General features: G+C 63.1%; 49 protein-coding genes and 2 riboswitches. Of the genes, 32 read left to right on the top strand and 17 right to left on the bottom strand.

Annotated features, from left to right (window positions below):
- Positions 1-793: 793 nt before the first annotated feature.
- The 12 genes from QZ269_RS00005 (at position 794) to QZ269_RS00060 (ending at position 14,962) form a co-directional block, all read left to right on the top strand.
- The gene (locus QZ269_RS00005) at positions 794-1,438 is read left to right on the top strand and encodes a response regulator transcription factor (protein ID WP_291422938.1); all 645 of its coding nucleotides are present in this window, start codon (positions 794-796) and stop codon (positions 1,436-1,438) included.
- Entirely contained in the window at positions 1,431-1,688 is a 258-nt protein-coding gene (locus QZ269_RS00010) for a hypothetical protein (RefSeq protein WP_291422940.1), read from the top strand. Before QZ269_RS00005 ends, QZ269_RS00010 begins: the two co-directional genes overlap by 8 nt.
- A 107-nt stretch (positions 1,689-1,795) precedes the next feature.
- Entirely contained in the window at positions 1,796-2,194 is a 399-nt protein-coding gene (locus tag QZ269_RS00015; RefSeq protein ID WP_291422942.1) for a serine hydrolase, read from the top strand.
- 496 nt (positions 2,195-2,690) lie between these two features.
- Positions 2,691-3,887: a peptide chain release factor 1 gene (gene prfA / locus QZ269_RS00020; RefSeq protein ID WP_291422944.1), complete on the top strand. Its 1,197-nt coding sequence runs from the start codon at positions 2,691-2,693 to the stop codon at positions 3,885-3,887.
- The gene (locus tag QZ269_RS00025) at positions 3,874-4,368 is read left to right on the top strand and encodes an NUDIX hydrolase (RefSeq protein ID WP_291422946.1); all 495 of its coding nucleotides are present in this window, start codon (positions 3,874-3,876) and stop codon (positions 4,366-4,368) included. Before prfA ends, QZ269_RS00025 begins: the two co-directional genes overlap by 14 nt.
- 37 nt (positions 4,369-4,405) lie before the next feature.
- Positions 4,406-5,290 (top strand): PhzF family phenazine biosynthesis protein, encoded by an 885-nt coding sequence (locus QZ269_RS00030; RefSeq protein WP_291423119.1) that lies wholly within the window; start codon positions 4,406-4,408, stop codon positions 5,288-5,290.
- A gap of 663 nt (positions 5,291-5,953) precedes the next feature.
- Positions 5,954-6,544 carry a spermidine synthase gene (locus tag QZ269_RS00035; RefSeq protein WP_367272176.1) on the top strand — a complete coding sequence of 197 codons (591 nt, stop codon included), beginning with the start codon at positions 5,954-5,956 and terminating at the stop codon, positions 6,542-6,544.
- A gap of 92 nt (positions 6,545-6,636) precedes the next feature.
- Positions 6,637-9,246: a preprotein translocase subunit SecA gene (gene secA, locus QZ269_RS00040; RefSeq protein WP_291422950.1), complete on the top strand. Its 2,610-nt coding sequence runs from the start codon at positions 6,637-6,639 to the stop codon at positions 9,244-9,246.
- Positions 9,247-9,670: 424 nt separating this feature from the next.
- Positions 9,671-11,254 (top strand): ABC transporter substrate-binding protein, encoded by a 1,584-nt coding sequence (locus QZ269_RS00045; RefSeq protein ID WP_291422952.1) that lies wholly within the window; start codon positions 9,671-9,673, stop codon positions 11,252-11,254.
- Positions 11,255-11,621: 367 nt separating this feature from the next.
- Entirely contained in the window at positions 11,622-13,073 is a 1,452-nt protein-coding gene (locus tag QZ269_RS00050; protein WP_291422954.1) for an MFS transporter, read from the top strand.
- A gap of 347 nt (positions 13,074-13,420) precedes the next feature.
- Positions 13,421-13,777 (top strand): hypothetical protein, encoded by a 357-nt coding sequence (locus QZ269_RS00055; protein ID WP_291422956.1) that lies wholly within the window; start codon positions 13,421-13,423, stop codon positions 13,775-13,777.
- Positions 13,778-14,074: 297 nt separating this feature from the next.
- Positions 14,075-14,962: an AAC(3) family N-acetyltransferase gene (locus tag QZ269_RS00060; RefSeq protein ID WP_291422958.1), complete on the top strand. Its 888-nt coding sequence runs from the start codon at positions 14,075-14,077 to the stop codon at positions 14,960-14,962.
- A gap of 14 nt (positions 14,963-14,976) precedes the next feature.
- Here QZ269_RS00060 and QZ269_RS00065 read toward each other — a convergent pair whose 3' ends face one another.
- Positions 14,977-15,969 carry a LacI family DNA-binding transcriptional regulator gene (locus tag QZ269_RS00065; RefSeq protein ID WP_291422960.1) on the bottom strand — a complete coding sequence of 331 codons (993 nt, stop codon included), beginning with the start codon at positions 15,967-15,969 and terminating at the stop codon, positions 14,977-14,979.
- 234 nt (positions 15,970-16,203) lie between these two features.
- Between QZ269_RS00065 and QZ269_RS00070 the strand changes: the two genes are divergently transcribed.
- From QZ269_RS00070 to QZ269_RS00080, 3 genes are read left to right on the top strand one after another with little or no spacing between them, the layout of a single operon-like run.
- On the top strand, positions 16,204-16,743 hold the full coding sequence (locus QZ269_RS00070) for a copper chaperone PCu(A)C (RefSeq protein WP_291422962.1): 540 nt from the start codon (positions 16,204-16,206) through the stop codon (positions 16,741-16,743).
- 1 nt (position 16,744) lies between these two features.
- The gene (locus QZ269_RS00075) at positions 16,745-17,431 is read left to right on the top strand and encodes an SCO family protein (protein WP_291422964.1); all 687 of its coding nucleotides are present in this window, start codon (positions 16,745-16,747) and stop codon (positions 17,429-17,431) included.
- A 24-nt stretch (positions 17,432-17,455) separates the two neighbouring features.
- Positions 17,456-18,271, top strand: coding sequence for a cytochrome c oxidase assembly protein (locus tag QZ269_RS00080; protein WP_291422966.1), 816 nt, complete (start codon positions 17,456-17,458; stop codon positions 18,269-18,271).
- 211 nt (positions 18,272-18,482) lie between these two features.
- Here the strand turns inward: QZ269_RS00080 and QZ269_RS00085 are convergent, their stop codons facing one another.
- Complete coding sequence (locus tag QZ269_RS00085) at positions 18,483-19,784, bottom strand: replication-associated recombination protein A (RefSeq protein WP_291422968.1); 1,302 nt, start codon at positions 19,782-19,784, stop codon at positions 18,483-18,485.
- Between the two features lie 317 nt (positions 19,785-20,101).
- Here QZ269_RS00085 and QZ269_RS00090 point away from each other — a divergent pair, with 317 nt between their 5' ends.
- From QZ269_RS00090 to QZ269_RS00115, 6 genes are all read left to right on the top strand, one after another.
- Positions 20,102-20,374, top strand: coding sequence for a hypothetical protein (locus tag QZ269_RS00090; RefSeq protein WP_291422970.1), 273 nt, complete (start codon positions 20,102-20,104; stop codon positions 20,372-20,374).
- 353 nt (positions 20,375-20,727) lie between these two features.
- Complete coding sequence (locus QZ269_RS00095; RefSeq protein ID WP_291422972.1) at positions 20,728-21,522, top strand: phage holin family protein; 795 nt, start codon at positions 20,728-20,730, stop codon at positions 21,520-21,522.
- A 1-nt stretch (position 21,523) separates the two neighbouring features.
- Positions 21,524-22,213 (top strand): hypothetical protein, encoded by a 690-nt coding sequence (locus QZ269_RS00100; RefSeq protein ID WP_291422974.1) that lies wholly within the window; start codon positions 21,524-21,526, stop codon positions 22,211-22,213.
- 80 nt (positions 22,214-22,293) lie between these two features.
- Complete coding sequence (locus QZ269_RS00105) at positions 22,294-22,683, top strand: Fur family transcriptional regulator (protein WP_291422976.1); 390 nt, start codon at positions 22,294-22,296, stop codon at positions 22,681-22,683.
- Positions 22,684-23,022: 339 nt separating this feature from the next.
- Positions 23,023-23,109: riboswitch (SAM riboswitch) on the top strand.
- A 159-nt stretch (positions 23,110-23,268) separates the two neighbouring features.
- Positions 23,269-24,606: an O-acetylhomoserine aminocarboxypropyltransferase/cysteine synthase family protein gene (locus QZ269_RS00110; protein WP_291422978.1), complete on the top strand. Its 1,338-nt coding sequence runs from the start codon at positions 23,269-23,271 to the stop codon at positions 24,604-24,606.
- A gap of 5 nt (positions 24,607-24,611) precedes the next feature.
- Complete coding sequence (locus QZ269_RS00115) at positions 24,612-25,622, top strand: alpha/beta fold hydrolase family protein (RefSeq protein WP_291423121.1); 1,011 nt, start codon at positions 24,612-24,614, stop codon at positions 25,620-25,622.
- Between the two features lie 37 nt (positions 25,623-25,659).
- Here the strand turns inward: QZ269_RS00115 and QZ269_RS00120 are convergent, their stop codons facing one another.
- From QZ269_RS00120 to QZ269_RS00145, 6 genes are all read right to left on the bottom strand, one after another.
- On the bottom strand, positions 25,660-26,706 hold the full coding sequence (locus QZ269_RS00120; RefSeq protein WP_291422980.1) for a glycosyltransferase family 4 protein: 1,047 nt from the start codon (positions 26,704-26,706) through the stop codon (positions 25,660-25,662).
- A gap of 91 nt (positions 26,707-26,797) precedes the next feature.
- Positions 26,798-27,715 carry a bifunctional 5,10-methylenetetrahydrofolate dehydrogenase/5,10-methenyltetrahydrofolate cyclohydrolase gene (locus tag QZ269_RS00125; RefSeq protein ID WP_291422982.1) on the bottom strand — a complete coding sequence of 306 codons (918 nt, stop codon included), beginning with the start codon at positions 27,713-27,715 and terminating at the stop codon, positions 26,798-26,800.
- A gap of 100 nt (positions 27,716-27,815) precedes the next feature.
- Positions 27,816-29,351 carry a bifunctional phosphoribosylaminoimidazolecarboxamide formyltransferase/IMP cyclohydrolase gene (gene purH, locus QZ269_RS00130; RefSeq protein ID WP_291422984.1) on the bottom strand — a complete coding sequence of 512 codons (1,536 nt, stop codon included), beginning with the start codon at positions 29,349-29,351 and terminating at the stop codon, positions 27,816-27,818.
- Positions 29,352-29,435: 84 nt separating this feature from the next.
- Positions 29,436-29,523: riboswitch (ZMP/ZTP riboswitch) on the bottom strand.
- Positions 29,524-29,585: 62 nt separating this feature from the next.
- Positions 29,586-30,128 carry a hypothetical protein gene (locus tag QZ269_RS00135; protein WP_291422986.1) on the bottom strand — a complete coding sequence of 181 codons (543 nt, stop codon included), beginning with the start codon at positions 30,126-30,128 and terminating at the stop codon, positions 29,586-29,588.
- Between the two features lie 76 nt (positions 30,129-30,204).
- The gene (rocF, locus tag QZ269_RS00140) at positions 30,205-31,104 is read right to left on the bottom strand and encodes an arginase (RefSeq protein ID WP_291422988.1); all 900 of its coding nucleotides are present in this window, start codon (positions 31,102-31,104) and stop codon (positions 30,205-30,207) included.
- A gap of 147 nt (positions 31,105-31,251) precedes the next feature.
- Positions 31,252-31,779, bottom strand: a complete 528-nt coding sequence (locus QZ269_RS00145) for a GNAT family N-acetyltransferase (protein ID WP_291422990.1) — start codon at positions 31,777-31,779, stop codon at positions 31,252-31,254.
- A gap of 248 nt (positions 31,780-32,027) precedes the next feature.
- Here QZ269_RS00145 and deoC point away from each other — a divergent pair, with 248 nt between their 5' ends.
- The 9 genes from deoC (at position 32,028) to QZ269_RS00190 (ending at position 40,414) form a co-directional block, all read left to right on the top strand.
- On the top strand, positions 32,028-32,705 hold the full coding sequence (deoC, locus tag QZ269_RS00150) for a deoxyribose-phosphate aldolase (protein ID WP_291422992.1): 678 nt from the start codon (positions 32,028-32,030) through the stop codon (positions 32,703-32,705).
- 1 nt (position 32,706) lies between these two features.
- Positions 32,707-33,366, top strand: coding sequence for a Maf family nucleotide pyrophosphatase (locus QZ269_RS00155; RefSeq protein WP_291422994.1), 660 nt, complete (start codon positions 32,707-32,709; stop codon positions 33,364-33,366).
- The gene (gene mreC, locus QZ269_RS00160) at positions 33,363-34,145 is read left to right on the top strand and encodes a rod shape-determining protein MreC (protein WP_291422996.1); all 783 of its coding nucleotides are present in this window, start codon (positions 33,363-33,365) and stop codon (positions 34,143-34,145) included. The genes QZ269_RS00155 and mreC overlap by 4 nt, the downstream gene beginning before the upstream one ends.
- 38 nt (positions 34,146-34,183) lie before the next feature.
- Positions 34,184-34,696 carry a Rod shape-determining protein MreD gene (locus tag QZ269_RS00165; RefSeq protein ID WP_291422998.1) on the top strand — a complete coding sequence of 171 codons (513 nt, stop codon included), beginning with the start codon at positions 34,184-34,186 and terminating at the stop codon, positions 34,694-34,696.
- Complete coding sequence (locus QZ269_RS00170; RefSeq protein ID WP_291423000.1) at positions 34,693-36,762, top strand: penicillin-binding protein 2; 2,070 nt, start codon at positions 34,693-34,695, stop codon at positions 36,760-36,762. The genes QZ269_RS00165 and QZ269_RS00170 overlap by 4 nt, the downstream gene beginning before the upstream one ends.
- Positions 36,763-36,875: 113 nt before the next feature.
- Entirely contained in the window at positions 36,876-37,958 is a 1,083-nt protein-coding gene (locus QZ269_RS00175; protein ID WP_291423001.1) for an NADH:flavin oxidoreductase/NADH oxidase, read from the top strand.
- A gap of 148 nt (positions 37,959-38,106) precedes the next feature.
- A complete protein-coding gene (locus QZ269_RS00180) occupies positions 38,107-38,796 on the top strand; it encodes a 5'-methylthioadenosine/adenosylhomocysteine nucleosidase (protein ID WP_291423003.1) in 690 nt (229 codons plus the stop codon).
- A gap of 567 nt (positions 38,797-39,363) precedes the next feature.
- Entirely contained in the window at positions 39,364-39,747 is a 384-nt protein-coding gene (locus QZ269_RS00185; RefSeq protein WP_291423005.1) for a CidA/LrgA family protein, read from the top strand.
- Positions 39,748-39,757: 10 nt separating this feature from the next.
- On the top strand, positions 39,758-40,414 hold the full coding sequence (locus QZ269_RS00190; RefSeq protein WP_291423006.1) for an LrgB family protein: 657 nt from the start codon (positions 39,758-39,760) through the stop codon (positions 40,412-40,414).
- A 96-nt stretch (positions 40,415-40,510) separates the two neighbouring features.
- Here QZ269_RS00190 and upp read toward each other — a convergent pair whose 3' ends face one another.
- The 8 genes from upp to QZ269_RS00230 form a co-directional block, all read right to left on the bottom strand.
- Positions 40,511-41,134 (bottom strand): uracil phosphoribosyltransferase, encoded by a 624-nt coding sequence (gene upp, locus QZ269_RS00195; RefSeq protein ID WP_291423008.1) that lies wholly within the window; start codon positions 41,132-41,134, stop codon positions 40,511-40,513.
- Between the two features lie 48 nt (positions 41,135-41,182).
- Entirely contained in the window at positions 41,183-42,766 is a 1,584-nt protein-coding gene (tilS, locus tag QZ269_RS00200) for a tRNA lysidine(34) synthetase TilS (RefSeq protein ID WP_291423010.1), read from the bottom strand.
- A gap of 200 nt (positions 42,767-42,966) precedes the next feature.
- Positions 42,967-43,326 carry a metal-sulfur cluster assembly factor gene (locus QZ269_RS00205; RefSeq protein ID WP_291423012.1) on the bottom strand — a complete coding sequence of 120 codons (360 nt, stop codon included), beginning with the start codon at positions 43,324-43,326 and terminating at the stop codon, positions 42,967-42,969.
- On the bottom strand, positions 43,326-43,637 hold the full coding sequence (locus tag QZ269_RS00210) for a rhodanese-like domain-containing protein (RefSeq protein ID WP_291423013.1): 312 nt from the start codon (positions 43,635-43,637) through the stop codon (positions 43,326-43,328). The genes QZ269_RS00205 and QZ269_RS00210 overlap by 1 nt, the downstream gene beginning before the upstream one ends.
- Positions 43,638-43,824: 187 nt before the next feature.
- Complete coding sequence (locus QZ269_RS00215; protein WP_291423015.1) at positions 43,825-45,345, bottom strand: HAMP domain-containing protein; 1,521 nt, start codon at positions 45,343-45,345, stop codon at positions 43,825-43,827.
- Between the two features lie 163 nt (positions 45,346-45,508).
- A complete protein-coding gene (locus tag QZ269_RS00220; RefSeq protein ID WP_291423017.1) occupies positions 45,509-45,928 on the bottom strand; it encodes a hypothetical protein in 420 nt (139 codons plus the stop codon).
- A complete protein-coding gene (locus QZ269_RS00225) occupies positions 45,925-46,767 on the bottom strand; it encodes a hypothetical protein (RefSeq protein WP_291423019.1) in 843 nt (280 codons plus the stop codon). Before QZ269_RS00225 ends, QZ269_RS00220 begins: the two co-directional genes overlap by 4 nt.
- Before the next feature lie 802 nt (positions 46,768-47,569).
- Positions 47,570-48,214 carry a monothiol bacilliredoxin BrxC family protein gene (locus tag QZ269_RS00230; protein ID WP_291423022.1) on the bottom strand — a complete coding sequence of 215 codons (645 nt, stop codon included), beginning with the start codon at positions 48,212-48,214 and terminating at the stop codon, positions 47,570-47,572.
- Between the two features lie 118 nt (positions 48,215-48,332).
- Between QZ269_RS00230 and QZ269_RS00235 the strand changes: the two genes are divergently transcribed.
- A complete protein-coding gene (locus QZ269_RS00235) occupies positions 48,333-49,124 on the top strand; it encodes an N-formylglutamate amidohydrolase (RefSeq protein ID WP_291423024.1) in 792 nt (263 codons plus the stop codon).
- A gap of 286 nt (positions 49,125-49,410) precedes the next feature.
- Here QZ269_RS00235 and QZ269_RS00240 read toward each other — a convergent pair whose 3' ends face one another.
- The gene (locus QZ269_RS00240; RefSeq protein ID WP_291423026.1) at positions 49,411-49,743 is read right to left on the bottom strand and encodes an FKBP-type peptidyl-prolyl cis-trans isomerase; all 333 of its coding nucleotides are present in this window, start codon (positions 49,741-49,743) and stop codon (positions 49,411-49,413) included.
- A 350-nt stretch (positions 49,744-50,093) separates the two neighbouring features.
- Here QZ269_RS00240 and QZ269_RS00245 point away from each other — a divergent pair.
- A partial coding sequence (locus QZ269_RS00245) for an HD domain-containing protein (protein WP_291423123.1) occupies positions 50,094-51,092 on the top strand: 999 nt, incomplete at its 3' end.

Consider the following 51,092-nt stretch of genomic DNA (forward strand, 5'->3'; position numbering starts at 1 on the left):
CCGGCGGGAACGTCGGTCAGCGCGGGGACCTGGGCGGCGGCGACGGGTGCCGTTTGGGCACCCGCGAGACCGCCAAAGGTCAGGGCAGCGGTAAGCAGGAACAGACTTTTCTTCATAGGGAACCCCCGTATAACAAATGCCCGCAGCAAGAAGTGGTTCTGGCCCTGATGAAGGTGGTGGGGCGAGTTGCCGTGTTTCCTCTCCCGGGGTAGGCCGCCGTACTGCCCTTCTCTCTGCGTCACCTAACCTCTTCCCACTTTATGTGAAGAAAAAGTTAGATTGATGGATGATACAAGCGTGACAAACCTATGGTCAAGCCTAAGCCCGGCTTGGCTCATGCTAGACGCTAAATCGGGTTTTTGCGCAGCACGACTAAAAACCGGATGAGGCCGGTATGTGAGTTTTTACACGACTCCGTTAGTCCCAGGAGATGAGAGCCGCCCATTTCCCTTTACCTGCTGGATTCTGGCAACACTAGGCCCTCTTGCGCCTCTTTTATGCGGACTACGGCTTGGATCTGGTAGTTTCGACTTCAAGCCGAGCGGAGGCGAGAAGGAAAACTACGGGTTTCGCGGTACAGGCGGTGCCCTCTCGGGCAAAACGGACTCGCTGAACAAGCCTGCCCGCCTCTTGACCAAAACGGCCTCTTGGTCAGAACGGCACCCAGGCTGGGGCCTGACCGCACCCATGAAGAGGCCTGTCCGCGTCCCGGCTGGACCAGAATTGAGCGGAATCTGTATGACAACGCTTCCGGGCAACATTTGCTCAGGGGCAAAACACGTAAACTGCTCTTATGATCCGTGTCCTGTTGGTAGATGACCACGCCCTTTTTCGCCAGGGCCTGCGCAGTTTGCTGGAATCCGAAGGTATGCGGGTGATCGGTGAAGCCGCCAACGGGCGTGAGGCGGTGCGGTACGCCGCCGAGACGCACCCGGACGTGATTCTGATGGACATCCAGATGCCTGAACTCGACGGGGTCAAGGCCACCCAGAGCATTCTGGAAATCAGTCCGGAGGCCAGGGTCATCATGATCACCATGTACCGCCAGGACCGTTACGTGTTCGAGGCGGTCAAGGCTGGGGCCAGGGGCTACATCCTGAAGGACGCCGACGCCACCACCCTGATCGACGCCATTACGCGCGTGGCCGGGGGCGAGGCGCTGCTCGACGCCGAGATGGCCCAGAACGTTCTCGACGACTTCCGCGACAAGCGCGAGGAATTGCCCAGCGAGAAGCACGCCGACCTGAACGAACGCGAAACCATGATTCTCAAGTTACTGGCGCAGGGCTTTTCTAACCAGGACATTGCCCTGCGGCTCGATATCAGCGAGAAGACCGTGCGTAACCGCCTCTCTGAAATTTTCACCAAGTTGCAGCTGAACAACCGCACGCAGGCCGCGCTGTACGCCATTCGTGAGGGCATCGCCAATCTTGAGTAAAGCCAGAGGCGGGGAGAAGGCCCAGGGGTTCTCTAGCAGCGCCCCACGGACCTTTCGGGCGGGATGTGACCGGGAATGGATCGTCCAGTCGGCTGAACCGGACCTGGCCTACACCGAACAGGCCTTTCCCGAATGCCCGACCTGTCCGCACCGCGTCGAACCGGAGGGCGGGCCACCATTTTGCACCCTGCGCCCTGTGGGCACGCCGCATCCTTTTGCTGTGCTGGCCGGACTGACCGGCCTGGAGTGAAGGCGGAATTGGGGACTTTGCGGCGCTGCTCTCGGCTGAGGGCTACAGCGACACGGTCAGTGATACAGTCGGCGGTATAGTCGGCGGCACAGTCGCGCTCCTAATCGGTGATCTGGCAGGCCAGCACGATTAAAGTGCCTCTTCTGGTGCTGGCTTTACAGGCGGTTCAGGCGCGTGTGCTCGACCTGGACGGGCGTGTGGTCATACAGGCCAGTGACCGGGTACCGGGAGCGGGCGTCCTACATCAACTGGGCGCGGGCCTGGCCCCGAGCTGGCGCGACGTGCTGATGATCGCGGTCAGTCACCATACAGCAGCCAATCTGCTGATAGACCGCCTCGGAGTGACTGAAATCAACATGAATTTCGGGCGGCTGGGCCTGCGGAATACCCGGCAGGTCGGCAAGTTGGAGCTGCGCCTGTCAAATGGTCTAATTCAGGGTGAGTGGCTCGGTAAACCGTTGACCGCCCTGTTTCCCTGCTGGAACGTCAGCCGCTCCGCGACCTGATTGGCCGGGGGGTGGCCGCGTCACCTCCTGGGCAGGCTGGTGTACCGCTGTCTAAGAATGAAGAGCTCAGGGGCGTTCACCATGATGTCGGCCTGACCTATACGCGCCGTCCGCTGCTGGCCCGGCAACTGTGGCCCTTGCTCGCCACCTTTGGACAGGTTGCTCCTGCCTTCAGGGGCAGGGCAACCGCAAAGTCCCAAAATTGCAGAATGAACACTCCAATTTCTGTTTTTGGCACAAAAAGCGACTCTGAATCGAAGATCATCGAGTGATGAAAACAGACTTTTTCGATTCCATATCAGAAGCAATTTGATCCAGGTTGAAAATTGAACCGACTTTGCGGAAGCCCTGAGAATGAGGGCCGCTTTCAGCGCAGAGGCTGCCCCCGGCAGTAGACTGCGTTCATGTTTCCTGTGTCAAGAGTTTATTGGTCTGTCTGGGGGCCGTCCGGCGCTGGAGCGCTGCGGCCCTCTGTTCCGTGGAAGGTGTGCGCCACGTGAGTTCGCGCCTGAATGAATTGAGCGCCGAATTTGGAATGGTCGAGCGTGCTCTGGGCGACCCGGCGGCGCTGGCCGATGGGCGCGAATACGCCCGCCTGACCAGACGGCACCGCGAACTGCTGCCCCTGGTGACGCTCTTGCGTGAGCAAGCTGGCCTGCAAGCCGACCTCGCCGGAGCGCGTGAGCTGCTGACCGACCCCGACATGCGCGAGATGGCGGCCCAAGAGGTGGGCAGTATCGAAGCCCGGCTGGCCGACTTGGCTGCCGAGATCGAGGTCTTGCTGCTGCCCACCGACCCCGACGACGGCAAGAGTGTGATTTTGGAGCTGCGGGCCGGGGCAGGCGGGGCCGAGGCCGGGCTGTTCGTGACCGACCTGCTGCGGATGTACAGCCGCTACGCCGAGGCGCACGGTCTGAAACTGAACGTGCTGGAAGCCAATGAGTCTGATCTGGGCGGGGCCAGCAAGGTCGTGGCCGAGGTCACGGGCGACGGGGTGAACGGAGCAGGCGCCTTCCGTGCCTTCAAGTGGGAACGCGGCGTTCACCGGGTGCAGCGCGTGCCCGCCACCGAGTCGCAGGGCCGGATTCATACCAGCACGGCCACGGTCGCCGTCATTCCCGAGGCCGAGCAAGACGAGATTCGTCTCGACCTTTCCGAGGTACGCTTCGACGTGTTCCGGTCGCAGGGGGCAGGCGGGCAGGGCGTGAACACCACCGACAGCGCGGTGCGGGCCGTCTTCCGGCCCGGCACGCCTGAGGAGCTGATCGTGGTCTGTCAGGATGGCCGTTCTCAGCTCAAGAACAAGGAAAAGGCCATCCAGGTGCTCGCCTCGCGCCTGGCCGAAAAGGAACGCGCCGTCCGTGAGGAAAAGGAACGCAGCGAACGCCAGGCTCAGGTGGGCACCGGGGACCGCTCCGAAAAAATCCGGACCTACAACTACCCGCAAAACCGCGTCACCGACCACCGCCTGGAAGGGGAAAACAAGAATTACCCGCTCGACAGCGTAATCGAGGGCCACCTGGGGCCGGTGGTGGCGGCGCTGGCCCGCGATGAGCGTGAGCGGCAGCTGCTGGCGATGTCGGATCAAGAAGGCGACAGACAGACATTTTCACAGACACCTTCACAGGCAGATTCACGGGCGGGTTCAGGGGGAGCTGGGCAACAGGGAGCTGGGCAACATGGCGCGGCGTGACCTGCTGGTGGCCGCCGGAATCCTGCGTGACCGCTTTGGCCGGGTGCTGCTGGTGGGCAACGACTGGCAGGGGCAGGGGAGGGTGCGCCACACCTTGCCTGGTGGCGTCGTCGAGCACGGCGAAACGCTGCCCGAGGCGCTTTACCGCGAGATTTTCGAGGAAACGGGGCTTAAACTGACCGGCATCAATCACATGGCCTACACGGTGCATATCGAGGACGAGCGCCGGGGCGAACGCGCGATTGCTGTGGCGTTCGAGGCCAACTGGGAAGGGCTGCTTAATCCGGCAGACCCAGACGGGTTTATTGTCGAGGCCAAGTTCTGTACCGTTGATGAGGCGCTCGACAAGCTCGATTCGCCGCCTATGCGTGAGCCGCTGGCCGACTACCTGCGGACGGGCGAGCCGGGGCGCTTTTACGCTTTCAAGGGTTGGGATGGGCGCGGCGGGCTGCGGATTCCGGCCCTGAGATCGCCGGGTTAGGGGGAGCACCATGACCAGAAATCGCCGGACGGAGCGTCTGATCGCCTATAGCGAGGTCAGCGCGTTTACTGGGACGCCGGGCCAGGGCAACCGCGCGGGCGTGGTTCTCGGCGCGGGCGAGCTTTCCGAGGAACAGATGCAGAAGCTGGCCGCCTTTCTCGAAGCGCCCGAAACGGTGTTCGTCACCCGCTCCGAGAACGGGCTGGTGCGGGTGCGCTACTTCACGCCAACCCAGGAAGTCGAGTTCTGCGGCCACGCGACGGTGGCGCTGGGTCTGGTTCTGGCGCAGGCCGGGTACTGGGCAGGCGAGGCGCTGGAACTCGAAACGCTGGCGGGCCGGGTGCCGCTGCGCCTGGTCAGCGAGGCGGGGGTGCCCAGACAGGTCTGGATGCAGCAGTGTCGCCACGAAACGCGCCCAGTGCCGCGTGCCCTGCACAGCGAACTGGCCGAGGCCCTGGGCATCAGCGACCGCCTGATTCACCGTGGTTTGCCGCTGGTTGCCGCGTCTACCGGACTGTGGAGCGTGTTCGTGCCGCTGCTCGACGCCCTGGTGCTCGACGGCCTGGAACCCGATTTGCCCGCGCTGGAAGTGCTGAGTGGGGCGCTGGATGTGGGCAGCATCTACGCCTACGCTCCGCTGGGAGTCAACCGCTTTGCTGCGCGTGACTTTGCTCCGGCGCTGGGTATTCCTGAAGACCCGGTTACAGGCAGCGCGGGCGGCGCTCTGATGGGGCTGCTGGCCCGCGAAGGTCGCCTGCCTGTCCGGGGCGGGAACGCGGCGGGCACGATCTACCAGGGCCATGCAGTCGGCAGCCCCGGCGAGGTTGAGGTCGAAATCGAGATTCGTAACGATCAGGTTCTCGCCGTGCATGTGGGCGGTTGTGCGGTGCTCGACCGCGAGGGCTTCTGGCAGGAGGACTGAGGCTGGCCGAAAGGTTGAGTCATCGGGCGACTGCTGACGGCGGGGCCGTTCCTAGAGCCGTTCTCCGAATGATGGGCACGTCGGAACAACACCGCCGCCCCCTTCATGCTACGTCATGCTCTTTCTTGTTCACTCGTTCCACTCGGCAAAAAGAGCACCACCCTTTTGCAAAATGCTCCAAAACCCTTCAACCCGAGCGGCCTCGTAGAGCGGCGCCCGTGAAGGGGCCTGGTCGCTGTCTTGGTCAAAACGGCACCCTTGAAGGGGCCTCACCGCTCCCAACTGCGGGCGGAATGGAGCGCAATTCATAGTAGTCTGGCGGCCTCAAAACAGAGGGTCGCCTACTCGCTGTACACTGCCCGGCGATGCTTTCCCTGCCGAGTTCCGTTTTGTTCGCCGCCTTAAGTAGCTGCCGGATAAAGAGGGCGTCATGATGCACCTCTTTCCAGAGTGCAGTGAGAAGGCAAAAAGGAGCTGCTGGTGGAAGCGGACCCGTAGAGCTGCGCCGCAGAGCGGATTCGGGCGCTCTCCCCGAGTACGCGCAACTGCAATCGCCAGCTTCTTACCAGGGGCCACTTGAAGCCCTGGGTCTCGCTAGGCCGCGCCGCCATTCCCGGCACGCAGGACGCCCTGGAGTTGTGGCAGCGCGAGGGCGAATTCAGTATGCGGATCGCCGGATACGTCACCGAGCTGATGAACAGCCGCCAGCACGGCTCCGAGGAGGCTCTGGCAACCTACACCTGTCCGCTGGTGGCTTCCCGGCCCGCGCCGAGGGTGCTGGTTGGCGGCCTGGGCATGGGCTTTACGCTGGCGGCGGCGCTGAGCAGCCTGGGGCCGGACGCGCAGGTCACGGTGGCCGAACTGGTGCCCGAAGTTGTGGAGTGGAACCGGGGGCCGCTGGGCGAATGCGCGGGCAGGCCGCTGGACGATCCCCGCACGCGCGTGCATGTCGGTGACGTGGGGCGGCTGGTCCGCGAGTCGCCGGGGCTGTTCGACGCCGTGCTGCTCGACGTGGACAATAGTCCTGAGGGAATGACCCACCAGGACAACGACTGGCTGTATTCGGCGGGCGGCCTGCGCTCGATCGCCCTGTCGCTGCGGCCCGGCGGCGTGCTGGGCGTCTGGAGTGTCGAGGACGTGCCCCGCTTTACTGCGGCCCTGCGCCGCGCGCGTTTCGGTGTCGAAGTGCGTAGGGCCAGGGCGCGTGGTGAACGCGGCGCGTGGCACACCATCTGGGTGGCGGTCAGGGGCTGAATCAGGCTGGCACCGTTGAGGTGGGCCGCAACCGGGTCTGCCACTGGCCCTGAAAGAATTTCTTAATCGGACTGGGAGTATACTCGCGTGTAATGTTTCGTGTCCTGAACAAGATGTTTGACAATAACAAGCGCGACGTGGAGCGCATCGTGAAAGCGGTGGTGCAGCCCGTCAATGCGCTTGAAGAAGAGACGATGAAAGTCGACAATCTCGCCGAGGCGTTTATGGCCCTGCGGCGGCGCGTGACCGAGGGTGGCGAGACGCTCGACGACGTGATCGTGCCCGCCTTTGCCCTGATCCGCGAGGCGGGGCGGCGCTCTATCGGCAAGCGGCACTATGATACTCAGCTTATCGGCGGGGCTGCGTTGCACCAGGGCCGCATCGCAGAAATGAAGACCGGCGAGGGCAAGACGCTGGTGGCTTCGCTGGCGCTGTCGCTCAACGCGCTGGAAGGCAAGGGCTGTCACCTCGTGACTGTGAACGACTACCTTGCCCGAGTCGGGGCTGAGGAGATGGGGCTGCTGTACCGTACGCTGGGCCTTAGCGTGGGGCTGGCCAACCGCGAACTCCAGCCGCACGAAAAACAGGCCGCCTACGCCTGCGACATCACTTACGTGACCAACTCGGAACTGGGCTTCGACTACCTGCGCGACAACATGGCCCAGTCCAAAGAGGCGCTGGCGCTGCGGGCCGAACATCCGCTGCACTACGCCATCGTCGATGAAGTGGACAGCATCCTGATCGACGAAGCCCGGACTCCTCTGATCATCTCGGGAGCCGCTGAAAAAGCCACTGACCAGTACTACGTGATGGCGAAGCTGATCAAGCGCCTTCAGCGCGGCGAACCCGCCGAACCCGGTGTGCGGGCCGACCCGACCGGCGACTACACCATCGAGGAAAAGAACAAACAGGTGCAGATGACCGAGGCGGGTATTTCCAAGATCGAGAGACTGCTGAGCATTCCCGACCTGTACAGCCCCGAATCGATGGACAAGGCCCACATGATCACTCAGGCCATCCGCGCCCGCGAGCTGTATCAGCGCGAGAAAGACTATATCGTCAACGCCGAGGGCGAGGTCATCATCGTCGACGAGTTCACTGGGCGTAGCATGCCGGGCCGACGCTACGGCGAGGGACTGCACCAGGCCATCGAAGCCAAAGAAGGCGTCAAGATCGAGAACGAGAACCAGACGCTGGCGACCATTACGTATCAGAATTTCTTCCGCCTGTACGATAAATTCGCGGGCATGACCGGTACGGCCAAGACCGAGGAAAAGGAATTTCTGGATATTTATGGCAGCGACGTGCTGGTCATTCCGACCAATAAGCCGATTCTGCGTCAGGACGGCGAAGACCTGATCTACCGCACCCGCGCGGGCAAGTACGGCGCTGTGGTGCAGGAAGTGCAGCAGATACACGCCACGGGGCGGCCTATTCTGATTGGTACGGCCAGCATCGACACCAGCGAGCAGCTGAGCGAACTGCTGACCCAGGCCGGGATTCAGCACAGCGTCCTGAACGCCAAATTCGAGGCGCAGGAAGCCTCGATCATTGCGCAGGCCGGGCGCAGCAATACCGTGACCATCGCCACCAACATGGCCGGGCGCGGCACCGACATCATGCTGGGCGGCAACTCGGAGTACGTGCTGGGCGAGGCGCTCGAACAGCATTTCGGCATCAGCCGCTTTGCTCCCGAGGCTGAGGCCTTTATCAAGGCGATCAGCCGTGAGGACCCCCAGGCTGCCGAACTGGGCCTGAAGATTCCCGGGATGGTGCCTGACTTTATCCGTCAGGCGCAGGAGTTGCAGGCCGCGACCATCGCCGACCGGGAAAAGGTGCGCGAACTGGGCGGGCTGCACATTGTAGGCACCGAGCGCCATGAGTCGCGCCGCATCGACAACCAGCTGCGGGGGCGGGCCGGACGCCAGGGTGACCCCGGCAGCAGCCGCTTTTATGTGTCCTTCGAGGACGAACTGATGCGCCTCTTTGCCAACGAGCGCGTGGTCGGCATGATGGACCGCCTCGGCATGGACGATACCCAGCCCATCGAGGCCAGGATGGTCACTGGGGCTATCGAGAAGGCGCAGGCCCGCGTCGAGAGCCGCAACTTCGACACCCGTAAGCAGCTGCTGGAATTCGACAACGTCATGAGCAAGCAGCGCGACGAAATTTATGCCCAGCGCCGCGAAGTGCTGCTGGGGCCGGACAATGACGTCGATGAGACCACCGAGGGCATGATCGCCGATTTCGTCGATATGCAGCTGGCGACCTTCTTGCCGGTAGACGTGGCCCAGGATCAGTGGGATATCGAGGGCCTCCGGACGGCGATGGTGGATGCCGTGCCGCCGCTGGAACACTTCGACTTCGATTCGCTGCGCCACGCCGCACCCGCTGAGGCCCAGAACCGCCTGCTGGAAGCGGTAGCCGATGCCTTCGACGCCCGCAAGGAAGAACTCAGCCCTACCATGATGAACAGTCTGGCGCGTTATGTGCTGCTGCAATCGGTCGATCAGCACTGGAAGGAACATCTGCACAACATGGACGTGCTGCGCCAGGGCATCGGGCTGCGCGGCTACGGCCAGCGCGACCCCTTTACGGAATACAAGTTCGAGGCCACCACCATGTTCAACGAGATGATCGACCAGCTCAAGGCCGACGTGACCAAGTTCGTATTCCGGATGCAGTTCGGCGAAACGGCCTGAGCCGGAGCCTGACCCCGCTTCTCCGCTCAATTCCGCCCGCAGTCGGGAGCGGTTAGGCCCCATCCTAGGTGCCGCTCTGGTCAAGAAGCGACCAGGCTTGCTCAAGCGAGTCCGTTCTGGCCAAGACGACACCACCTGACCTCTACAAGCAGTTCTACAACTCCATACCGCCAAACTCTTCTCTTTTCCCACTCGCCTCCGCTCGGATTGAATCCAACACGGCCCGGTTCAATCGGCAGTCCGTATGAGGAGGCGCGGCGGTTTTTTTGTTCGTCCTGTATGAACAGACTGCGTGCGCTTGGCGCGGCGGGCCGCTACCATTGACCTGTTCTTCACCATGTGATCCTGTTCCGCTAAGGTTCTCGCTCAGGCTCTGACATTCTGGGTTCCTTCCGTCTATCCACGTGCTGATCTTGGAGGTCACATGTTCAACAAAATCATTCTGGCTACCCTGGTTCTGTCTATTCCCTCTGCGGCGGGCGCGATTTCACTGGTGTACGGTGCGGGCGGCGAACCCGTGTCGCTGGATTCCGGCACCATCTCCGACGGCAATTCCAGCACGCCGCAGACGCTGGTCTACGACACCCTGGTCAAGTTCAAGAAGGGCACCTCGAATCTCGCCCCCGGTCTCGCACTGCAATGGAAGGCCAACAAGGACGCGACCGAGTGGACTTTTTACCTGCGCCCCGGCGTCAAATTCACCGATGGTACGCCTGCCAACGCCGAGGCGGTGGTGTTCAACATCAATCGTTGGTGGGATCAGGACGCGCCCACGGGGGCCAAGGCCTTTGGCAAGACCTTCATTTCGTGGCAATTCGTGATGGGCGGCTTCAAAGGCGAGCCGAACACGTTGCTTAAAAGTGTGCGAGCCGACGGCACCAACAAGGTGGTCTTTACCCTCACGCGGCCCTTTGCACCGCTGCCCGAAACCATGGCGACCAGCTTTTTTGGTATCGCCAGCCCCACGGCCATCAAGAAGGCTGGGGCCAAATACGGCACTCCGGCGGCGCTGCCCGTGGGTTCGGGGCCGTTCGTCATGCAGAGCTGGACCAGTGGCGACCGGATTACCCTGGTGCCCAACAATAACTTTTGGGGCAACAAGGCCAAGTACGACCAGCTGATCTTGCGCTTCATCAAAGACCCCAGCGCCCGCTTAAACGAGCTGAAGTCCGGCAACATCGACTTCACCACCGATCTCAACCCCGAGCAGCTCGGCGCGGTCAAGGCCGACAAGAACCTTACGCCGGTTCTCATCCCTTCGTTCAACGTGGGGACACTGAGCCTAAACACCGCCAATAAGTATCTTGCCAATGAAAAGGTGCGCCGGGCCATCTTCACGGCGATCAATAAGAAAGCTATCGTGGACAGCTTCTGGAACGGGCTGGGGGTCAGCGACGCCAACTTCTTGCCGCCCGCACTCGACTGGGCCAATAGCCAGAAGGTGCCCGCCGACTACAAGTACGACCCGGCAACGGCTAAAAAACTGCTGGCCGAGGCGGGCTACCCGAACGGCTTTACGCTGGACTTGTGGTACATGCCGGTCAGCCGCCCGTACTTCCCCACGCCCAAGCCGATTGCCGAGGCGATGGCTGCCGACCTCGGGGCCATCGGCATCAAGGTCAACCTGAAGACCGAGGACTGGGCCAAGTACTTGCAAGACCGCCTCAAGGCGCCGGGCTTCGACATGCACATGATCGGTTGGACCGGGCCGTATGCCAGCCCCTATACCTTCTACTACACCTACTTCGGTGACGAGTCTAGCCAGGACAGCAACTACAAGAACGCCAAGATTTCCGAGCTTCTGCGTCAGGCGTCGGCCTCCAGTGAACGCGCGGTGCAGGCCGCAGCCTATGCCCAGATCAATGAGCTGACCTATGAGGCCAACGTGCGCCTGCCGGTGGTTCACTCGCGCCCGCTGGCCGCCACCCGCAGCTATGTCAGGGGCTGGGTGCCCGGCCCGTCAACCCTCACTCCCTTCGAGGACATCACCCTCGACGGCAAGAAATAAGGTTTCTGGCAGCCTTGGCCCCCCGTCGTGGGGGCTTTTTTAGGCCCCCGGTTCATGCCGACTGCGGCTCTACACCGCCCAGTCCGTCTGTTGTTCCCACTCGCGTCCGCTCGGAGTGATTCGGGAGTGCAGCGAGTCAACCGGCAGTCCGTATAACGCCTTTAGAGCATTTTGCAAAAGGGTGGTGCTCTTTTGACCATCTTTTTGCCCAGTGGAACGGGTGAATAAGAAAGAGCAGGACGTAGAATGAAGGGGGCGGCGGTGTTTTTGCGGCGTGCCCATCATTCGGAGAACTGATCTAAGCCAGTGTAGCAATGTAAGGTCGCCTCCTGACCGATCGGTAAGCTGCGGGTGTATACTCGCTCGCATGAGCGCTTCTTCCCATCCGGCCAGCGGTAGCGGCAGCACCAAGATCACGCTGTTTCTAACCATTTTTATTGCCATGCTCGGCCTGAGCGTGCTGTTTCCGATCATCGGCCCGCTGGCCCGCGAGATCGGCCTGACCCCGGCGCAGGCGGGCTGGTTCAGCACGGCCTACAGCCTGATGCAGTTCGTCTTCAGCCCGGTCTGGGGCGCTCAAAGCGAAAAGCGTGGGCGCAAACCCATCTTGCTGCTGGGACTGGTCGGTTTTGCGCTGAGCTTCGGGATGTTCGGATATGTGGCGCACCTGGGGCTGCAACATCAGTTGCCGCTGGGTACCGTGTTCGCGCTGCTTATCGCGTCCCGTTTGCTGGGTGGCATCTTGTCGAGCGCCACGCTGCCTACCGCGCAGGCGATGATGGCCGACATCACCGACCGCAACAACCGGGCGGCCAGCATGGGCCTGATCGGGGCGGCGTTTGGCCTGGGCGTTATCTTCGGCCCGGCGCTGGGCGCGGCGCTGGCCCGGTTCGGCCTCACCACGCCGGTCTTTTTCAGTGTGGGCCTGGGCCTGCTCACGGCGCTGGTGGCCTCTTTTGTGCTGCCGGAAACGCGTCAGGCGGGGCAGGACAAGCCGCAGGAAGAGGATCGCCGCTCACTGCTAAGCCAGGGAGCCATACCACTGTTTCTGGCCGCCAGTGCGCTAACCACTCTTGCCAGCGTGGGCATGGAACAGACCATCAGTTTCTTCGTGCAGGACACGATGCACCTCGACCCCACCCAGACGGCGCGGACGGTGGGTGGCATGCTGGCGGTGTTCGGCTTTGTGGCAGTGCTGATTCAGGGCGGGGCCATGCGCACGCTGCCCAAACGGGTCGCGCCCACGCCGCTGCTGATCTTGGGCCTGAGCATCATGGGGGCGGGCATGTTCTTGGTGCCGCTGATGGCGACCAGTTTCCTGGCGCTTCCGCTGGGGGCCGGACTTTACCGGCTGGTTGGGGCGCTGACGGCGCTGCTGCTGGTCGTCGTCAGCGTGGCGGGTTTCGCGGCTCGCAAGTCGGACAGCAAGGCGCTATGGAGCAAGGTTTCTATGTACTCCGGCATCGCCTTCATCGTGTTGCTGGTGCTGCTGGTGCTGGCCTCGACGCAATACTGGCGCTTGACCGGGGCACTGGCGGTCATTGGTATCGGCAGCGCCATTCTCAGTCCGACCCTGAGCGCGGCCCTGAGTCTCAGCGTGCCAGACAGCCAGCAGGGTACCGTGGCGGGCCTTAACAGCAGCGCCCTGGCCCTGGGCCGCATGGTCGGCCCCCTGATCGGCACTTCGCTGTACCAGCGTGCCGGGCACGGTTCACCGTACCTGTTCAGCGGCGCGGTGCTGCTGGCGCTGCTGGCGGTGGTGCTGGTCACCCGGCCCCAGGTCGCGGTGCGGCAAGACACCCCGGCGCACCACGCCTGAAAAAGCAGTTCCTTTAAAAACAGGTTCGCCAAGTGGACTCCATGCGTGGGGTTCACTTCGTCTAGGCCACCACTTCAGTACGGGACAACTTGACCTCTGGCCTCTCCAGAAGCGGAAAAAGGTGTGTCTAACAGACAGCCATACTGACCCGGCATAAAGGTCTTAAAAAGCCGCCCTGTCTTACCAAATGCTCTAGGATAAACCCCGATGATCATTGTGATCGCCCTGCTGATCCTCATTCTGATCTCTGTTGTCGTGGGGTATGTCGGGCGGCTCTTTCGGCCACTAGCCTACCCCCGCGCCCGGCGGTCTGTGTCGGCGGCTCGGCGGACACAGACGCCCTGATCTTGCGGCTGCCTGAGCCTCAGCGGCAAAAGGCCACAGAGCTGCTGGCCCTGGTCGGCACTCTGCTAAAGGCTGATATTCACGGTGCCGATCCCCGCACCCGATTTTTGCTGGAGCAGACAGCGCGGAATTACTTGCCGGGTACCGTTCAGGCTTACCTTGAACTGAGCGTTGGAGCCAGGCAGCAGCTGGCCGCGCAGGGGCAAAATCCTGAGGCTCTGCTGTCCGAACAGTTGCAGTTGATGATCGACGGCGTAAAACAGGCGACCCGGCTGGACTATGTGGCCGCAGACCGGCTGGTGAATCAGGGGCGTTTTCTGCGTGAGCGCTTTGGCTTGCCAGGTGACCGCCGACCCTGAATAGTCTAAACGCTGGCAAAGGTCGGGGGCGCGTCCCCATGCTGGGATCACCGGGCTTAAAGTATGTTTTGGGAAGCAGAAAAAATCTGTTTGTAACGCTTTTTCTAGCCCCTCTCCACTCGTGGGCCTCGGAGAGCGAAGGCGGCGCAAGGGCGAGCTGTGCAGCTGGCCCACAGGGGGCGTGGGACCAGCACAGTAAAAGCGACCGTCCTGGCGGTCTATTCCATTTGGTGGGAGGCACCCAAAGGTCGGCGGACTTTTGCCAGAACAGGGGAGACGGCGGTAGACTGCCCAGTAATGTTGAATTTGCTGCGTCGTCCTGCTGTGACTGTTGCCGCACTGGACCATGGTCTGGCAGAACTGGGGTTGAATGGCACCCAGCACGTTATTCTGCACGCCAGCCTCAAATCCTTCGGCCACCTTGAGGGCGGCGCGAAAACCCTGGTCGACGCCCTGGAACAGCGCACCGCCACGCTGGTGGCCCCGGCGTTCAGTTACGCCACCCTGCTTATTCACTCGACTGACCGCCCCCGTGCTCAGTTCAACCGGGATACGCGGGTCAGCCGCGACATCGGGCGGTCCGCGCAGGTGCTGGTCGAGCGGGCCGCCGCCGAGCGTTCCTTTCACCCGACCCTCAGTTTTATTGCCGTGGGTGAAGCTGCCAGGCAGGTTGTGGCGTGTCAGACGCTGGAAAGCCCTTATCAGCCTATCGGGGCGCTGTACGACCTCGACGGGTACGTGCTGCTGGCGGGGGTAGATTTCGGCAGCAATACCACCATTCATTACGGCGAGTATCTGGCGGGGGTGCCCGCACTGACCCGCTATGTGTCTGTCGGTGGTCAGGTGGTGCCGACTGCTTTCCCGAACTGCTCCGCCGATTTCGACAACCTGCTTCCCGAGGTGCAGTTTCTGGGCCGTGAGGTCGAAGTGGGCGGCAGTCTGCTGCGGCTCTACCGGGTACGTGATCTGGTCGACGCCACCGTGCGCTTTCTGGAACGCGATCCCGAGGGGCTGCTGTGTACCTTCAAGGGCTGCCGCTGTCAGCAGGTGCGTGGCCTGATTCGCCAGGGCGGGCTGCACCCCAGATCACACGTTCGCGGGCCAGATAGTCACGGTTCAGGTAATGACGGTGCAAATGGTGACAGGGCAAATGCTGACAGTGCAAATGCTGCCGGGAACGCTTAACAGCCAGTCTGGATTCAGGCGCTCTGACGGACGACCAGCGTGGGCATAAATTTACGCGCCCGGACTGGGCCACTGTACCCGCTTAGCCGCGACAGCAGCAGGGTGGCCGCCTCATGGCCCATGGCCTCGACAGGCTGGTGCACGGTAGTCAGGCCCCGGCGCTCGGCCCAGGGCTGGTCGTCGAAGCCGATGACGCGCACGTCTTGCCCGGCCCTGAGGCCCCGCAACTCGATCTCGTCGAGCAGGGCTCCGGCAATCAGGTCTGCCGAGGCGAACACGGTACAGGGAAACTGCGCCTCGGCTAGAAAATGACCGGCGACGTTGCGGGCCGCCTGGGTATCGAAGCTGGTCTTGTACTCGCCAGCCAGGGTTTGCCCCGCCGATTCCAGCGCCGACACGAACCCCGCACGGCGTTCCTCGAAGACGCGGGTGGTAAAGATATGGTCCAGCTCCGTTTCAACCCACAGGGCGTAGGTTTCACCGGGAAAGCGGGCGGCGTATTCTCCGGCGATGCGGCCCCCCGCCACGTTGTCCATGTAGGCGCAGTCCACGTTTTCGGCGTACGCATCCACCAGAACCATCGGCTGGCCGCTGCGCTGCACGCCTTCTTGGAAAAGAGTGCTCAGGTTGTAACTCGCCATGACCAGTCCATCGGCCTGATACGCCAGCGTATGGGACCCTAAGTAGCGTTCCAGCCGCGCCCGGTCAAGCAGCGGAAAAATCGCCACATCGTAACGGGCGGCCTGAAAAGCAGTTTCCAGACCGTCGAGCAGCCGCACGTAAAACTCTGTGGTCACGACCGGCAGCAGCACGCTGATGGTGTAGCTCTTGCCCCCGGCAATGCGGCGGGCGTGCGGGTTGGGGGTGTAATCCAGGTCGGCAATCGCCTTGAGCACGGCCTCGCGGGTCGAGTGCTTGACCGCCGTGTGGTTATTAAGTACCCGTGACACGGTACCGACGCCGACGCCTGCGGTTCGGGCCACATCTTGAATAGTAGGTTTACGCATTGATTGGTTCACCATAGCGCCGATTTATGGAAACTGTTCCACATTGCCAGGACTCTCCGCGCTGCCTAGCGGGCGGTTCAGGCACCCTCCACAGGGTGACGGGCAAACATACTACAGGGCTGGGGACAACTTGCCTTGAGTCCGCGTCTACACTAACGGCAACCGGACGCAGGACTGGCCCGTTTTTCCCGCCCTGCTTGCTGCCAAAATGTCTTTTTTCCCGAGGTCGCCTGTATGTTGAAAAATCTCTCACCCACGGTCTTTGCGCTGGCGCTTTCGGGACTTCCGACTCTGGTGGCCTGGCCTGCAATGGCCCAGAACCACAACATGGGTAGCCACACTATGAACCACGCCATGCCAATGCCTGCCCAGACGGCTAAACCTGTGGCTCAACCTGGTGTCAAGGCAGTTCTGCCCCTCAGCGTACAAAACGCCGTGATCGTGGCCGTGCCGCCGAGCATTAAGGAAACCAGCGCTTTCATGACCCTGAAAAACACTTCCGGGCAGGCTGTCATGCTGAGTGGGGCCACGGCCACGTTTGCGGGCCACAGTATGCTGATGCATACCCTCAAGGCGCAAAATATGTCCGGCATGGTGGCGGCCCCTGTGCTCGTGGTGCCCGCACACGGCACGCTAAGCCTTAAAAGCGACGGCGACCACGTTATGCTTAGTGCCCTGAAACGTCCCCTGAAGGTGGGCGAGGTGCTGCCTATCGTGCTTCAGGCGAGCGATGGCCGAACCCTGAGCGTTAAAGCGGCGGTCAAGAAGCCCTGAGATGACAAACCTTCCCGCACAGGAACCGCTGGCCTCGCTACAGCGCGAGCAGGCCGCGCCGCCGGTTCGTCCCTGGTACGTGTCGGCGGCGCTGGCCCTGTGCGCCGTGACCCTGCTGCTGGGCGGGGTCTGGATGTTCACGCGCTCCAAGAGTCCTTATCCCTTTTTCGGCACGTCTTATAGTCCCCCTGCGGCGGCGGCCAGGTTCAGCGGCACCGATGACCTGGGAAAGCCGTTTACGTTTGCCCCAGACGGAAAAACCACCACAGCGCTCTTTTTCGGCTTTACCCACTGCGCCAACATCTGCCCAGTTAGTCTGGCGTACCTGGCCAAAGTGCGTAACCTGCTTCCGGCCAGTGAGCGGCCAAATTTCCGGATTCTGTTCGTCAGCGTGGACCCGGCCCGCGATACGGTCAGCCGCATGCACGATTACGTTACTTATTTTGGGCAGGCGACGGGTGTAGTGGTGCCGGGCGACCAGCTAAGTAGCGTGGCGCAGGCTTACGGCGTGGGCTACCAGAAGTCCGACATTAAGGGGCCGGACGAGTACCAGATCAGCCATACCACGGCGACCTACCTGATTGACTCGGCGGGCAAACTGCGGGCGCTGTGGGACTATACCCAGCTGCCGCAGGTGCAGCGCGTGGCGCAGGACGTGCAGTACGTCGCGGAGCATCCTACCCGATGAGCGTAACTCGATGAAGGTGACCCAATGACTGCGTCCGGCGGTATCAACCTGAATCCGGGGCTGCTTGACCTGCTGACCTTTCGCCCGGACTGGCCGATGCTGGTAGCCCTGCTGCTGGTGGGCGGCGTCTATTTCTGGCAGTACGCCGCCGCGCACAACCGCAACTGGTGGCCCGCCTGGAAGGTCGCCCTGTTCAGTCTTGGCCTGCTGCTGTGGTTTTTGACAACCCAGAGCCAGAGCAATTCGCTCACCGGGCAAAGCATGGCGCTGTACATGGCCCGCTTAATGATGCTGGCCGAGGTCGTGCCGCCGCTGCTGGTGCTGGGGCTACCGCAAATCCGCCTGGATTCACGGCGTGGCCTGGGGCAGCTTCTAGGGCTGCTGCTTGACCCGTGGGTGGCGCTGGCGGTGTGGGCCGCCGTCATTATCTTCTGGAATATTCCGGCGGGGTTCAATGCCAGCGTGGTGACCAACAGCGCCGCGCAGCTGCTTCCGGCCCTGTATCTCATCAGCAGCCTGATGGTCTGGGGGGTCATTCTGCGGCCTCTTCCCGGTGTGCAGCCCGCTCACGTTGGTTCACGCGGCTGGTTCGGCCTGCTGGCCGCCGTGCCCATGATGACGGTGGCGGCCATCTGGCTCTATACCCCGCGTGTGCTGTACACGCCTTACGTCAGTGCGCTGTGCCTGTGGAACCTCAGCCCGCTCCAGAACCAGCAGTACGCGGGCTGGATCATGATGGTGGCGGGCCTGCCGAGCCTGTTTCTGGCTTTCGGGCAGCTGATGCTGTGGCTGATCAAACTGGCCGACGGCGACTCTTTGCCCAAGCCGCCCCGGAGCTGAGGCGGCGGCTGGGCGAACTGGTTCAGTCGCTACGCTTGCTTGCGCTCATACGAATTCCGCTTGAACCGTGCAGTTTCAGACTCGATCCGGGCGCAGGCCAGAAGGAAAGATACGGGGTTCGCCGTTCGAGCCTGCCAGCAGAGCCGACCAGAGCTAAGAGACCGACGGGCACTGCTCTGCGGACATTGCCCACGGTAGGCATTCTTACAATTTAGCTGGGCGAAGTGTCGTCTGGGTCGGATAATCCTGCGCCGTGCGCGTGCTGCAACTTGCGCCAGCGAGCCTCGGCCCGCGCCTCCCAGCCCTCGCCCGTAGGCTGGTACAGGCCCAGCTCCACACCTTCTGGCAGGTAGTTCTGGGCGAACGATCCGGCGGGGTCGTCGAAGTAGTAGGCGTAGCCCTGCCCGTAACCCTGCTGGCGCATCAGGGCAGTGGGGGCGTTACGCAGGTGAACAGGAACTGGCAGCATTTCGCTGTCGCGCACGGCGTTCAGAGCGTTTTTCCAGGCCACGTACACGCTGTTGCTTTTGGGAGCCAGGGCCAGGTAGACCACCGCCTGCGCCAGCGCCAGGTCGCCTTCCGGGCTGCCCAGAAATTCCGCCGTGTCGCGGGCGGCAATGCACAGCCGCAGCGCTTGCGGGTCGGCCAGCCCGATGTCCTCGGCGGCCATACGCACCACGCGCCGGGCCACGTACAGCGGATCGGCCCCGCCCTCGATCATGCGGGCCAGCCAGTACAGCGCTCCGTCCACATGGCTTGCGCGCACCGACTTGTGCAGCGCCGAAATCAGGTTGTAGAACTCCTCGCCGTTCTTGTCCATCTGCGGCAGGTGCTTGCCGAACGCCTCGGTCACGGCCTGCGCGGTCACCGGGTTGGCGAGGCTGGCAGCCACCTCCAGCGTACTCAGGGCGCGGCGAGCGTCACCGTCGGCCAGGCGCGAAAGCAGTTCCAGGGCATCATTTTCGATACTCACGCCGGGCAAGCCGCGCTCGTCGCTTAGGGCCCGCCCGATCAGGCCGCGCAGGTCGTCGGGCGAGAGGGCCTGCAAGACCAGCGTTCTGGCCCGTGAGCGCAGCGCCGGGTTGACCTCAAAGCTGGGGTTCTCGGTGGTCGCGCCGATGAGAGTCAGTAGCCCCGATTCGACGTGCGGCAGCAGCGCGTCTTGCTGGGCCTTATTGAAGCGGTGAATCTCATCCAGAAACAGGATGGTGCGCTTGCCGTGTCCCCGTTCGCGCTCGGCCTCGATCACCGCTTCACGCACGTCCTTAACCCCGGCTGTCACCGCCGAGAGCTGAATAAAATGGGCATTAACCTCGCGGGCCAGCAGCCGCGCCAGCGTCGTCTTGCCCACGCCGGGTGGCCCCCACAGCAGCAGGCTGCCCAGCCGCCCGCTTTGCAGCACCTTTGAGAGCGGTTTGCCCGGCCCCAGGAGGTGGGTCTGGCCAACCACTTCGGCCACGTTGCGGGGGCGCAGCCGCTCGGCCAGGGGCGCAGGTGGATCAAACAGGGTCACGGCCCAGAGTTTACGAGTTCTAAAACATTTTGCAAAAAGATGGTGCTCTTTTGACCCTCTTTTTGCCGAGTGGAACCGGGTAAAAAAGAAAGAGCAGGACGTGGAATCAAGGGGGCGGCGGTGTTTTTCCGACGTGCCCATCATTCGGAGAACTGCTCTAAGTGGCTGCCGGGTGCAGTGCCGGTCATTAGGCAAAAGCACCGAAACCTCATGCTTATGGGCACCGTCTTGGCAGACATTCAGAAAGGTTACGGAGCACTGAATTATGCAAGTTGATCTAAAGGCCCCTGACCGGCAGAACAGGCACAATAAGCGGCATGCTCAGTGACATTCGCCACCAGATTGAACTAGCCGCCTTTCCTGCCGGGGTACAGGTGACCCACTATGCCGAGGGCGACAGCTGGGTGATCCGGGCCTTGCAGGGCAGGCACGGCATGGAAATTCTGCTGACCGAAGAGGCCGCTAAGATGTACGGTGAAGGTCCCGCTGTCAACCTCGCCTTGACCCGTCTCAAGCACGCCGCCGCGCAGGAATTGCCCCCCATGCGCCCCGATGGAACCTTCGAGCGGGCGGTCTTTCTAGGCGACTGATCTGGGGTAGTACGGACTGCCGATTGCGCCGGGTAGTTTTGGACGCAGGCCGGGCAAAAGTGAGGCGCAGGCGGTGCCTTCTTGGGCAAAATGGCCTCTTGGTCAGAACGGCACCCGGAATGGGGCCTGAGGGCGGAATTGAGCGGAGTTCGGATAGGGCGACTGCGCTGGTGGCTGCTCCCGCCGGGTTTCCGGGTTCAGTGAGTGTGCTGCACCCGCTTGACTCCACCTAAAACGTGCAGATATTCAGACTTTCTTTGTTTTATCTACATCTCGGGTGCAATTTTCATTATGCTGAGCAATGTATGAAGGGTATGTTCCACACTGGACGGCCCGGAAGCCCGGAGGAAGGCATGGAAGAACGCAAGAGTATGGGAAGCGCCCTGGTCGATGTTTTTGACGCTGGCGTGGTTCTCGTTAAGTCCGAAATCAAGGCTGTCGGCACTAAAGTCGCGGCTGTCGTCAAGGCCAAGGGAATTGGGGTCGTTATTCTGCTGGGCGCCGTCGGTCCGCTGCTGTTGGGCCTGCTGTTCCTGATCCTGTTCCTGTTCTACGGCTTGATGAGGCTGGGCCTGGGAGCCTGGGCCGCCGCACTGCTTATCGCGCTGGTCAGCCTGGCGCTGGCTGGGGCCATGGTCATGCTGGGTCTACAGAAGCTGAGCACCGAGATCGATACCGACCCGCCGCGCCGCCCGGTCGATTCCGACCAGCTGCTGCCCGGTAGCGCCGGGGCCTCGTCCGGTACGACTCCTGGAACTGGCCCAACTGGAACTAGCCCAGCGGCTGGACATGCCGCGACTGGTGTCACAGCCGCCGCAGTCAAGGGTGCGCCCGCCGGGGCCGTACCCCTCAGCTCGGTGGAATACCCCGTTGGTGACGTCTACGTCGATCGTGGCCAGCCGGTCGCTGATGCCGACGGTTACGCGACCCTGCGCGTCGAGGGCGGCACCACCACCGTTCCCGTGTACGAAAGCAGGCCCGACGGCGAGACGCAGATCCACGGCAGTGGCCTGAACAAGAAACTTGAAGGCCATGACCACCACGACGACCCCAACCTGCAAAACCCGGTCGTGCTGCACAGCGCCCCCGGCATCAGCGTCAGCACCGACCCCACGTTCCGTGAGGACATGAAGAAGGAAGGGTACTGAGATGACCCAGGATCCCAAGTACGTCAAGGACATCCGCTACATGACCGAGCAGGAAGAAGCCCGCGAACGCCTGAAAAACAGCGTCGACGCCCTGACCAAACAGGTCGGTCTGCACGTGCAGATGGAAAAGGAGCCGGTCAAGATGCTGGGCGGAGCCTCGGCAGTTGGGGCCGTAATCGGGCTAATGGTCGGGCGGCAGTTTCGCAAGACCAAGCGCGTCTATGTAGATGCGGGCAGTCCGGTCAAGCACCAGAAGGCGCTCATGAAGGCCCAGGCCAAGCAAAATCCCGGCCCCGCCGGGGCTTTGGTCGCCACCCTCGTCACTTTTGCATTCAAAACGGTTATGGAAAAGGTCGTTTCGCCCAAGCTGGAGGAAGTCGCCAGTGGCCTCCTCGACAAAGCCGGGCAGCCCCAGAGCAAGTCTTCGGCGCTGCCTGCGGCCCCTAAGCCCGTCGCTGCTCCGGCTCACGCGGCGGCGGTTCCCTCTTACGCGGCTCAGTCGCCTTCCGGGGCGGTGCAGGCCGCTGCGCCCGCGACTCCGGCTCACGCTGCTGCGGCTGCTGATGGCGTGACCAGCTTCGTCAAGCCGACGCATAAGGGCGTGGTTCCCATTCCCGAAAGCCACGTCGAGGCCAAGGCGGTCGGGACACCTATCGACGAACAGCAGATGTCTAACCCCAACGCCCGCTGAACAAAACGCCTTCGCTGGGCCCACCTGCAACGGTGGGTCTTTTTCTTTTGTGGCCCTGCGGCGTTTGCTACTCTAGGGCCATGACCACCACCCGCAGTACCCGCCAGCGCGACGTGATTTCACGTGTGTTGAGTGCTGCCGAGGGGCCGCTGGCTGTGGCGGAAGTGCTGGAGCGCTCCAAAAGTGATCTGCCGGGGCTGGGGATCGCCACGGTGTACCGCACCCTTAAGCTACTGACCGAGCAGGGGCAGATTCATCCGGTGCTGCTAGAAGGCGAAACCCTGTACGAGGCCAGCGGGCGCGGGCACCACCATCATTTCAGTTGCCGGGCGTGTGGCCGGGTGTTTACGCTGCACACCTGCCCGGTGGCGCTGCCCAGTGGCACAGTCTATCCCGGCGGCTATGTGGTTGAGGCCCACGAGGTCACGCTCTATGGCCTGTGCCCCGACTGCGCGGCGCGGCTTGCCTGAAGCCTTCGGGGTGTCACTCAGGAGTGCGAGGCCACGAACAACAGATTCAACTTACATTTCCGCAGCTGTCCCCTGTACCAGCGGCTCTGCGGCAGGGCTTCCGCAAAGTCGGTTCAATTTTCAACCTGGATCAAATTGCTTCTGATATGGAATCGAAAAAGTCTGTTTTCATCACTCGATGATCTTCGATTCAGAGTCGCTTTTTGTGCCAAAAACAGAAATTGGAGTGTTCATTCTGCAATTTTGGGACTTTGCGGTTGCCCTGGGCTCTGCGGCCCACTTTGACCTGCGGCGGCCCGGTGCGCTAAACTGCGCCTCAGCTCCCGCAAGGAGCCAACCCACTTCAGAGCGCCCGAGAGAACTGGCTCGTAGACGGCGCGGCAACCGGACCTCATCACGTCAGCGGTGCCAAGGCCAGCCCAAGTGTAAGAGCGCCGACGATGGCGACCCGCCTTTTTCGGCAACGCTGGGACCAAGCGGGAAGGCCGCGCGGATGACGATATCCCCCGTGTCCCTTCTCAATTTCCGAGAAGGGACGCCGTGTTTTGCGGCTCCCTGAACCCCACGACTTCAAGGAGTTGACCTATGTCTGATACCAAAAAACCCGCGCCTCACTTTGAAACCCTGCAAGTTCACGCCGGACAGAAGCCTGACCCCACGACCGGGTCGCAGGCCGTGCCGATTTACCCGACCAACAGCTACGTGTTCGAGTCTCCCCAGCACGCCGCCGATCTCTTTGCGTTGCAAGCGTTCGGCAATATCTATACCCGCATCATGAACCCCACCAACGCCGTTCTGGAAGACCGTGTGGCGGCCCTCGAGGGCGGCGTGGGGGCGCTTTCGGTTTCCAGCGGGCACGCCGCCCAGTTCATCGCCCTCGTGACGCTGGCGCAGGCAGGCGACAATATCGTCTCTTCTCCCAACCTGTACGGCGGCACGGTCAACCAGTTTCGCGTGACCTTAAAGCGCCTGGGGATCGAGGTACGCTTTACCAGCAAAGACGAGCGCCCCGAGGAATTTGCCGCCCTAATCGACCAAAAGACGCGGGCGGTCTACTTGGAAACCATCGGCAACCCGGCGCTCAACATTCCCGATTTTGAGGGTGTGGCGGCGGTGGCCCGGCAGCGCGGGGTCGCGGTGGTCGTGGACAACACCTTCGGGGCAGGTGGGTACTTCTGCCAGCCGCTTAGGCACGGCGCGAACATAGTGACACACAGCGCCAGCAAGTGGATCGGCGGGCACGGCAATGGCATCGGCGGAATGATCGTGGACGGCGGCAACTTCGACTGGGGCAACGGGCGCTACCCGCTGATGACTGATCCCAGCCCCAGCTACCAGGGCCTGAAGTTCTGGGAGACCTTCGGCGAGGGCAATCAGCTCGGGCTACCCAATCTGGCCTTTATTCTGCGGGCCAGAACCGAGGGCCTGCGCGACTTCGGCGCCACACTTGCGCCGCAGCAGGCCTGGGAATTTATTCAGGGGATTCAGACCCTCTCACTGCGGGCCGAGCGACAGGCGCAGAACACGCTGGCGCTGGCGCAGTGGCTTGCCAATCACCCCGACGTGCGCCGCGTGACCTATCCGGGCCTGTCGAACCACCCGCACTACGACCGCGCCCAGACCTACTTGCCGCGCGGGGCCGGGGCAGTGCTGACCTTCGAGCTGACGGGCGGGCGCGGGGCGGGTGAGGCGTTTATCCGCAGCGTCAAGCTGGCTGAACACGTCGCCAACGTGGGCGACACCCGCACCTTGGTCATTCACCCGGCGAGTACCACCCACAGCCAGCTGAGTGAGGACGCGCAGACGGCGGCGGGCGTGACTCCGGGGTTGGTGCGCGTGAGCCTGGGCATCGAGCACATCGACGACATCAAGGAAGATTTCGCGCAGGCCCTCGAAGCCGCGCTGGGCGGAGAGAAGGCTTGACGGCTGTGGTGCATTCCCCCGCTCCGCTCTCTGCGCTTGCTGCGCCCGAGCGCCCTTTCGTTCACAAGACAGTGACATTGTTTCGTGACCAGCTCTTGCTGCTCGATTGTGGTCTGCCCATGAGCAATGTGCGTGTGGCCTACCACGCCTACGGTGAGGCGCGGGAAACGGCCACGCTGGTGCTGCACGCCCTGACTGGCACCAGCGCCGTACACGAGTGGTGGCCGGATTTTCTGGGCGCAGGCAGGCCGCTTGACCCGGCCACCAGCTACGTGGTGTGCGCCAATGTGCTGGGCGGTTGCGCTGGAAGCAGCGGCCCCGGCGAATTGCCCCAGTCCGGCGGGCAGCCCGCGCCGCTTACCCTGCGCGACATGGCCCGCGTGGGCCGCGCCCTGCTGGCCGAATTGGGCATCCGGAAAGTGAAGATCATCGGCGCCAGCATGGGCGGGATGCTGGCCTACGCCTGGCTCCTGGAATGCCCCGAACTGGTCGAGCGGGCCGTGATTATCGGCGCTCCGGCGCGGCACTCCCCGTGGGCGACCGGGCTGAACACGGCGGCCAGAAGCGCCATCAAAGCGGCCCCTGGCGGTGAGGGCCTGAAGGTCGCCCGCCAAATCGCCATGCTGAGTTACCGCAGCCCCGAGAGCCTTGCCGTGACCCAGAGCGGCAACCGTCGCCCCGGGGTTCCGGCGATCACCACTTATCTGGAACACCAGGGCGAGAAACTGGCGGCCCGCTTTTGTGAGCAGTCATACTGTACCTTGACACAGGCCATGGACGCCTTTCAGCCCACCGACGAGGAACTGCGCTGCATTCGAGTGCCCGTCTTGTGTATCGGGATTTCGAGCGACCTGCTTTACCCGGCTGCCGAAGTAAAGGCCCACGCGGCGCTGCTGCCGAACAGCACCTACTGGGAGCTAAGCAGCATCCACGGCCACGACGCTTTTCTGATAGATGCGCAGGACCTGCCAGAACGGGTGCAGGAGTTTTTGCACTCTTCGCCCACCGAGAATTGAGCGTTGATGGGCCGGTCATCCGGACTCGGGGTCCGTATTAGGTGGCTGCCCCCCGCAGCACACGCGCCACCCCCGCCGCGCACTGTTCCAGGGTGTGCCGTTCCAGCACATACTGGCGGGCCTGTTCGCCCAGCTGCCGGGCGCGTTCGGGATGGGCCGCCAGCGCTTTGAGGGCGGTCACGAGTAGACGCGGATCGCTTGGCACCAGCAGTCCTGTTTTGCCGTCCTGTACCAGCTCGGCCTGGGCAGGAATGTCGGTGGTCACGATGGGCAGGGCGGAACTCATGGCTTCCAACGTTACCAGCGACTGATTCTCAGCGATGGTGGGTTGCAGCAGCACGTCGGCGGCGCGGTACAGCTCTGGCATGTCCCAGCGGCGGCCCCAGAACTGCACGTTTTGCAGCCGGAAGAAGCCCTTGTATCCCTGGGCCAGCTGACCCACCGTGCTGTCCATATCGCCCACGAAAATAAAGTCCAGTTCAGGCGCGTGCCGGGCCGCGCGGATAGCGGCCAGCTGGTTCTTTTCGGGTGCAAATCGCCCCGGCACCAGCACGGTGAAACGCGTGAAGCCAAAGCCCCGGCGCAGTTCAGCGCGTTCGGCAGGCGCAGCCGGATAAAACCGCCCGGTCTTGACGCCGTTTTTGACTACCTGCACGTTCTGTGCGCCCATGCGTCGCCGGATAAAGTCGCCCGCCCACTCGGAGACGGTCAGCACGCCATCGGCCCGGCGGAACCACGGGGCTTTGGTCCAGGGGTAGGCCTCGGCGTAGGTCTGGCGCAGCGGCGGCGGGTAGTGAAAGTCCAGCTGGTCGTGACTGACCACCCAGCGCGGCTTTTGCAGATTGGGGATCAGCGCCTGGTACGTTCCCGGTGTCCAGCCCTGCACCACCCGCAGGTCAAAATGGCGTGTGAGGTCGGGCAGGGTGTGCAGGTCGGCGTACCGCTGCACCGTCACGCCAGCAGCCTCAAAACGGCGGGCAATTTCATGCAGCGGCTCGGTGCCGCGCAGGAAAACGGTGCACTGGATGTCGTCACCGCGCAGCAGCGGAAGCACGTCCAGTAGCCAAAATTCGGAACCGGCCACGCGGGGGGCATCGGTCAGGAAGGCAACATTGACGCTGCCCCCCTCCCGCTGCTTCCCAACGCCCTTTGCAAGGGGAGAGGGAGAAACAACCCTATTCAACCTCTTCTCCCCGTTGTAACTTCACGGCCCGCACCAGGTTCTGATACATCAGTGCACTGGTCAGCGGCCCTACGCCCCCCGGCACCGGCGTCTGCGCCCGCACGGGGAGGTCGGGCAGGGCGTCGCCCGTCACTTTGCCCTCGTCTTGTACGTTGATTCCGGCGTCGATAACGGTGTGGTGAGGCTGCACATGCTCAGGGCGCAGCAGTCCGGCGCGGCCCACCGCGACCACCACCGCGTCCATGTCGCGCAAAACGCCTGTCAGATCGCGGGTGTGTTCGTTGCACAGCGTGACCGTCGCTCCCCGGTTGTTCAGCATGAAGGTCAGCGGGCGGCCCACCGTGCGCCCCGGCCCTATGACGGCAATTCGCAGGCCGCGCAGGTCGTTACCCAGAACCTCACGCAGCAAAAAGCGGATAGAACGCGGTGTAGGCGGCAAAATCGCCTCTGATTCGCGTCCGGCGGCAATCAGGGCGAGGTTAGCGGGTGTCAGGCCCTCTACGTCCTTGCGCCAGGCGATATGCAGCAGCGCGGCGTCGGCGTCCAGCCCCCGCGCCAGCGGCAGCTCCAGCACAATGCCGTGAACCGTATCGTCGGCAGAAAGTTCGCGGAGCGCGGCTTCCAGTCCCGGCTGGGTCGCGCCCGTTCCTAAATCCAGCACATGAAAATCAACGCCCAGCTTTTTGGCTCGCGCCTGCTTGCTGCTGACATACACCCGCGAAGCCTCGTCGTCGGAAGCCAATATGCTGACGAGGTGGGGCCTAAAGGGGTGTTCCAGCGTGGCCCAGGCTTTCAGGTCGGCTTTGACGCCGCTCATCACTTGGTCGGCGAGGGGTTTGCCAGGGAGGGCTTGTGGCCTGTGGCTGGTGGCTGGTGGCGTTTGGCTTGAGTGCTCAGTTGGGTTGGTCATGACGCCCCTTCTTCCCTTTGCCCTGCAAAGGCCCTTGCGACCTGCGGGGAAGGGTCAAAACGGCCCCTAGACCCCTCGACTCTTGGACTCTTAGACATTCTTAGTGCCTGAAATGCCGCGAACCCGTGAACACCATGCTCACGCCCAGTTCGTTGCAGGCGGCGATAATTTCGGGGTCGCGCTTGGCTCCGCCGGGTTGCAAAATCGCGCTCACGCCAGCGGCGGCGGCGAGGCGCACCACGTCGTCAAAGGGGAAAAAGGCTTCGGAGGCCAGCACCGCGCCCTGGGCTTTTTCGCCCGCATTACCCAGCGCACGCTCAGCGGCCCAGATGCGGCTGACTGCGCCCGCCCCCAGGCCCACGGTCACGCCGTCCTTGCAAATCGCCACGGCGTTGGAACGCGCTCCCTTGACCACCGCCCAGGCAAAGCGCAGGTCGTTCCACTCGGCCTGTGTCGGCTGGCGCCCGGTGACGACTTCGGGGCAGAGATCGGCCCAGGGGCGAGCGTCGCGCTCCTGCACGGCGAATCCTCCGGCCAACGGGCGCACGTCCAGCACGCTCACGGCCTGCGACTTTGCGGCAATTAGCACGCGCAGGTCAGGCTTTTTGGCGGCGAACCAGGCGGTAGCGTCGGGGGTGACGTCGGGCGCGATCAGCACTTCCAGAAAGGTGCCTTTCATGCTCTGGGCCGCCGCGAAGTCTACCGGCTGACTAACCGCCACCACGCCGCCAAACACGCTGAGGGTGTCGGCGTCGCGGGCGTGTTCCCAGGCCGCCGACACGTTTTCGGCCACCGCCACACCACACGGATTGGCGTGCTTGACGGCCACGCACACGGCGCCTTGCTCCTGCGCCGCCAGCTCCTGGCATAGATTCCAGGCGGCGTCGGCGTCGGCGTAATTGTTGAAGCTCATCGGCTTGCCCGCCACCACCTGCGCGTCCAGCACCGGCCCCTGCGCGTTGCCCCAGCGGTAAATGGCGCCCGGCTGGTGCGGGTTTTCGCCGTAGCGCACCTGGGCCGTGCGGGTCAGGTTCAGGGTCAGGCGTTCGGGGAGCTGCGTGGGCAATTCGTCCGATTCGCCGCTTAGGTACGCCGTAATCGCCGCGTCGTACTCGCTGGTGTGCCCGTAGGCTTTGGCCGCGAGGCGGCGGCGCTCAGCGGGCGAAACGTCGTCCTGAAGGGCTACTGCGTAGTCGGCGGGGTCAACCAGCACCAGCACCGCTTCGTGGTTTTTGGCCGCGCTACGAATCATGGCCGGGCCGCCGATGTCAATGTTTTCAATGACTTCGGGGTCGGGTGCGCCCTTTGCCACCGTCTCGCGGAAGGGGTAGAGGTTGACGCACACGAGGTCGATGGTGCCAAAGTTCTGCGCGGCCAGTTCGTCCATGTGAGGGGTGCCGCGCCGCGCCAGGAGGCCGCCGTGAATGGCGGGGTGCAGCGTCTTGACTCGTCCGTCCATCATCTCCGGAAAGCCAGTTACGTCGCTGACCTGCCGCACGGTCACGCCCGCCGCCGAGAGAGCCGCGAAGGTGCCGCCAGTGCTGAGCAGTTCCCAGCCGCGTGCCTGAAGCTGCTGCGCGAAGTCTACGATTCCGGTCTTGTCACTGACCGAGAGTAAGGCCCGTTTTGTTGACATTGTTCCCCCAGAGAAATTGGGGACGCGCCTCCCTCCCGCCGCTGCGCGGCACCCTCTCCTGCAAGGGGAGAGGATCAGAAAGACACGTCCGACCCAGGCGCACGATCATTGTGATATTCGGGAGGCTTCCCCGTGGTTTCTACCCACTTTTGCGCCAGTCGCCACCCGCAGACCCGTCCAGTTTAACGCGAAAAGACGCCCCGAAGCACAGAGGCGTCTGGTTACGCGCCGCGTTTACTGCGTGCTGGTGGGATCACTCGCTGGAGTCAGGCCCGTGCTGTTCTCAGGCGTGGCGGCGCCGATCAGCCTTTTGATTTCCTCAATCACGGCGCGTTCCTTGTCGTTGACCTGCTCACCGCCTATGCCCAGAAAGCCCCCTTCCTTGGCGGCAGCAGCGGTCTTTTCGGCCACTTCGAGCAGCATAGTTTTGTAGGCAGCGGCGTCCTCGGGACTGGCTTTAGCCCCCACCAGCCACACGGCCTGGCGCACACCTTCGAGGGCCTGGGTCTTGACATCTTCCAAGTTTTTAGCGGTGCTCTGCGGCAGCGATTTGGGGTCAGGTGGCGTGCCCAGCAGGTCAGCCGCCATCGCTTCCATCAGCGGCGTGCGGCTCTGGCTGCTCACGTTTGCACGAATAGTCTGGGCAATCGCCTGCGCTTCGGCCATCAGTCCGGTCAGGCCGCTGGGACTGGCGGCGACCACGGCGGCCCCGGCCTGGCCCGGCCCCGTCATGACCTTCAGCCATTCGTCGGTGGTGAAATTGTCTTTTAAGCTCATGCGCTTAGCGTAGGCGCTCCGCACTGATAGCGCATTGTGATTTCGTTTACACGCGGCCCGGCAGTCCGGCTGCCACTTACATGATGCGCTGACCCAGCAGGCTGGCCACCATACCCACCATAACCTCGGCGGTCTGGTTGCGGTGGTCTAGAACCGGGTTGACTTCCACGATGTCCATGCTGGTCACGCGCCCCGATTCGCAGAGCAGTTCCATCAGCAGGTGGCCCTCGCGGTAGGTCAGGCCGCCGGGAACGGGGGTGCCCACGCCAGGGCAGATGCTTGGATCGAGGGCGTCGGCGTCGAAAGAAACGTGAAGGCGCGTGGTGGCGCTCAGGCGCTCCATTGTTTCTTCATAGATGCGGGTCATGCCCAGCTGGTCAACGTCTTTCATGGTGTACGCCTTGATCCCGACCTCGCGCATCAGCTCGCGTTCATGGGCGTCCACGCTGCGAATGCCGATCATCACAATGTCTTCGGGATTCATGTGCCAGCCGCCGCCCAGACTGGTCAGGCTGTCGTCGCCGCGCCCGGTCAGGTGGGCCACGGGCATGCCATGAATGTTCCCGCTGGGGCTGCTGTCGGGCGTGTTGTAGTCGGTGTGGGCGTCAACCCAGATCAGGCCCATACGTTCGCCCCGGGGGTTGCCGCGCAGGGCGTTGCCGGTCACGGTGCCCATGCTGATACTGTGGTCGCCGCCCAGCGTCAGCGGAAAGATGCCTTCAGGCAGCGCCGCTACACGGTCGGCGGTGTCCTGACAGGCCTGGCGGATAGAGTCCAAAAAGGCCAGCCCGCCCTGCGCGTATTTGTCGAGCGTTTCGGGAACCGCCACCGAAATGTCGCCCAGGTCGGAAACGGTGTGGCCCAGTTCGCGCAGCGTTACGGCCAGCTGAGCATTACGTAGCGCCGAAGGCCCCATATCCACGCCGCGCCGCCCGGCCCCGAGGTCCATCGGAATACCCAGAATAGAGATGTTCATGAATAAAAGCTTAAAGCCTGAGCAGGGTTATGCCTTACGGCTGCAACATTATTTCCCCGGCTCAGGTGCAGTACGGCCTTGGTGGATATTCAACTGAATATTCATGCTGCCGGGTGCCGCTGGACAGGCGCCGTTGGACAGGGGCCTTTACGCCGGGGCGCGGTAAACCCAGCCGCTTAACTTGCCCGCTGAAGTAACGGTGCTGCCGGTGCGGTCAAAGCCGCTTTTTTCCAGCACCCGCTCACTGGCCCCGTTGCCGGGCGCAGTCTGCGCCGTCAGCGTGTGTACGCCGGGCCAGTCCAGCAGATGAGGGAGAAGGGCGCTTAGGGCTTCGGTGGCGTACCCCTGATTCCAGACTACCGGGCTAAAGCCGTAGCCGATTTCCAGTTCGCCCTGCCGTGGGCGGCCTTTGCTGCCCAGCATGCCCACCGCCTGCGCCGTTTGGCGATGCACCGCCACGAAGGTTCCTGGGATTTCTTGTTGCGCGTTCAGCTGCGTAAACAGATAAGGAAAGGCGCTGAGTGGGTCGCCGGGCCAGTCGGTGCCGAAATGTACGGTCAGCTGGCCCGCAGGCAAGGAACACTCCAGACTGAAATCAGCGCTCTGAAGCCGGGCTTCCAGGATGCTCCGGTTCAGCGGCCATAACAGTAAACGTGGAGTAAAGAGCAGCGTCACAGCTCTAGCGTACCCCTGGAACCTTACGGGGAGCATTTTGCAAAAAGATGGTGCTCTTTTGACCATCTTTTTGCCAAGTGGAACGAGTGAAAAAGAAAGAGCAGGACGTGGAATGAAGGGGGCGGCGGTGTTTTTCCGACGTGCCCATCATTCGGAGAACTGCTCTAAATCTTTGCGCGAACTTCGGTAGGCTACCGGCCATCCTCTAGTTGACCAGCCTCTAGGGGTTCCGCGTTATGCTGGGTTCCGTGGAACTTGCCCGTTATATCGATCACACCCTTCTTAAGGCCACCGCCACCAGCGCCGACATCGGCCAGTTATGCCAGGAAGCCCAGCAGCACCACTTTTACGCGGTGTGCGTTAACCCGGCGTTTATCGCGCAGTGCGCGGCGCAACTGGCAGGCAGCGGGGTCAAGGTAGCGACCGTCTGCGGCTTTCCGCTGGGGGCACTGACCAGCGACCAGAAGGCGCTCGAGGCCCGCCTGAGCACCGAGGCCGGAGCCGACGAGATCGACATGGTCATTCACATTGGCGCGGCGCTGGCGGGCGACTGGGACACCGTCGAGCAGGACATCCGCGCCGTTCGGAAGGCTGTTCCTGAGCACGTACTCAAGGTCATCATCGAAACCTGTTATCTCAGTGATGACCAAAAACGCCGCGCGACTCAGGCGGCGGTGCGGGCCGGAGCCGACTTCGTGAAGACCAGCACCGGCTTCGGCACCGGCGGCGCGACCCCGGAGGACGTGCAGCTGATGGCCGGGGTCATCGCTGAGATGAAGCCTGAGCGCCCGGTACAGATCAAGGCGGCGGGCGGCGTGCGTTCGGTGGCCGATGCTCAGGCCATGATTGCCGCCGGAGCCACGCGCCTGGGCACCTCGGGCGGCGTGGCCCTAGTGTCGGGTGAACAGGCGCAACAAGGGTACTGATATGCCGGTCGCTGTACCCAGCCGTTCATCCGGCACCTCTTCACCTTCTGGCGGGCCAGCTGTCATCCTCGCCTCGGGCAGCCCGCGCCGCCGGGAGTTGCTAAGTAATCTGGGCGTGACTTTCGAGGTCGTGGTCAGTGGCGAGGCCGAAGACAGCGTGGAAACCGACCCGGCCAAGCTAGCTGGCGACTTGGCTGCCCTGAAGGCCAGAGCGGTCGCCGCCCAGCACCCCAACGCCGTGGTCATCGCCGCCGACACGGTGGTCGCCTGCGACGGTGAACTGCTTGCCAAACCGGGCAGCAGCGCCGAAAACGCTGAATTTATCCGCAAGCTGGCGGGGCGTGGGCATCAGGTTTACACCGGGGTGTGCGTCATTTCGCCCTCTGGCACCTGGCAGGGCACCGAACGCACCGACGTGACCTTCCGCGCCCTGTCGGAACAGGAAGTGCAGTTCTACGCCCACTCGGGCGAGGGACTCGACAAGGCGGGCGGCTACGGCATCCAGGGCCTGGGCATGGCGCTGGTGCAGCGCGTAAGCGGCGATTACTCGAATGTCGTCGGCTTTCCGCTGGCGCTGGTCACCGGGCTGCTGCGCCGGGCCGGGGTGCCGGTCTGGGGCGACCCCGCCGGGGCGCTTGAAGCCGGGGCCGGGTCAGCGTGAGGGAATGGCAACGCCTGGGGCTGGTATTTGCTGCGCTGCTGGTTCTTAGCATGGTCATGACCCGCACCCAATTGGTCGCGCCCGTAGCGCTGCTGTCGGCCACGGCTCCACTGACACAGCTGGGCGTGGTCACAGGCGACAACCTGCGCCGCGCCGTCACGGGGTTTTTGGAACAGCGGCACCTGTCGGGCGAGGTGAGCGCCCTGACGCGGGCCAACGAGGATCTGCGACAGAAAAATGAACTGCTGTCGCTGGAAGTCAGGCGGCTGCACCAGGTCACGCAGATCACCGCAACCCAGGCCCCCAACGCGGTGGCGACAGCGCAGGTGATCGCCGTGAATCCCAGCCCGCTGCTGGCCCGCCTGACACTGAACAAGGGCAGCGCCGACGGATTGCAGCCCCGCATGCCCGTGACCGTTCCAGCCGGACTGGTCGGGCAGATTACCCAGGTCGGTGCCCATCAGGCGGTGGTCGTGTCGCTGGTTGACCCCGAAAGTAGTGTCGGCGTGACGCTTGCGGGGGGCAAGGGCGGGCGCGGACTGGCCACGGGCGCACCACCCGACCGCCTGAAAGTCGAATTCACTTCGGGCGTGAATGTGCAGCCTGGTGACGTGGTCGTCACGTCCAGCCTCGGCGGGGTCTATCCAGTGGGTATCCGCGTCGGACAGGTTGAAAAGGTGCTGCTCCTCGGCCCCAACGACCTCACGCGCACCGTCATTGTCAGGCCCACGGTCGATGTGGGATCGGTCACCGACGTGACTGTGCTGGGCAGGCTCTGATGTCTCGGCGATTCAATGCTGCCCCGGCAGCCACCGGTATGTCCGTTCCCGTCGGGCCGCCCTGGCTGATGATTCTGGGCTACGTGGTCGCCCTGCTGGTGCTGCAAAGTGCCCTTTCACGCCTGCTCAGCCCGCTGGGTGTGCCGCCGCCAGACCTGTTTTTGCTTACGGGGATAGCGCTAGCCCGGCGCACTCTGCCGGTTTCCGCGCTGCTAGGAGCCTACGCGCTGGGCCTGGCGCAAGACATCTTGGGAGCCGGGGCGCTGGGGCTGCACGCGGCGGCGCTGGCGGGCGGCACCCTGCTGGTGCTCCTGACGCGCCGCGCAGCGGGCAGCCGCGCCGGACAGGGGCTGCTCAGCGTGCTGGCCGCCGTGCTGGGGCAGTGGCTGACCTTTATGTTTCTGACCTACTGGCTACGTACGGGCCTGGTCACCGCCGAATCGCTGGTGCACATCCTGCCGCTGTCGCTGCTGACCACGTTGATCGCCGCGCCGCTGTGGAACTGGTTTGCCGACTACGCCCTGGGCCGCGTGCCGGACGGTCTGGAGTGATCGACATCGATTTTTCCGATGATGAGCAGGCACCGGAGGGTTCAGCCGCGCCCAGAGTGCGCCACGTTCGCCTGGACTCGCATGGCCGCGAATACATCGGGGCAGGGCGCACTGCGGGCGGGCCGCCCGGTGAGACGATTTCGCCCGCAGTGCGCTGGGTGGCGCTGGCCTTCATGCTGGGGCTGGCTGGCCTGGGGGCGCGGCTTTATCAGCTGCAAATTGCCCAGCATCAGTTGTTTGCGGTGCGGGCCAACAGCAACTTTCAGCGCGACGACGTGATCCCGGCCTTGCGCGGGCAACTGCGCACCCGCGACGGGGTAGTGCTCGCCACCAATCGCGCCGTCTACGACCTGGTGTATCTGGGACGCCGCAACCCGCAGGACCCGGCGCAGGCCATTGCCGACTGGGACCGCATCCGGTATCTGGCAAACGTGCCCAAATCTGCGCTGGTCGGCGGCCAGCCCCGTGAACCGGTGCCTGCCAAGGAACCGGACGTGGTTCTGGCGAGCAATATCCCCGCCGACCGCCTGGGCGCACTTAGCGAGTACCTGGTTATGGTGCCCAGCCTGGAAATCCGCGAACGCCTTGAGCGGGTCTATCCGCAGGGCACCCTGGCCGCGCACCTGATCGGGTACGTGCAGCAGGCGGGCAACCAACAGGTTGGTAGCGGCGAATACACCCGTGGCGATCTGGTCGGCACTTCGGGGCTGGAATACAGCCAGCAGCAGACCCTCCGGGGCAAAAACGGGGTGCGCCGCCGCGAGGTCAGTGCCAGTGGCCGCCCGCTGACCGAAAGTGTGGTAGACCCCGGCCAGAAGGGCAAAGACATGACCCTGACCATCGACTCGACCCTGCAAAAAGCCGCTGAGCGCGTCCTACAGGAGGGACTGGCCGACATCAACGCCGGGCGCTGGAAATATGGCCGCCCCTACGAAACGGTGTCACGCGGGGCGGTCATTGCGCTAGACCCCCGCACCAACGAGGTGCTGGCGATGGCGAGCAGCCCGACCTTCGACCCCAACTGGTTTTCGCGCACCCCCAGCCCCAACACGGCGGCGCGGAACTGGGCCGTGGACCCCAATCGCAAAAACGCCGCGTTGGACGCCGTGACCAGTAACCGTGTGGTTCAGACCTACAACCCCGGAAGCGTCTTCAAACCCGGCACGGCGCTGGCGTATAACGAAAAATGGGGCAACTTTACGATGGGCTGCCCGCCCTCGTACTATTTCAGGGGCGCACGCTTCAACAACTGGGCGCACTTTAACTTGGGGGTCGTGGATGCCCGGCGTGCCATCGCCTATTCGTGCAACCCGTGGTTCTACAACTCGGCGGTGCGGGCCGGTCCCGAAGCGTACTCGCGCCAGCTCAAGTCGCGCCTGACCGAGCTGGGTTACCGGGGCACCACCGGCCTGGAACTGGTCGGAGAGAAGACCGGACAAATTCTGGATGTCGACGACTACAAATCGCCCAAATCGCCCTGGTATCCGGGGTTCGCCCTGAACATGAGCATCGGCCAGGGCGACACGCTGGTGTCTCCGGCGCAGCAGGCGTATGTCCTCTCGACGATTATGAACGAGGGCAAGCAGCGCCCCCTGACCGTGATCCGCGCGGTCGGTGACCAGACCCAGCCCCCCAAACCCGCCCGCAGCACTGTGAAAAACGGCAACGTGGGGTCTTTCCAACTGGTCAAGGAAGGCATGCGCCTGACCACCCTGCTGCGAATCGGGACTTCGAGTTTTGCCATCGGGCCGGGGCTGTTTCCGGTGCGTACTGCGGGCAAAACGGGCACCGCCGAGAACGGGCTGTCGCAGCGCTACGGGTACTCCTATACCCACGCCTGGTACGAGGGCTACGGGCCGCTCGACAACCCCAACTTTCTGGTTGTGGTGTTCTTTCAAAACGGCGGCGAAGGCTCCGGCCCCGCACTCAAGGCCGCCAAGAAGATGTTCGCCACGCGCTGGTGCGTGCCACTGGACGGGGCGGGGCGCACCATCTGGGGGCCGCAAACCTGTACCGGCGAACTGGGCGAAATGCACCGGGTCCGCAAGGAACGCGGGCTGGAATAGAGCAGCGCCGAATAGTACGGAACCCGTATAGACTGCGCTAAACAGGCCCCTCTAAAGATCAGCCCAACCGCGCACTCTTGGCCCGCCGCCCCCGGCCCCGGTAAAGTTGAGATATGACTGCTCCTGTGAACCCGGCCCTGTTCAAACCGCTGAAGCTCAAGGATTTGACCCTGCCCAACCGCGTGGTCGTGTCGCCCATGTGCATGTACTCGGCGCAAAACGGACTGCCCAACGAGTTTCATCTGGTTCACCTGGGGCAGTTCGCGCTGGGCGGCGCGGGCCTGATCTTGACCGAGGCGACGGCAGTCACGGCTGAAGGCCGGATCAGCCCCGACGACCTGGGCCTGTGGGATGACCAGCAGATGATTCAGTTCGGGCACATTACTGACTTCGTACACAGGCACGGTAGCAAGATCGGGGTGCAACTGGCCCACGCCGGGCGTAAGGCCAGCACTTACGCGCCCTGGAAAGGCAAAGGCTGGCTACCTGAGGCCGAGGGCGGCTGGATCGCGTTGGGGCCGGATGGCAACGCCTACCACGAGCTGCTGGGTGTGCCCCGGATGATGTCGGTAGACGATATCCGGGCCACAGTCGCGGCCTTTGCCGACGCCGCCCGCCGCGCTCAGATGGCGGGGTTCGACGCCGTGGAACTTCACGCCGCACACGGGTATCTGCTGCACCAGTTCCTCTCGCCGCTCTCCAACACCCGCACCGACGACTACGGCGGGCCTTTCGAGCACCGGGTCCGTTTTCTGCTGGAAGTGGTTCAGGCGGTGCATGAAGTCTGGCCGCGCCACCTGCCCATTTTTGTACGGGTCAGTGCCACCGACTGGGCCGAGGGCGGCTGGGATCTGGAACAGACCACGAGGCTGGCCGCGCTGCTGCGTCAAGAAGGCGTAGAGGTGCTGGACGTGAGCACGGGCGGCCTGACGCCTGCCCAGCAGATCGAGGTCGGGCCGCTGTACCAGACTCCGTTCGCCGCGCACATCAAGGCGGCGGTGCCGGAGCTGCGCATCATGACCGTGGGTATGATCGACACGCCCGAGCAGGCCGAGCAGGTCATGCAGTCGGGGCAGGCCGATCTGGTCGCCGTGGGCCGCGCCATGCTGCGCGATCCTCACTGGGCACAGCGGGCCGCCCGCACCCTGGGGCTAAAGCCAACGCTGCCCGACGCCTATGCCCGCGCAGGCTGGTAAAGCGCCATTAGGTTACCCGTGGCAAAGCGGCCAGCGTGCGCCCAGCTGCGCCTCACCCGGCTGCCCGGCGACTGCTGCGGCGATCAGAGTAGTGCAGTTGGGCCGCACACTAGGCCCCCTTTGCCCGCCTTTGCCCTAGACTCGGCCCATGCTGGCGATTATTGGCGCGATGGATGAAGAAATAGAGCTATTGCTCGCGGATTTGCAGCAGCGGCAGGAGTTGGATTTTCCGGGTGTGACCCTGCACCGGGGCATTCTGGACGGCGTGGAAGTGTTGGTCACGCGGGGCGGTATCGGTAAGGTGAACGCGGCCATGACCACCACCTACCTGCTGATGCAGGGGGCCAGCCGGGTGATTTTTACCGGAGTGGCGGGCGGCGTTCACCCTGGGCTACGGGTGGGCGACATCGTGATCAGCACTGACCTGGTGCAGCACGACGTGGACGTGACCCCGCTGGGCTACCCGCTGGGCACCATCCCCGGCGAGGAGGCCGCCTGGAACGCCGACCCGCACCTGCGCGAGGTGGCTGTAAGCGCCGCCGCCGACGTGGAAGGGGTGCAGGTCATCCAGGGCCGGATTGCCAGCGGCGACCAGTTCATCGCCTCACGGGAGGGCGTGCAGCGGCTGTGGAAGGACTATCAGGCGGCCTGCGCCGAGATGGAAGGCGCGGCGGTGGCCCAGGTGTGCGCCAAAGCCGGGGTGCCCTTCGTAATCATTCGCAGCATTAGCGACACCGCCGACCACGACGCCAACGTGGATTACCGGACTTTCATGCCGTTGGTGGCCCGCCACGCTAAACAGGTCGTGCGCGGGATGCTGGCACGGCTGCATAATTGACTGGCATTCCCTTCGATTAAGGACAACCAAGTTTGCGCAAAGACAAACCGAGCGGACTCGTAGAGCTGCGCCGCAGAGTGAGTATGGGAAAAGGTGCGGCCAAGTGTGAGTGTAGGGATATGGTGTTTGGGTCATCCCGAAACGGTAACTTGGTCGCACTTAGTAGTCCGGAAGGTGTTCGGCGTCACAAAGTTGCAAGTCTAATTTTGCTTGTCTGATACGGACTGCCGTCTGTTTCGGTAACAACCCAATACCCTTGCGGGTTGCCAACTCCACACCCGAAGTCCGGTTTGCTCTCACTCGCTCTGCGGCGCAGCTCTACAAGTTCGCCCGAACTGAACGGCTTTTGCAAACCATTCAACCCGGCTCCGTACGAGACGCTGTCTGCGCCACCTCCCTCCCAGCCTCTGCTAGTAGCTTTAACGAGTCCCCCACAGATGGGAGGAGCTAAAAACCTTATGTTTACCGAGCTGTACCTGGCAAAAATACACAAAATACACAAGGTTGCGGATTACTATCCTAACTGGCTTTTGCCGCAGCTCCCCTTTCTACTTACCACTGCCCCCCATGACCACCCCACCTAAATCCGTCACCCGCCAGTTGCCGCAGCCCGTCCGTTTTGTCCTGGGCATGGGGATTCTGGTCGGTTTTGCGGCGCTGGGCACGGGACTGACCACGCTGCTGCACCTGCCGATGCCGGGGCCGGTGGTGGGCATGTTGCTAATGTGGGCGGCCCTGAGCGCCGGACTGGTGCGCCTCCACTGGATTGAGGACGCCGCCGACGGGCTGCTGGGGATTCTGGGCCTGCTGTTTGTGCCCGCCACGGTCGGGGTGATTGACTACCTCTCGGCGGGGGCGACCTGGGGGCTGTGGCTGCTGGTGATGCTGGCCGGGCTGTTGCTGGGGGCAGGGGCGGCGGGCCTTATCGCGTCCCGGCTGGTGCGCGAATGAGGGCCGAGCTATGACCTGGATTGCCCTGACGCTGCTGGCCTTCGTGATGGGGACGTTACTGGGGCTGCGGGTGAGCTCGCCGCTAAGCAACCCGACGCTGGTGGCTACCGTGCTGGTCGCCGCCGCGCTGCTGCTGAGCCACACGCCATACGAGGCTTACCGCCTGAACGTTCAGCCACTTTCGGCGCTGCTGACCCCGGCGGTGGTGGCCCTGGCCGTGCCGATGTACCGCCTGCGGGCACTGCTGGCCAGGCAGTGGCGGGCGCTGGTGTTCGGCGGGCTGGGGGGCACGCTGCTGGGCGTGAGCGCCGACACGCTGTTGCCCCAGCTGCTGCTCCTGAGTACCGAGGCCCAGCGGTCACTGAAAACGGCCCCGGCGACCAGCCCGGTGGCCCTGCAACTGGCGCAGTTTACCCACGCCCCGCCCGTACTGGCCGCGACGCTGGCGGTGCTGTCGGGGTTGCTAGGGGCGCTGGTGCTGCCGTCCTTTTTAACTCTGATTGGGGTGCGGCACCCGCTGGCCCGTGGGATAGCGATTGGTAGCGTGGCGCACGGTGTCGGCACAGCCCGCGCCCGCGAGGAAGGCGACCTGACGGGGGCAGCCAGTAGCATCGGCATGGGGCTGGCTGCGGTGCTGGTGACGTTCATTGTGGCGTTCCTGGGGTAAGTGGGCCGTGTTAAGTGCGACCAAGTTGCCGTGTAGGGATGACCCAAACACCAGGCTATCCCTACACTCACACTTGCCCTACCCACCACTGCCCACTTACTTTGTGCCGTAAATCCGGTCTCCGGCATCTCCCAGCCCCGGCACGATATAGCCGTGGTTGTTGAGCTGGCTGTCCACGGCGGCCACCACGATGTCCACATCCGGATGGTCTTTTTCAATCACTGCGGTGCCCTCAGGCGCGGCCAGGATGCACATCAACTTGATGCTCTGCGCTCCGGCTTCCTTCAGGAATCCTATGGCGGCGCTGGCACTGCCACCCGTCGCCAGCATGGGATCAGTCAGGAACACGCGGCGCTCGGCGATGTCGGCGGGGAGTTTGTTGTAGTACGCCACGGGCTTAAGCGTTTGCGGGTCGCGGTACAGGCCAATGTGACCGACCTTCGCAGCGGGCACCAGCCCCACAATGGCGTCGGTCATGACCAGCCCAGCTCGTAAGATGGCGACCAGGGCCAGTTTTTTGCCTGATAGCATGGGGAAGTCGCCTTCTTCAATGGGAGTGCTCAGGCGCTGGGAGGTCAGTTCGAGGTCGCGCATGGCCTCGTAAGCAAGCAGCAGACTGAGTTCGCCCGCCAGTTCACGGAATTCCTTGACGCCGGTGCGTTCGTCGCGCATGAGGGAAAGTTTGTGCTGCACTAGTGGGTGGGAAACGATGGTGACCATGACTCACGATAACGTTTGAGAGGCGGTGATTGCTGCTTTTCTCTCACCTCATCGCAACCCCTGAAACGTTTCCCGGAGCAGCCGGGCAGCTTCCCCGGCCCGCACCCCACCGGTGACTTCCGGGCGGTGTCCCCAGTGAAAGCCCAGCAGGTCGCTGACCCCGCCCAGCGCCCCGGCTTTGGGGTTGCTGGCTCCGAATACGATCCGGCCTATTCGCGCTTCCAGACAGGCGCCCAGGCACATTGGGCAAGGTTCCAGGGTCACGGCCAGGGTGCAGCCGGTCAGGTACGGGGTGCCTAGGCAGGCGGCCGCCTCACGCAGGGCCGCGAGTTCGGCGTGGCGGGTCATGTCTCCGTCTCGCCGACTGGTATTGTGGCCCCGGCCCACCACCCTTCCAGTAGGATCAACGACGACTGCGCCGACAGGCACCTCATGTTCCACCGCCGCCAGCCGCGCCAGCCGCAGCGCCTCCTGCATGGCCTGATCGGTAGGGTCCGGCGGGGCGCTGACCTGTTCGCGTGCTCCCACGGCCCACACGGGCGGGGTCAACCCGATCCACTGCACACCGCCAGGCGCAACCAGCAGGGGCACACGGTCGCGTTCCTCACGGGGAAGACGGGCCTCACCAAGTACGTCGCTGACCTTGCGGGCGCCGCCGGGCAGCCGGATACGATCCCCAGGCTGCCGCGTTCTGGCGGTCCACTCGCCTGGAAAGTCGAAGTCTGGCTGGGGCCACTTCCGCGCCTGCCAGTACAGGGAGCCGCCTGTAACGGTCAGGTGATGCCCGCCGGGCAAGGTCAGGTGCAGGGTCTTTTGCTGTGCTAGCGCCTGCGCGACCTCGTCGAGGTGAGTGGCGTGGTAGGCCAGTCCAGCGGCGATCAGCTGCGACCTGACCCAGCGGCGCAGCAGGGCCGTGGGTTGCCCGGCTAGCGGGGTATGGCGGCCAGTGCGTGCGGCGAGGGCTTCAAGCACCTCGTCGTCCTGCTGACTGTACCTGCCGACACGGGCCAGGTTTTCCTCCAGCCTAGGCACACGCGCCGTCAGAACCGGCATGACTTCGCTGCGGAGCCAGGCGCGGGTGTAGGCGGGGTCGGCGTTTGTCGGGTCCTCGCGCCAGCCCTGACCCAGCTCAAGCAAAAGGGCCTCGATCTCCGCGCGGCTGATGTCCAGCCAGGGGCGGTAGACGCGCCCGTACTGGGGCAAAATGCCACTCAGCACGGCCTCGCCGCGCAGCAGACGCATCAGGACGGTTTCGGCGTGATCCCGGCGGGTGTGTGCGCTCAGAATTCCTATGCTTGCGTGCTGGCGGGCGGTGCGCGTTAGGAAGTCGTAGCGCAGGCGGCGGGCGGCGTCTTCCAGATTCCAACCGCGTTTGCGGGCTACGGCGGCGACCTCAACCCGCAGCGTCTCGAAGGGCAGGCCGAAGTCGTGCGCTAGGGCCGCGACCCACTCGGCGTCACGGGCCGAATCCGGGCGCAGGGCATGGTCGAAGTGCGCCACGACGGGCCGTGCGCCGACCAGCAGCAGGGCACGCAGTAGGCCCACCGAGTCGGCCCCGCCCGAGACCCCGACCACGGGCGCCTGTCCAGCCCAGGCAAGCAGAGGGTCCAGCAGTCGCCGCGAGAAGATCATCACGGTAGTTTAGCGGCGCGGTGGTGAAGAGAGTGCGTACTCCTGGGCGTGGCCGTGCAGTAAATTTTCTGATCGACCCGCAGGGCAAGGTGGCCTTTCATTGGCGCAAGGCTCAGCCCGGCCCGGCACGCGCCAGAGATGCTAGGGCAAAAGCAGAAGGCCTTGAGAACAGCTTAAATGTCCGTTGAGCGCAGCCGGTATCAGACGTTGAAGCCGAACATCCTCATCTGGCGTTTGCCGTCTTCGGTCATCTTGTCGGGGCCCCAGGGCGGAGACCAGACGAATTCCACGTTGACCTCGCGCACACCGTCGAGGCGTCCGACTGCCATTTCGGCGTCCGAGCGAATCAGGTCCTGCACGGGGCAGCCCACACTGGTCAGGGTCATGGAGATGTTGACCAGGCCGCTGTCTTGCACCTCTACCTCGTAGATCAGGCCCAGGTCGACCACGTTAACTGGAATTTCGGGGTCTTTAACGATCTTGAGGGCCTCTAGAACCTGTTCCCGGGTCGGCAGACCACTGAGGGCGCCGCCTGCCTGAATGGGGGCTTCAGTATCCATTACTGGCCCCGCTCGACGGGCAGTCCGGCTTCGGCCCAGGCCAGGGTGCCGCCTGCCAGATTGGTCACGTCACTGTAGCCCTGGGCCAGCAGGTACTCGCCTGCGCGGGCGCTCCGGGCACCACTGCGGCAGATCATGAGCAGCGGGCGATCCTTAGGTAGTTCAGAAAACCGGCTTTCCAGTTCGCTCAGTGGCAGCAGTAGCGCCCCCTGAGCATGAATTTCGCTGTACTCGTTGGGTTCGCGGACATCCACGAGCAGTGCTCCGTTGGTCAACATTTTCTGGCCCTCGGCAGGCGTCGTTTCCTTCATGGGCTACAGCATACCCGACTAAAGTGTACAGGATTGTGGGAGGCACATCGAAAATGAGAATGGCACCGAGTCGGTGTTCCGGGTGCCGTTCTCAGAAAAGCGTGTCTGGGACTATTTAGCCGGGATTCAAACAGCCTCTCACGTGCTTTTACACCCAGCAATAGTGCTTAGCAATAGTGCGGGCTGTTCAGGTGCGTTTGCGGCGGCGCAGACGATCCATCGCCGCTTCCAGGCTCAGACGCATCCGCTCAAGCGCCTGGGCCAGATCGCCGATTTCATCGTTGCGGTCAACTTTGACGGGGCGTGTCAGGTCGCCCAGACTGATGGCGTCGGCCACTTTGACCAGTTCGGAAAGCGGCTGCACGATGCGCCGCGCGGCCTGTCCGGCCAGGAACGAGGCGAGCAGCAGGCCGATCAGGGTAGACAGGGCGACCAGCAGCAGGGTATTGCGCAAAATGATGTTCGATAGATTGGTCGGCAGGCCCACGGTAATGTAACGGGTCGACCCTGGCCGCCTAGCCCCTGGAGTCGCTACCCGGTCCACGACATAGCTTTGCCCGTTGGCGCTGAAACTGCCCCCTTTCGGATGGGTTTTGAGCCAAGGCGTAATTGCCTGCCCGATTTTCTCTTCCTGGGTCTGGTGCGCTGCACGCAAGATGGTCTGGCCTCCTGGCTGCTCCACACGGACAAACCCAATGTTGGAATTGCTGATGGCCGAGTTCAGGCTGGTGGTGGCGGCCTCGGCGTTTCCGGGCAAAGTGGTGGCGAGCGTCGCGGCAAGCGTCCGGGCATTTTCCCGCACCAATTGCCGCTGAAGACCAGGAACCGCCAGCAGCAGCAAACCCAGGGTCAGCAGGCTTGAGAGGCCCAGGGGCAGCAGCGTTCCCAGCCGGATCTGCTGCGACAGATTGGTGCGTGCGTGCACCTGCGCCGGAGCGTCTTCGGTTACTGCGGTCAGAAACTCGGTGGTCTGCCGGGGGGCACTGTCGGCAGGCGCAGTCGGCAGGCTTAGGCCACCGGCAAAGTCACCCCAGTCATCTGTCGCGGCTTTTGGGGGCGGTGTGGCCGTCATGGTGGTCAGGCTGCCCGTAAAGTCGGCCCACTGATCGTTTGCGCTGGGGGTACTCGGGGCAGGCGCAGTCGGCGCGGTTTCGAGGGCCCTGAGTTCGTCGGCGACCTGGGCCTCGGCGCTGTTCAGGGGCGCAGGCGGTGGAGCCTTGCGGTCCGGGGCCAGCAGGGCCTCCTTTCTGGCCCAGTCTGGTAGTAGTTCTGCCGGATCGACCAGGGCAGAGGGCGCGGGCCCAAAGAGGTCATCGAGGGGACTGACCGGTTGGCCGCCGGTAGCCCCGGTCACCGATGCTGGTGGAGTAAAGTCCAGCATAGTCGCGTTGTTGCGCATAGGAGAGGCCAACTGCACGTCATCATTGCCGCCCGCTGACCAGACCCCCGCCGACTGGAATGCCTGACTTGGGCTGTCGCTCTCCTCCCGAACTTCTTCAAGGACAACCTGGGCACCGACAGATTCAAAAACGCGCAGCAGCAGGTCGGCGCGGGCCTGGGTCGTGGGCTTCATCAGTCGTCCTGCTCGCCGGGCAGCCAGCTTTTCGGCCTGTTGTTCATTCAGTCCGAAGCGCTCGACCAGCTGCTTTTCGAGGTTGCCCCGGACATTGTCGGGCACAGGCTGGCGAATGATAACCGTGTACTTCATGGAGTAGACCTCGGGGCTAGGCAGTGAAATGGGTCAGCGTTCATGGAGAGAGCAGTCGTATGCAGCAGGAAAGTCAGGGAAAAGTCGGTGAGCGGCGGGGTAGAGGGGACTCCTAGAATAGACCAGAAGGTGTGAGAGTGACGCTTGCTCATGCCAGTCTGGTTCATGCCAGTCCCTTGGACCGCAGCTGCCTAACAAAAGCGTGCAGGTGCGTTTCATGCAGCTGCGTGGCAATGTTGCCCAGAACCTGTGAAAGTGTCGGATGTTCCCCGATCTCATCAAGCGCGTCGTCGACCATAAATTCTCCCATCGGCCCTACGACACTTATCAGGCACTGCGAAACCGTGGCGATCATGGCGTCGGTCATAACCTTCTCGCGCTGCACCGCCCGGTTGGTCCAGTTTTCGGCCTCTTCTAGAGCCACCTGAAGATCGTCCAGCGACAGCCCGAGCTGCTCCACGATCTGCTGCGCCGTGCGCTGTCCGTCGACTAGGTGCATAATTCTCCAGGCCGAAAAGGGCAGGGGAGTTTCGTCTTTCAGGGCCGTGGGCCAGACCGGAACACTCTGCGGGCTGAGGGTCATGAGGCTTCCATCCCGGCGATACCCCAGATTGCCTGCTGTTTCAGGTCATTGATCGGCAGGTCGACCAGTCGCAGGCCCAGGCGGGTCAGGGTGCCCCGGAAGGCCGCAAGCAGCGCTGGGCGCAGTTCCTGAACGGGAACGTCCGGCGCGACCCGCAGCACTCCGGCCTGCACGGTGATGTCGTGTGCAAACGGGTCCAGGGCCACGTGTTCCACTGAAAGCTGCATGCCGACCTGCCGCCAGACCTCACTGAAGCTGGGGTTGGCCCGCTGCGCCATAGCTATCATCTGCTGCCAGAACCTCAGCAACTCGGTGCGGTCCAGGCGACTAGCAGGAGTCACCACCAGACAGGCCATCCCCGAATGCGGAATGACTCCGGAAACCACCCGTCCGGACTCCCAGTACGAGCAGGTGTTCTCGGCGATGAGGGCACCATAAAAGCGCTCGCGGCTAAGTTCGTCGTAGGCCTGGGGCCAGGGCGAGACTAGAGGCTGCGGCGGCGTGGCGCGGCATAACCAGATGATTTCAGCCACTAGGGGATCGACCTGTGTCAGGGTCACCTGCGCCTGGGAGAGGGCCTGCATGGTGATTTCCAGGGGAACGTCGCGCCCGCCCGCACCTACGCCTCCACGCGCTACGCCGCGTACCCAGACGAATCTGGCCCAGCGGCTGTCTTGCTGAATATCCATAACGGCACTGAATTCGGGATCCTGCCGCCTTTCCAGATCAGTGAGAACCTCGGTCCAGGGGTAAAAGTCCGTGGGGAGGCGGCTGTAGATCAGGCGGTCTGGCGGTACAGGTAGGCGTATAAGTGGTAAGGGCGCAGTGGTATTGGTCATGATCGTGGGCAACCTGAGGGTGTCTGAAGCGGCGAAAAAACAGAAGAAGCCAGCGGAAAGAAGCGCAAAGCCTGGCAAAGCAGGCACCTTGGTTAAATACCTTGGCTAAAGTCGACGTTCATAAGACTGCTTGCACTCTTACTTGACGCTTACAGCTGTATCTAACCTTACAATGTTCAGGGCTGCAAGCTGCAATACGGACTGCCGTCTACTTCCCCATACCCGGTGCCGTTCCGGATACGGGACTAGCCGCCGGACATTTCGCTGGTGGGGCCACGTGGCAACACTCGGGCTGTTACGCGGAAAAAGAAGGCAGCCTCTGTGCGCGGCACTGAAAGCTGCCTGGTAAGTAACTTCCGGTTACAGTTTCGCCGATTCGAGGAAAGCGCCCGAACCCGCTCTGCTTCTCCGCTCAGCGAGTCCACTTCTATCCGGCAGGCACTTAAGTACGTTGAACCTAACATTGCGAGATTCCGGGAAAGCACAGGAACCTCTCCATTCCCGCTCCAACGTACTTTCTTCTGCTACGCGCTCCGCGCGGTTTATCTACAAGATAAACGCAGTGTACTTAACTACAGCGAGGCTAAATGAAGAGGGTTCGGCGCTGTTCCTAAAGCTTGTCAGAGTAAGTACAACGTGACTTAGCTGTGGCTGAAGCACTTCGGATCGGGCAGTTCACCTGAAGGCTGCCAGTGACCTGTGGGCCGCTGAAGCCAGGAAACCCTTATGCATCCTGGCTCTGTTAGGCCGCTTTTCAAGCCTGCTCGGGGCGATGAGGTCATCATCACCCGGCAGGAGCTGCTCAGCCGATTTCGTTTAGCAGATCCTGAACGCGGGCCTTGAGGTCGCCACGAGACTGGGGTGCGCCGAGCTGATGCAGGCCCCCGTGGTAGGCGTCGGGGTCACCAAAGAGCCGCGAGAGCAACTCGAATTCACGCTGGCTGCGCAGGCTGGCGTCATCGCGGAACATGCTCACGTAACGGTCCTGAAACATGGCGTCGCTCAGCTTGCCATCGAGAAAATCGCGCATCAGGCGGCGGTAGGGCTCGGCGTTGTCCTCGGTCTTGACCTGGGCCGCACCGCTACGGGCGGGCACCAACTGTTCAAAGACTGGCCCCAGCGCCTCGGGGGTAATGTCCCAGTTGTTCACCTCGAATTTGGGCTGGCCCTGCTGGAACAGGATGAACTGCGGACTCTGGTGGGCAATCCCGGTCACTTCGGTCACGTGGTTGCTCGCCGGACGCCAGTCGACCACGCGGATAAAACCGACAGGCAAATCGTGGTTTTGCAAGAAGGTCTCGACGACCCCGAAGCCCTGCATGGTCTTGTGGCAGGTTCCGGCCTTGAAGACCGCCGCTACCGGGTAGGTCTTTAAAAACTCGTCGACTTCCTCGGGGGTGGACAGGGGAACGAGCACCTGAGCTTCAGTCTGGGCGGCTTGAGTCATGGCCCCAGCATAGCGCTATTACTTTAGAAAACAAAGTGACACTGCTCTGAATAGACTGCTGGGTGGCCCGGCTGCGAACTCCAGCCCTGGTCGCGGCTGCCGCGCTTATGCTGGGGCCATGTCTACTGTCACGCGCGAACAACTGCTGATCGTCACGCCTCACTCGTCGGGCGCGGTGCCTGCCGACCTTCTGCGCGAGATGCTGGGCGACGACCTGTTTAACACCTCCAGACGGGAGGCCCTGCTCCAGCGCATTTTCATAGATGGCGACCCCTACACCGACCTGATGTACGCCGTTCCGGGCGCGCGGTTTCTGGCCGCCTCATGGAGCCGGTTCGCGGTGGATCTCAACCGTGAGCGCGGCGATCTCGACGACAACGGCGTGATTAAACTCACTGACTTTGACCGTAAACCGCTCTATCCCGCCGGATACACTTTAAGCACAGAGGCCCGTGAAGCGCGTCTGCGGCGAATCTGGGACAGCTTCGATGCCCAGATCAAACGGGAGTTGTCCGGCAGCAAACTGATGATCGTCGGGCACTGTATGGCTCCCCAGGGACCAAAACTCGGCCACGACACGGGAACGCCGCGTCCGGCCATCTGCCTGATGCCGGGAACGCCGGAAGCGCCCACCTTTCCGCAGCACCTGTGGCCTGCCCTTCAGCAGGCGTGTGAACGGGCGTTCGCGGAGGTCATCGCCCGCAGTGCCTACCAGGAAGTCAGAATTGGCGTGCCCTGGTTCACCGACACCCTGAGTGCCGCGCATCACCGGCACAGCGGCATTCCGGCCTTCGGGATCGAGTTTAACGCCGGGCTGTACCTCGACGGCGACCAGCCGCGTGACAGCGAGATTCAGGCTCTGGCTGGGGCTTTCGAGCAGTTTGCCGACGAAGCGCTCGGGCTGGTTTAGAGCGGTTTCTATTAATTAAGGCCACCCTATTTGTGGCCTTGTTAGACAGTCGGGTGGCACGACTATTTCCCTTCACGCCTATGCCCCTTTATGGGTGCCGCTTGGGGCAAGACAGCCGTTCGGGGCGCAACTGCACAAGTGGCGTCATGATAAAAGCTCCACTAGTCCGTGCTCTAGCGTAAACCACCCGACTAACCGCGTTCTGTGCGCTGTGGTGCGCAAAAACCACGGCTTCCAAACCGCTTTATGCTGTCCGGAACCGTGGTTGTCTTGACGCCGTTTGCCCTTAGCGGACTTCCACCAGCTCAACGTCGAAAATCAGCGTGGCATTGGGTGGAATCACGCCGGGAATACCCTGCTCGCCATAACCCAGTGCGCCGGGAATGGTCAGTTTGGCCTTGTCGCCCACCCGCATCTGGGCAATGCCCTGATCCCAACCCGGAATGACGTAGCCCACGCCCAGAGGAAACTGAATTGGCGCACCTCGGTCATGGCTCGAATCGAACTTCTGACCGTTTTCCAGGGTTCCAGTGTAGTGAACGCTGACCATCTTGCCAGCCTGGGCAGGGGCGCCGCTGCCTTCGTAATATTTCTCGACTATGAGTTGATCGCTGCTCATGCTCCTTAGCCTAAAGGCACTGGCCCCATAAGTGGCTATCTGTAAAGCTGTCATGAAGCTTGTAAAGGGTTGTCCTGAAACGTGAGGGGTGACTAAGGACAGCTGTATGTTTTCTGTCAGCTCCCGAGCTTAAAATAGTAGCTATGAAGGGCCTGCGTGAATTTATCGACTGGCTCCGCGAGGCGCTGAAAGGCAATCCGCAACCCCAGCCTGTGCCGATCCCGGTGCGTGTGCGCGAACGCCGCTAAGGGCCACCCCTCACTTCCTGAGCGTCCACCCCCTACGGTGGGCGTTTTTTACGGCCCTGCTTAGGCGGTATGCTGGCGTCCGTGCCTGCTGCCGACCATGGAATGTCTGAACTTAGAAAGCTGATTGCCGACCGGCCCGGCGCCGAGATTCAGCGCATCGAGACGGCCTATGAGTACGCCCGCAAAGCCCACGACGGGGTCAAACGTAAAAGTGGCGAACCTTATATTACCCACCCGGTGGCGGTCGCCATTGTTCTGGCGAAGCTGGGCATGGATACCGACAGTCTGATGGCGGGGCTGCTGCACGATACGGTCGAGGACGTAGAAGGCGTCACTTTTCAGGGCATCGAGCAGCAATTCGGGCCGGATGTGCGCCGCATCGTCGAGGGCGAAACCAAGGTCAGCAAACTGAGCAAGCAGGGCAGCCAGCAGGCTGAACTCGCTGACGCCGGACGCGACATGCAGGCCGAGAACCTGCGCCAGATGCTGATCGCCATGACCTCCGATATCCGTATCATCGTGGTCAAGCTGGCGGACCGGCTGCACAACATGCGCACCCTGGACAGCATGAAGCCTGAAAAACAGGCGCGTATCGCCCGCGAAACCATGGAAATCTTTGCGCCGCTGGCCCACCGCCTCGGGATAGGGCGCATCAAGTGGGAACTCGAGGACCTGAGCTTCAAGTACCTGCACCCCGACGCCTACGACTACCTGACTAGTCGCCTGCGCACCAAGCAAGAGGAACGCGAGGCGCTCATTCAGCGGGCGGTCACCCAGTTGCGCGAGGGTCTAGAAGACGACCTGGAACTGCCCGAGTGGGTCAGCGACATCGGGATCACCGGGCGCAGCAAACACCTCTGGAGCATTCACAGCAAGATGCAGAAGGAAGGCAAGGCCCTCGAACAGATTTTCGATCTGCTCGCCATCCGCGTAATCCTGACGCCGCGTGAATTGCAGGTGCCGCCTGGCACGGACGAAAAACGCCGTGAACGCGCCGAGGAAACCCGTGAAAAGCGTATCTGCTACCACACGGTCAGCATCGTGCACAGCATGTGGACCCCGCTGCCGGGCCGCTTCAAGGACTATATCGCGGTGCCCAAG

The organism is Deinococcus sp. (assembly GCF_018260405.1).
In the GTDB taxonomy this organism is placed as follows: Bacteria; Deinococcota; Deinococci; order Deinococcales; family Deinococcaceae; genus Deinococcus.

What these genes read in the sequence shown, in the direction of transcription:
- QZ269_RS00005 (WP_291422938.1), top strand. Translation starts at nt 794, where the DNA reads ATGATCCGTGTCCTGTTGGTAGATGACCACGCCCTTTTTCGCCAGGGC.
- QZ269_RS00025 (WP_291422946.1), top strand. Translation starts at nt 3,874, where the DNA reads ATGGCGCGGCGTGACCTGCTGGTGGCCGCCGGAATCCTGCGTGACCGC.
- QZ269_RS00035 (WP_367272176.1), top strand. Translation starts at nt 5,954, where the DNA reads ATGCGGATCGCCGGATACGTCACCGAGCTGATGAACAGCCGCCAGCAC.
- secA (WP_291422950.1), top strand. Translation starts at nt 6,637, where the DNA reads ATGTTTCGTGTCCTGAACAAGATGTTTGACAATAACAAGCGCGACGTG.
- QZ269_RS00045 (WP_291422952.1), top strand. Translation starts at nt 9,671, where the DNA reads ATGTTCAACAAAATCATTCTGGCTACCCTGGTTCTGTCTATTCCCTCT.
- QZ269_RS00050 (WP_291422954.1), top strand. Translation starts at nt 11,622, where the DNA reads ATGAGCGCTTCTTCCCATCCGGCCAGCGGTAGCGGCAGCACCAAGATC.
- QZ269_RS00060 (WP_291422958.1), top strand. Translation starts at nt 14,075, where the DNA reads ATGTTGAATTTGCTGCGTCGTCCTGCTGTGACTGTTGCCGCACTGGAC.
- QZ269_RS00065 (WP_291422960.1), bottom strand. Translation starts at nt 15,969, where the DNA reads ATGCGTAAACCTACTATTCAAGATGTGGCCCGAACCGCAGGCGTCGGC.
- QZ269_RS00070 (WP_291422962.1), top strand. Translation starts at nt 16,204, where the DNA reads ATGTTGAAAAATCTCTCACCCACGGTCTTTGCGCTGGCGCTTTCGGGA.
- QZ269_RS00075 (WP_291422964.1), top strand. Translation starts at nt 16,745, where the DNA reads ATGACAAACCTTCCCGCACAGGAACCGCTGGCCTCGCTACAGCGCGAG.
- QZ269_RS00080 (WP_291422966.1), top strand. Translation starts at nt 17,456, where the DNA reads ATGACTGCGTCCGGCGGTATCAACCTGAATCCGGGGCTGCTTGACCTG.
- QZ269_RS00090 (WP_291422970.1), top strand. Translation starts at nt 20,102, where the DNA reads ATGCTCAGTGACATTCGCCACCAGATTGAACTAGCCGCCTTTCCTGCC.
- QZ269_RS00095 (WP_291422972.1), top strand. Translation starts at nt 20,728, where the DNA reads ATGGAAGAACGCAAGAGTATGGGAAGCGCCCTGGTCGATGTTTTTGAC.
- QZ269_RS00100 (WP_291422974.1), top strand. Translation starts at nt 21,524, where the DNA reads ATGACCCAGGATCCCAAGTACGTCAAGGACATCCGCTACATGACCGAG.
- QZ269_RS00105 (WP_291422976.1), top strand. Translation starts at nt 22,294, where the DNA reads ATGACCACCACCCGCAGTACCCGCCAGCGCGACGTGATTTCACGTGTG.
- QZ269_RS00110 (WP_291422978.1), top strand. Translation starts at nt 23,269, where the DNA reads ATGTCTGATACCAAAAAACCCGCGCCTCACTTTGAAACCCTGCAAGTT.
- QZ269_RS00125 (WP_291422982.1), bottom strand. Translation starts at nt 27,715, where the DNA reads ATGACCAACCCAACTGAGCACTCAAGCCAAACGCCACCAGCCACCAGC.
- purH (WP_291422984.1), bottom strand. Translation starts at nt 29,351, where the DNA reads ATGTCAACAAAACGGGCCTTACTCTCGGTCAGTGACAAGACCGGAATC.
- QZ269_RS00135 (WP_291422986.1), bottom strand. Translation starts at nt 30,128, where the DNA reads ATGAGCTTAAAAGACAATTTCACCACCGACGAATGGCTGAAGGTCATG.
- rocF (WP_291422988.1), bottom strand. Translation starts at nt 31,104, where the DNA reads ATGAACATCTCTATTCTGGGTATTCCGATGGACCTCGGGGCCGGGCGG.
- QZ269_RS00155 (WP_291422994.1), top strand. Translation starts at nt 32,707, where the DNA reads ATGCCGGTCGCTGTACCCAGCCGTTCATCCGGCACCTCTTCACCTTCT.
- QZ269_RS00165 (WP_291422998.1), top strand. Translation starts at nt 34,184, where the DNA reads ATGTCCGTTCCCGTCGGGCCGCCCTGGCTGATGATTCTGGGCTACGTG.
- QZ269_RS00175 (WP_291423001.1), top strand. Translation starts at nt 36,876, where the DNA reads ATGACTGCTCCTGTGAACCCGGCCCTGTTCAAACCGCTGAAGCTCAAG.
- QZ269_RS00180 (WP_291423003.1), top strand. Translation starts at nt 38,107, where the DNA reads ATGCTGGCGATTATTGGCGCGATGGATGAAGAAATAGAGCTATTGCTC.
- QZ269_RS00185 (WP_291423005.1), top strand. Translation starts at nt 39,364, where the DNA reads ATGACCACCCCACCTAAATCCGTCACCCGCCAGTTGCCGCAGCCCGTC.
- QZ269_RS00190 (WP_291423006.1), top strand. Translation starts at nt 39,758, where the DNA reads ATGACCTGGATTGCCCTGACGCTGCTGGCCTTCGTGATGGGGACGTTA.
- upp (WP_291423008.1), bottom strand. Translation starts at nt 41,134, where the DNA reads ATGGTCACCATCGTTTCCCACCCACTAGTGCAGCACAAACTTTCCCTC.
- tilS (WP_291423010.1), bottom strand. Translation starts at nt 42,766, where the DNA reads ATGATCTTCTCGCGGCGACTGCTGGACCCTCTGCTTGCCTGGGCTGGA.
- QZ269_RS00205 (WP_291423012.1), bottom strand. Translation starts at nt 43,326, where the DNA reads ATGGATACTGAAGCCCCCATTCAGGCAGGCGGCGCCCTCAGTGGTCTG.
- QZ269_RS00210 (WP_291423013.1), bottom strand. Translation starts at nt 43,637, where the DNA reads ATGAAGGAAACGACGCCTGCCGAGGGCCAGAAAATGTTGACCAACGGA.
- QZ269_RS00215 (WP_291423015.1), bottom strand. Translation starts at nt 45,345, where the DNA reads ATGAAGTACACGGTTATCATTCGCCAGCCTGTGCCCGACAATGTCCGG.
- QZ269_RS00220 (WP_291423017.1), bottom strand. Translation starts at nt 45,928, where the DNA reads ATGACCCTCAGCCCGCAGAGTGTTCCGGTCTGGCCCACGGCCCTGAAA.
- QZ269_RS00225 (WP_291423019.1), bottom strand. Translation starts at nt 46,767, where the DNA reads ATGACCAATACCACTGCGCCCTTACCACTTATACGCCTACCTGTACCG.
- QZ269_RS00230 (WP_291423022.1), bottom strand. Translation starts at nt 48,214, where the DNA reads ATGACTCAAGCCGCCCAGACTGAAGCTCAGGTGCTCGTTCCCCTGTCC.
- QZ269_RS00235 (WP_291423024.1), top strand. Translation starts at nt 48,333, where the DNA reads ATGTCTACTGTCACGCGCGAACAACTGCTGATCGTCACGCCTCACTCG.
- QZ269_RS00240 (WP_291423026.1), bottom strand. Translation starts at nt 49,743, where the DNA reads ATGAGCAGCGATCAACTCATAGTCGAGAAATATTACGAAGGCAGCGGC.